At 65.8% G+C, this 41,567-nt stretch carries 31 protein-coding genes; 25 read left to right on the forward strand and 6 right to left on the reverse strand.

Annotated elements, in window-relative coordinates; all coding sequences use genetic code 11:
* Positions 1–37: 37 nt before the first annotated feature.
* A complete protein-coding gene (putA, locus tag PJE01S_RS21385) occupies positions 38–3,757 on the forward strand; it encodes a trifunctional transcriptional regulator/proline dehydrogenase/L-glutamate gamma-semialdehyde dehydrogenase (RefSeq protein WP_084389696.1) in 3,720 nt (1,239 codons plus the stop codon).
* A 249-nt stretch (positions 3,758–4,006) separates the two neighbouring features.
* Here putA and PJE01S_RS21390 read toward each other — a convergent pair whose 3' ends face one another.
* The 6 genes from PJE01S_RS21390 to PJE01S_RS21415 form a co-directional block, all read right to left on the reverse strand.
* Positions 4,007–5,305: a Glu/Leu/Phe/Val family dehydrogenase gene (locus tag PJE01S_RS21390; RefSeq protein WP_068835747.1), complete on the reverse strand. Its 1,299-nt coding sequence runs from the start codon at positions 5,303–5,305 to the stop codon at positions 4,007–4,009.
* Between the two features lie 86 nt (positions 5,306–5,391).
* Positions 5,392–6,699 (reverse strand): NAD(P)/FAD-dependent oxidoreductase, encoded by a 1,308-nt coding sequence (locus tag PJE01S_RS21395; protein WP_218017550.1) that lies wholly within the window; start codon positions 6,697–6,699, stop codon positions 5,392–5,394.
* Positions 6,700–6,893: 194 nt separating this feature from the next.
* Positions 6,894–8,081 carry a lactonase family protein gene (locus PJE01S_RS21400; RefSeq protein WP_068835750.1) on the reverse strand — a complete coding sequence of 396 codons (1,188 nt, stop codon included), beginning with the start codon at positions 8,079–8,081 and terminating at the stop codon, positions 6,894–6,896.
* 37 nt (positions 8,082–8,118) lie between these two features.
* Complete coding sequence (gene dld, locus PJE01S_RS21405) at positions 8,119–9,849, reverse strand: D-lactate dehydrogenase (RefSeq protein WP_068835751.1); 1,731 nt, start codon at positions 9,847–9,849, stop codon at positions 8,119–8,121.
* Between the two features lie 35 nt (positions 9,850–9,884).
* A complete protein-coding gene (locus PJE01S_RS21410; RefSeq protein WP_068835752.1) occupies positions 9,885–11,363 on the reverse strand; it encodes an NAD-dependent succinate-semialdehyde dehydrogenase in 1,479 nt (492 codons plus the stop codon).
* Positions 11,364–11,375: 12 nt separating this feature from the next.
* Positions 11,376–12,650: a 4-aminobutyrate--2-oxoglutarate transaminase gene (locus tag PJE01S_RS21415; protein WP_084389691.1), complete on the reverse strand. Its 1,275-nt coding sequence runs from the start codon at positions 12,648–12,650 to the stop codon at positions 11,376–11,378.
* Between the two features lie 419 nt (positions 12,651–13,069).
* Here PJE01S_RS21415 and PJE01S_RS21420 point away from each other — a divergent pair, with 419 nt between their 5' ends.
* The 24 genes from PJE01S_RS21420 (at position 13,070) to pdxR (ending at position 40,892) form a co-directional block, all read left to right on the forward strand.
* Positions 13,070–13,936, forward strand: coding sequence for a FadR/GntR family transcriptional regulator (locus tag PJE01S_RS21420; RefSeq protein ID WP_084389692.1), 867 nt, complete (start codon positions 13,070–13,072; stop codon positions 13,934–13,936).
* An 81-nt stretch (positions 13,937–14,017) separates the two neighbouring features.
* Positions 14,018–15,535, forward strand: coding sequence for an ABC transporter substrate-binding protein (locus tag PJE01S_RS21425; protein WP_245660913.1), 1,518 nt, complete (start codon positions 14,018–14,020; stop codon positions 15,533–15,535).
* An 86-nt stretch (positions 15,536–15,621) separates the two neighbouring features.
* The gene (locus PJE01S_RS21430) at positions 15,622–16,542 is read left to right on the forward strand and encodes an ABC transporter permease (RefSeq protein ID WP_068835770.1); all 921 of its coding nucleotides are present in this window, start codon (positions 15,622–15,624) and stop codon (positions 16,540–16,542) included.
* Entirely contained in the window at positions 16,539–17,447 is a 909-nt protein-coding gene (locus PJE01S_RS21435) for an ABC transporter permease (protein ID WP_169804415.1), read from the forward strand. The genes PJE01S_RS21430 and PJE01S_RS21435 overlap by 4 nt, the downstream gene beginning before the upstream one ends.
* A gap of 3 nt (positions 17,448–17,450) precedes the next feature.
* On the forward strand, positions 17,451–18,461 hold the full coding sequence (locus tag PJE01S_RS21440; RefSeq protein WP_068835753.1) for an ABC transporter ATP-binding protein: 1,011 nt from the start codon (positions 17,451–17,453) through the stop codon (positions 18,459–18,461).
* Positions 18,458–19,276 (forward strand): ATP-binding cassette domain-containing protein, encoded by an 819-nt coding sequence (locus tag PJE01S_RS21445; RefSeq protein WP_068835754.1) that lies wholly within the window; start codon positions 18,458–18,460, stop codon positions 19,274–19,276. Before PJE01S_RS21440 ends, PJE01S_RS21445 begins: the two co-directional genes overlap by 4 nt.
* Entirely contained in the window at positions 19,273–20,406 is a 1,134-nt protein-coding gene (locus PJE01S_RS21450) for a YncE family protein (protein ID WP_068835755.1), read from the forward strand. The genes PJE01S_RS21445 and PJE01S_RS21450 overlap by 4 nt, the downstream gene beginning before the upstream one ends.
* An 86-nt stretch (positions 20,407–20,492) precedes the next feature.
* Entirely contained in the window at positions 20,493–21,482 is a 990-nt protein-coding gene (locus PJE01S_RS21455; RefSeq protein ID WP_068835756.1) for a TRAP transporter substrate-binding protein, read from the forward strand.
* Positions 21,482–21,976: a TRAP transporter small permease gene (locus PJE01S_RS21460; RefSeq protein ID WP_068835757.1), complete on the forward strand. Its 495-nt coding sequence runs from the start codon at positions 21,482–21,484 to the stop codon at positions 21,974–21,976. The genes PJE01S_RS21455 and PJE01S_RS21460 overlap by 1 nt, the downstream gene beginning before the upstream one ends.
* Before the next feature lie 3 nt (positions 21,977–21,979).
* Positions 21,980–23,263 (forward strand): TRAP transporter large permease, encoded by a 1,284-nt coding sequence (locus tag PJE01S_RS21465; RefSeq protein WP_068835758.1) that lies wholly within the window; start codon positions 21,980–21,982, stop codon positions 23,261–23,263.
* Complete coding sequence (locus PJE01S_RS21470; protein ID WP_068835759.1) at positions 23,260–24,153, forward strand: HpcH/HpaI aldolase/citrate lyase family protein; 894 nt, start codon at positions 23,260–23,262, stop codon at positions 24,151–24,153. Before PJE01S_RS21465 ends, PJE01S_RS21470 begins: the two co-directional genes overlap by 4 nt.
* Positions 24,154–24,246: 93 nt before the next feature.
* The gene (locus PJE01S_RS21475) at positions 24,247–25,920 is read left to right on the forward strand and encodes a thiamine pyrophosphate-binding protein (RefSeq protein ID WP_068835772.1); all 1,674 of its coding nucleotides are present in this window, start codon (positions 24,247–24,249) and stop codon (positions 25,918–25,920) included.
* Between the two features lie 18 nt (positions 25,921–25,938).
* Complete coding sequence (locus PJE01S_RS21480) at positions 25,939–27,192, forward strand: Zn-dependent hydrolase (RefSeq protein ID WP_068835760.1); 1,254 nt, start codon at positions 25,939–25,941, stop codon at positions 27,190–27,192.
* Between the two features lie 25 nt (positions 27,193–27,217).
* Positions 27,218–28,717, forward strand: a complete 1,500-nt coding sequence (locus PJE01S_RS21485) for an aldehyde dehydrogenase (protein WP_068835761.1) — start codon at positions 27,218–27,220, stop codon at positions 28,715–28,717.
* Positions 28,718–28,744: 27 nt separating this feature from the next.
* Positions 28,745–30,094: an MFS transporter gene (locus PJE01S_RS21490; RefSeq protein ID WP_068835762.1), complete on the forward strand. Its 1,350-nt coding sequence runs from the start codon at positions 28,745–28,747 to the stop codon at positions 30,092–30,094.
* Positions 30,091–30,717 carry an RraA family protein gene (locus PJE01S_RS21495; protein WP_218017548.1) on the forward strand — a complete coding sequence of 209 codons (627 nt, stop codon included), beginning with the start codon at positions 30,091–30,093 and terminating at the stop codon, positions 30,715–30,717. The genes PJE01S_RS21490 and PJE01S_RS21495 overlap by 4 nt, the downstream gene beginning before the upstream one ends.
* A 36-nt stretch (positions 30,718–30,753) precedes the next feature.
* Entirely contained in the window at positions 30,754–32,352 is a 1,599-nt protein-coding gene (locus PJE01S_RS21500) for an ABC transporter substrate-binding protein (RefSeq protein WP_068835763.1), read from the forward strand.
* A 65-nt stretch (positions 32,353–32,417) separates the two neighbouring features.
* On the forward strand, positions 32,418–33,419 hold the full coding sequence (locus tag PJE01S_RS21505) for an ABC transporter permease (RefSeq protein ID WP_068835764.1): 1,002 nt from the start codon (positions 32,418–32,420) through the stop codon (positions 33,417–33,419).
* Positions 33,416–34,255, forward strand: a complete 840-nt coding sequence (locus PJE01S_RS21510) for an ABC transporter permease (protein ID WP_068835765.1) — start codon at positions 33,416–33,418, stop codon at positions 34,253–34,255. Before PJE01S_RS21505 ends, PJE01S_RS21510 begins: the two co-directional genes overlap by 4 nt.
* A 10-nt stretch (positions 34,256–34,265) precedes the next feature.
* Complete coding sequence (locus PJE01S_RS21515; protein WP_068835766.1) at positions 34,266–35,924, forward strand: ABC transporter ATP-binding protein; 1,659 nt, start codon at positions 34,266–34,268, stop codon at positions 35,922–35,924.
* Positions 35,925–35,972: 48 nt separating this feature from the next.
* Positions 35,973–36,836, forward strand: coding sequence for a carbon-nitrogen hydrolase family protein (locus PJE01S_RS21520; protein ID WP_218017549.1), 864 nt, complete (start codon positions 35,973–35,975; stop codon positions 36,834–36,836).
* Between the two features lie 41 nt (positions 36,837–36,877).
* On the forward strand, positions 36,878–38,329 hold the full coding sequence (locus PJE01S_RS21525) for a biotin carboxylase (RefSeq protein WP_174548572.1): 1,452 nt from the start codon (positions 36,878–36,880) through the stop codon (positions 38,327–38,329).
* 4 nt (positions 38,330–38,333) lie between these two features.
* On the forward strand, positions 38,334–39,362 hold the full coding sequence (locus PJE01S_RS21530) for a C45 family autoproteolytic acyltransferase/hydrolase (protein WP_068835767.1): 1,029 nt from the start codon (positions 38,334–38,336) through the stop codon (positions 39,360–39,362).
* Positions 39,363–39,374: 12 nt separating this feature from the next.
* Positions 39,375–40,892 carry a MocR-like pyridoxine biosynthesis transcription factor PdxR gene (gene pdxR, locus PJE01S_RS21535; protein WP_084389695.1) on the forward strand — a complete coding sequence of 506 codons (1,518 nt, stop codon included), beginning with the start codon at positions 39,375–39,377 and terminating at the stop codon, positions 40,890–40,892.
* Positions 40,893–41,567: the final 675 nt, after the last annotated feature.

Genomic DNA, 41,567 nt, shown 5'->3' on the forward strand with positions numbered 1-41,567 from the left:
AACGTCCTTCTCTGCGGCGGAAGGCGCTTTCACGCCGATGCTGACCGGCCGTAGCTCGCTGCGCGACGCCATCACGGCCGCGTACCGCCGTCCCGAACCCGAAGCCGTGGCCGACCTGCTGCGCCAGGCCGCCATGCCCGAGACCGAGAGCGCCCAGGTCCATGCGCTCGCGCGGCGCATCGCCCAGACCTTGCGCGAGCGCAAGGCCACCGGTGGACGCACGGGCCTCGTGCAGGGGCTGCTGCAGGAGTTTGCCCTGTCCTCGCAGGAAGGCGTGGCGTTGATGTGTCTGGCCGAGGCACTGCTGCGAATTCCGGATGCAGCCACGCGCGATGCACTGATCCGCGACAAGGTCAGCGCGGGCAACTGGCGCTCGCACCTGGGGCAAAGCCCCTCGCTTTTCGTCAATGCGGCGGCCTGGGGCCTGCTGCTGACCGGCAAGCTGGTTTCCACGCACAGCGAAGCGGGCCTGTCGTCGTCCCTCGGTCGGCTAATCGGCAAAGGGGGCGAGCCGCTGATCCGCAAGGGCGTGGACATGGCGATGCGCATGATGGGCGAGCAGTTCGTCACCGGCGAGACTATTGGCGAGGCGCTGGCCAATGCGCGCAAGCACGAAGCACAAGGCTTCCGCTACAGCTACGACATGCTCGGAGAGGCTGCCCTGACGGCCGAGGACGCCCGGCGCTACCTGGCTTCCTATGAACGGGCGATCCACGAAATCGGGAAGGCATCCAACGGACGCGGAATCTACGAGGGCCCAGGCATCTCCATCAAACTGTCGGCCTTGCATCCGCGCTATAGCCGCGCGCAGTACGCGCGCGTGATGGACGAGCTCTACCCCGTCGTGCTGCGCCTGACGGAGCTCGCCAAGCGCTATGACATTGGGCTGAATATCGATGCCGAGGAAGCGGATCGTCTAGAACTCTCGCTGGACCTGCTGGAGCGCCTGTGCCACGAGCCGTCCCTGGCAGGCTGGAACGGCATCGGCTTCGTGATCCAGGCCTACCAGAAGCGCTGCCCCTTCGTGATCGACCATGTCGTCGATCTGGCTCGCCGCAGCGGGCACCGCCTGATGATCCGCCTGGTCAAGGGAGCATATTGGGACAGCGAAATCAAGCGTGCCCAGCTCGACGGGCTGGACGACTACCCCGTCTACACCCGAAAGCCCCACACGGACCTCTCGTACATTGCCTGTGCGCGCAAGCTGCTGGCGGCGCCCGAGGCGGTCTTCCCGCAGTTCGCCACGCACAACGCCCACACGCTCGCGGCCATCTACCGGCTCGCCGGCCAGAACTACTACGCGGGCCAGTACGAGTTCCAGTGCCTGCACGGCATGGGCGAATCGCTCTATGAACAGGTCGTCGGGCCGCTGGCCGGGGGCAAGCTGGGCCGCCCCTGCCGCATTTACGCCCCGGTGGGCACGCACGAGACGCTGCTGGCCTATCTGGTGCGGCGCCTGCTGGAGAACGGTGCCAACACCTCGTTCGTGAACCGCATCGCCGACGGCAGCATCCCCATTGATGCGCTGGTGCAGGACCCTGCGGAGGCCATCGCCCAAGCCGCCGCGCGCGACGGCGTCGTGGGACTACCTCACCCGGCCATCCCATTGCCCAGCGCGCTCTATGGCGAGAAACGCGCCAACTCCCGCGGCCTGGACTTGGCCAACGAGGCCCAACTGGCCGCGCTGTCCCGCGTGCTCGGGGAAGGCGCACACGCCGTCTGGACGGCCGAGCCCCTACTCGCCGACGGTGTGGCGCCGCAGGGAGAGCCCTCCACCGCTCAGCCGGTGCGCAACCCCGCCAACCATGACGACACCGTGGGCCAGGTTCGCGAGGCTTCCGAGGCTGACGTATGCGCGGCCCTCGACACCGCCGTGGCGCAGGCTCCCGTCTGGGCTGAGCAGGAACCCGCCCAGCGCGCGGCAGCGCTGTTGCGCGCCGCCGACGGCCTGGAAGCCAGCATGCCCCGTCTCATGGGCCTGCTCATGCGCGAAGCCGGCAAGACCGCCGCCAATGCCATCTCCGAAGTGCGCGAGGCCGTGGACTTCCTGCGCTACTACGCGGTGCAGGTTAACAGCAGCTTTGATAACGCCACCCATCTGCCATTGGGCCCAGTGGTCTGCATAAGCCCCTGGAACTTCCCGCTGGCCATTTTTACCGGCCAGGTAGCGGCAGCACTGGCAGCCGGTAACACTGTGTTGGCCAAGCCGGCTGAGCAGACGCCGCTGGTTGCCGCTGAGGCCGTACGCGCACTGTGGGCGGCGGGCGTGCCGCGCGGCGCGCTGCAACTACTGCCGGGACGAGGTGAGACCGTCGGTGCGCAGCTCGTGGGCGACGAGCGCGTCAAGGGAGTGATGTTCACCGGCTCCACCGAGGTCGCGCGCCTCCTGCAGCGCGCGCTGGTCGGGCGCGTGGACGAGCATGGCGCCGCCATTCCACTGATCGCCGAGACGGGCGGGCAGAACGCGATGATCGTGGACTCGTCCGCGCTGGTGGAACAGGTCGTGGGCGACATCATTGCGTCGGCCTTCGACAGCGCCGGCCAGCGCTGCTCGGCACTGCGCGTGCTGTGCGTGCAGGAAGACGCGGCCGACCGCGTGATCGACATGCTGCGCGGTGCAATGAACGAATACCGGATTGGCGACCCCGGGCAGCTCGATGTGGACATCGGCCCGGTCATCGATGCTGAAGCTAAGGCCAACATCGAGAAGCACGTCGAGTTCATGCGCGCCAAGGGGCGGCGAGTGTACCGACCCGCCAGTGCGGCGCCGCCTCAGGGAACCTTCGTGCTCCCCACGCTCATCGAAGTCGACAGCATCGCCGACCTGCAGCGCGAGATCTTTGGCCCGGTGCTGCACGTCGTTCGTTACGAGCGCCCCGCGCTGCGCGAGGTGGTGGAGGCTATCAACGCCACCGGCTACGGCCTGACGCTGGGCGTGCACACGCGCATCGACGAAACCATCGCCCAGGTGGTCGACCAGGCACGGGTGGGCAACGTCTACGTGAACCGCAACATCGTCGGCGCGGTGGTGGGCGTTCAGCCCTTCGGCGGTGAAGGCCTGTCGGGCACCGGCCCCAAGGCCGGCGGTCCGCTGTATCTGCTGCGTCTGCTGGCGCGCAGCCCGGCCGGCGCCGCACGCGCAGCCATCTTGAGAGACGATGCGGTGGCGAGCGCCACCGCATCGTCCACGGAGTCAGCGGCGGAGCCGACGGGCCCGCTGGCCGCACTGCGAGACTGGGCTTCAGCCCATGGCCAGTCCCAGTTGGCCAATGCGTGCGCATCCATGCACCAGCACTCGCCAAGCGGGCTGACCCGCGTGCTACCAGGGCCCACTGGCGAGCGCAATGTCTACAGCACAGTGGCCCGTGATCGGGTGCTGTGCTTGGCCGCCGAACCGGACGACCTTCTTGCACAGTTGGCAGCCACCTGCGCGGTTGGCGCCATGGCCGTCTGGCCCGTCGAGGCCCATGACCTGCTGGGGCGCTTGCCGCCGGGGCTCCGGAGCCATGTAACCCTGGTGGAAGACTGGAAGTGTCCCAGCGTGCTGTACGACGTGGTACTTCACACCGGCGATGCGGCAGAGCTGCTCGACGTATCAGCCACGCTTGCGCGGCGCCCGGGGCCTATCGTGAGCGTGACGTCGATCAAGCCTGGCGCGTACGAGAGCGTGGCGCTGGAACGTTTGGTCATCGAGCGCTCGCTGAGCCTCAACACTGCGGCAGCCGGGGGGAACGCCAGCTTGATGACCATCGGTTGATAACTGGTCCGGAATTGGCGCTTATCGCGTCGACCGAACCGGCCATTCGCCAAGCCCGACGAGTGCGGCCAAACTGACGTCACCGCCTGCTGTGCTACCCGTCGAGGGAATTTCTCCTGGCAAAGGAGGCGCTCGGCGACGCCTTCCTTTGATGCGCAGGAGTTGAAACGATGGTGAACGTAAGACAATGCGATGCAAGTCCATATGTGGAGCCTTGCCAAAGCAGCGTCGGGGCACCATTGCCAAGCTTCATGGATACAGGCCGCGTTCCTCGCGCGCCATCAGGATACGTTCACAGGCAACCGCGTAAGTCGCCGTGCGCAGCGAGATTCTGTGCTGGTCGGCCTTTTCCCAGATGTGGTTCAAGGCGCCCACCATGATGCGATCCAGCCGCTGGTTGATCTCGTCTTCGGTCCAGAAGAAGCTGGAAAAGTCCTGCACCCATTCGAAGTAGGAGACCGTCACGCCGCCGGCGTTGCAGATCACATCCGGGACGACGAGCACCCCGCGTTCAGCCAGGATGTCGTCGGCCTGTGGCACGGTGGGACCGTTGGCGCCTTCGAGCACCAGCTTGGCGTTGACCCGGTTCGCGCGCGCGGCGGTCAGCTGCCCCTCGAGCGCTGCGGGAATCAGGATATCTGCCTTGACATTCCAGAACTCTTCGTTGTCGCAACGTTGCCCTTCCTTGAAGTTCGCAATGCCCCCCTCGCTCTTGGCAAAGGCAATGAGCCGTGGCATGTCAAAGCCCTGCTCGTTGATCAGCGTACCGGTGTGATCCTGTACGGCCACGACTCTTGCCCCCGCCTCCGCGAACAATTCGGCCGCGACCGATCCCACGTTGCCGAAGCCCTGCACGGCAACTCGCGCTGATTGAAGATCCAGTCCGATGCGCCGCGCGGCTTCCCGCCCAGTGACGAATACGCCTCTCCCCGTGGCCTTGACACGGCCCAGAGATCCGCCGAGGTGGATGGGTTTGCCCGTCACCACGCCGGTGGCGGTTGCCCCGCTGTTGATGGAATAGGTGTCCATCATCCAGGCCATGATTTCCGCGTTCGTGTTCACATCGGGCGCGGGAATGTCGCTGTGCGGGCCGATGATGATGCCGATCTCGCTCGTATATCGGCGTGTCAGGCGCTCCAACTCCTTCTTTGACAGCTGCTTGGGCTCGACGCGAACGCCGCCCTTGGCGCCGCCATAGGGCAGATTTACCGCCGCGCACTTGACGGTCATCCAGGCGGACAAGGCCATCACCTCTTCGAGGGTCACGTCGGGGTGGAACCGCACGCCGCCCTTGCCGGGCCCACGCGACAGGTTGTGCTGCACGCGATAGCCCTCGAAGTGGGCGATGCTGCCGTCGTCCAGCTCGATCGGCACGTCAACGACCAACGCGCGCTTGGGACGCTTGAGGGTCTCCCCCCAGCGGGCCAGGCTGCCCAGGTAGGGCATGACCCGATCCACTTGCGAGAGGTAGGTGTCCCATGGACTGCCCGGGACAGGGTTGACATAGGAAAGAGAGCTGACGCTGCCCGGTTTGATGTTTTCGCTCATAGAGTGCTTCCTTTAGGTTAGGTTGATTCCGAACCGCGTGCTGTGCCGCGGCAAATTGATTCGTGACATAGAGCGCGGGCGTGCAGTCAGTGCAACTTCACGCGCGGTCGGGTTCCTCGGGAGAGAAAGCGTGCCAACATATCGAGGGCCGCCTTGGGCAGGCCATGTAGCGCTCGCTGGTGCATCTGGTACAGAGACACGTACATCAACCAGGCGAAGTAACCCTCCAGCCACAGGTTGCGACCGACCAGCCCGCCCATGAGGTTGCCCACCGTGCTGTACCTTCCGAGCGAAATGAGCGAACCGAAATCTCGGTACCGCCACGGCTTCAGGGGCTTGCCGGCCAAACGCCTGACGAGACCGTCGGCCAGATGCGAGGCCTGTTGGTGCGCGGCCTGCGCGCGCGGCGGTACGCACAAGTTGTCTTCGCGCCCGAGCCAGGGACACGCTGCGCAGTCGCCGATGGCGAACACGTCATCATCAAGAGCGCTCTGCAGCGTGGGGCGTACCCGCAACTGATGGATGCCGTTGCTTTCCAGGCCATCGAGTCCACTCAGAAACTCCGGTGCCTTGACTCCCGCCGCCCAGACCACCAGTTCCGCAGGAATGCAGCGCCCGTCGGCCAGCTGGACGGAGCGCTCCAGCACCTCCGAAACGCGTGCCCCGGTATGGACCGTGACGTTCAGCGCTTGCAACTGCCTCGCGGCGCCCTCCGAAAGACGGTGTGGCACGGCCGGCAGGATGCGCGGGCCTGCCTCGATCAGATGAATGCCGAGCTGGGTATGGTCCAGACGCTCCAGGCCGTAGCTCAGCAGCTCTCGCGTGGTGTGCGTTAGTTCCGCAGCGAGCTCGACGCCCGTGGCGCCGGCGCCAATGATTGCCACCTGCAGTTGGTGCGGGCGCAGTGCCTCGCTTTGCGCGTGCGCGCGGATGCAGGCGTTGACGAGACGCCGATGGAACTGCTCCGCGTCGGCAGGCGTCTCCAGCGCGATCGCATGCTCACGCACTCCCGGCGTTCCGAAGTCGTTTGTCCGGCTTCCCACCGCCAGTACCAGGGTGTCGTAGGCGATGTCGCGCAGCGGCGTGACGACCTCGCCGAACTCGTCGACGTGCGGCGCGAGATGCACCACCCGCCGGTTTCGATCCAGCCCAGTCATTTCACCAATGCGGTCGGTGAAGCCATGCCAGTGGCCTTGCGCCATGTAGCTCAGCTCGTGCATGCCCAGGTTCATGCTGCCAGCGGCGATCTCGTGCAGGTGCGGCTTCCAGAAGTGGGTGGACTTCTTGTCGATGAGGGTGATGTGCGCGCGTCCACGTTTTCCGAGACGGTCGCCCAGCATGGTGGCCAGTTCCAGGCCGCCGGCACCGCCGCCGACGATCACGATGCGGTGCAGCGAATCCGCTCCAGTTGTCTGCTGTGTCGGGCTCATGAACTAGACCCTCGGATGCGTGCCCGGCAAGAGGACTCTCGCATCGACCTGGGCCATCTGCGTCTTGCGAGTACACGCAGGCCCTCGATGTTGGTGATGATGGTCATGCGCAAGTAACCTTCGGCAGTTTCTTTTGGAGGCGTCCGGGCATGACGTTGTCAGTAAGCCACCGCGCGCATGGCAGCCGGATGCCCTGGCAACTTGATGCGCTGACCGGTGTCCTTCAGGCGATCGCCATCGACGCGCAGGACCGAGATGTCGCCGTCCAAGAAGTTACCGACGTAGAGGTACTGCCCGTCCGGACTGAAGACCACGCCTTCGGGCAATGCGCCGACTTCGACTTCGGCCACCTTGCTGACCTTGCGCCCGTCGATCTTGAGCAGGGCCACGGAACCCTTCGGGTGGTAGAACCAACTCTTGCGGTCATTGTTGGAACCGCGGATCAGGGCAACCGCCGCATGCCTGCCGGTCGGGCTGACGGCCAGGCCTTCGGGACCGTCGTCCACCACGACCTTGTCGATGGTGCGCGGCGGGCTGGCCTCCAGGTCCACCACGCTGATCGTGTCGACATGACCGTCCGACGCATTCGGATTGCCCATGTCCAGCGAGAGCGCCAAGCGTCCGTCGGGAGTCACCGCGACGTTATAGGGCGTTACGCCGACGCCGATGTCGTTCTTCTTGTCGTAGCTCGCCTTGCCGTTGTCGAAGTGGATGACGCCCAGGGCGTTGGCGTTCATCTTGACCACGAAGGCGCGCTTGCCGTCGGCCGCGAAGCTCACGGCCACCACGTGTTCGCCGATCGCCACCGTGTCGCTGACGCTGACCCGGCCGCCTTCGATGTTGAGCACGGTCACCGAGTTGTCGGCGCGGTTGGCGACGAGGCCCATGCGCCCATCACGGCTGATGGCCATGCCGGACGGCTGACGGCCCACCGTGACGGTGTCGACCACTTTGGGCGGGTTGGCGCCAAGGTCGATGACGTTCAGTTTGTTGTCGGGCGCCGGCTTCCACGCTTCGCCATCCTTGTTCCAGGCCATTGGGTTCGTGATATAGGCGAACCGCTGGTCCGGCGCAACGGCCAGGTTGGTCGGTGGGCCGAAGATGGAGTTGTCGAGCTTGAGCGTCGCCACGAGTTGCGGCATGGCCGGATTACGCCCAATGTCGAAGATCTGCACGCTGTCCTGCCCGGGTGGCAGGAAGCGGATGCGACCGTTTTCGTCCCAGGTCACTTTTTCGTCATTGCCAACGATCATGTAGGCAGGATCGGCGGCGTGCGCCGCAGGGAGGGCACTCAGGCCCACCAGGGCCGCCGCGAACCACGCAATGGCGCGTGCTGGTTTCTTCATATGCTTTGTCTCCAGAAAGTGATGGCGTGGCGGTGCCCTACGCATAGAACTTGCGCTTGGACATCCGGCCCACACCGGGGTTGAAGGAATTCGTCGGATCGGTTTCTCGGTAGAAGGCGGCCAGCGCCGGCTTCGCGGTATAGAGGTGGCCCACGTTGTGTTCAGCGGGGTATTCGCCGCCCTTGGCCGCGATGAGTTCCAGGACCCGCTCCTTGAGGGCTTTCAAGTCGGCGCCCTTCTTCACGATGTAGTCGTGGTGAAAAACGTGACACAGGAAGTGCCCGTAGCAGTACCGCCCGGCCAGTTGGCGGGCGACATCGTCAGGCAGGTGTTCGACCCAGTCGCGCGTATTGCGCGGCAGCGCGAAGTCGAGCGAAAAGACGCCTTCGACCTCGTCACCGTGCACGGCCTTGAAGCGGATGGCCGCACCACCGGCGACGAAGCGGTGAAGAAAGGCCTTGTCACCTTCTTCCGGCGTACTGGCGAACCAGCCCCCGTCGTCGGGGTCGGCCAGCAGCCGCTCCAGCAACTGCTGGGTCTGCCCGATGCCCCGACCAGCCACCTTCAGGAGCAGCAGGTGTTCGTAGCGATCTCGCAAGGCCCGCAATCTCGGTGGCAAATGCTCCGGCAGCAGTTGTCCCAACACTTGCGAGATCCGGTCCGCGGGATGCTCAGGCAGGAACTTCAAGCGACCGCACAGGCGGTCCACGTGAGACTTCCACGCGAAAATGCGCGGCATCGCATCGGTACCGAAGCGCTCGATGACGGCGAACATGTCCTTCGCGTAGCGCGCGGACAAGTCGAAGATGTCGCGGTGCATGTATTCACAGGCCACGGGCAACTCCACGCCGGGCGCGAGCAGGCAGCGCCTCAACTCGGTCAACAGTGCGGGCTCGTGCACGCCGATGCAGAACACCTGCGATTGCGCATCGGCCTCGAAGGTATCCAGCCTCACCGCGAAGACGGCGAGCTTGCCCGCGCTGCCAGACGCCTCGTACAACCGCGCCGGATCGGCGTTGAAGCGCGCGGGCGTCGCGGCGTCAACGTCGCGCACCCGGACCTTGTAGTCCGTGCACGAGGCCTCCCGGTCCGCGGCGTTCTCGATATCGGCCTCGGTGTAGTCGCCCATGTCCAGGCGCATGAGGATGGCTTCGGGCGTATCGCCGAGCCGGACCCCGAGGTGATTCACCAGTTGCAGGGTGCCCGATGCATCGACACGAGCGAACAGCGCCACCTCGGTGTAGGCCGGCCCCCGCCGCACCAGCATGCCGCCGGAGTTGTTGCAGATGCCACCGATCACGGAGGCGCCGATGCACGAAGAACCAATTTCCGAATGCGGCTCCCGTCCATAGGGTTTGAGCAGACGCTCCAGGCGGTGCAAGGTCGCGCCGGGAAAACAAATGACCTGCCGGCCCTGGCCGATCACGCGGATGGTGTTCATCAGCAGCGTGCTGATGACGACGACGTCGCGCCCGCACTCGTCGGGTCGGCCATGGGGCGTGGACCCTTCCGTGAGACCGGTGTTGGCGGCCTGCATCACCACCGCCTTGCCAGCGGTGACGCAGGCCTGCAATACCTGCCATTGCTCCAGCAACCGTCGGGGAAACACCACCGCGAGGGCTTCGCCCTCACCGGAACGGAAGCCCCTGCGATAGCGCTGCGAGCGGCGACGATCGGTCAGCACGTTGCGCGGGCCGACGATCTCGCGCAAGCGATCGATGAACGCAACGTCTTCGGACGAACGGTCGGAGTGGCTGGGTATCTGCATCTGGACTTCTCGATCGAGCCGGTCCGGCCCGAAGGCTAGGCGGTGATGTCCCCCAGGCAGAGGTACTTGAGCTCGACGTACTCCTCAATGCCGTGCTCCGAGCCTTCGCGCCCCAGGCCCGATTGCTTGACGCCCCCGAAGGGCACGTGCTCCATCGAGATCAGTCCGGTGTTGACGCCCACCATGCCGTACTCCAGCGCTTCGCCCACGCGGAAGATGCGGCCGACGTCGCGACTGTAGAAATAGCTCGCGAGGCCGGACTCGGTGGCGTTGGCCGCAGTGATCGCTTCGCCTTCGGTCTTGAAGCGGAACACGGGCGCGAACGGCCCGAAGGTCTCCTCGCGGGCACACAGCATGTCGGACGTGGCGTCGGCCACCACCGTGGGTTCGAAGAACTGTCCCGCCAGCCGCCGGCCACCGGTCACGACCCGGCCGCCCTTGGACAAGGCATCCTGCACATGGCGTTCGACCTTCGCCACCGCCGCCTCCTCGATCAGCGGGCCCTGGTCGACGCCCGGCTCGAAGCCGTTGCCCACCTTGGCCTTGCGCACGCGGGCAGCGAACTTCTGCACGAACTCGTCGTAGACGCCGTCCTGCACATAGATGCGGTTGGTGCACACGCAGGTCTGGCCGGCATTGCGGTACTTGCTGGCGAAAGCGCCCTCCACAGCGCTGTCGATGTCGGCATCGTCGAAGACGATGAAGGGCGCGTTGCCGCCGAGCTCCAGCGAGAGCTTCTTGACCGTCGGCGCGCACTGGGCCATCAGGATGCGACCCACCTCGGTGGAGCCGGTGAAGGAGAGGTGGCGTACCACATCGCTGGCGCACAGCGCCTTGCCCACGGCAATGCTGTTGTCGCTGTCGGCGGTGACGACGTTGAGCACGCCGGCCGGGATACCGGCGCGAATGGCCAGTTCGGCCGCAGCCAGCGCGGTCAGCGGGGTCAGTTCGGCCGGCTTGATGACGACCGGGCAGCCCGCGGCGAGCGCCGGAGCCACCTTGCGCGTGATCATGGCCAGCGGGAAGTTCCATGGCGTGATGGCGGCGCACACGCCGATCGGCTGCTTGAGCACCAACTGGCGGCGGCTCTCGTCGAAGTGCGGCAGGGTCTCGCCGTTCACGCGCTTGGCCTGTTCGGCGAACCACTCGACGAAGCTCGCGCCATAGGCCACCTCGCCCTTGGCCTCGGCGAGGGGCTTGCCTTGCTCCGCGGTCATCAGGCGCGCCAGATCGTCCTGGTTCGCCATGAGCAGGTCGAACCACTTGCGCAGCAGCTGGCTGCGAGCCTTGGCGCCCAGGCGGCGCCAGCCGCTCCAGGCCGCATTCGCGGCGGCAATGGCGGCTTCGGCGTCCGTCGCGCCCAGGTTGGCGACGTCGGCCAGCTTCTGGCCGGTGGCGGGGTCGTGCACATCGAAGCGGTTCGCACCGGCCACCCATTGGCCGTTGATCAGCGCGTCGGTCTTGAGCAGGCTCGGGTCTGCGAGTCCGTCCAGGGGAGAGTTCATCTTGGTCATCTGGTGAGCCCCTTAGTCCTGCACGGCCCGCTCGATGATGTCCAGTGCCTTGGCGAACAGCGCATCGTCGATGGTCAGCGGGTAGAGGAAGCGGATCGCGTTGCCGTACATGCCGCAGCTCAGCAGCAGCAGGCCTTCTTCCAGGGCTTTGCGCTGGACCTGCTGCAGGCGCGCCGCATCGGGCTTGCCTGTTTTGGGATCGCGGAACTCGATGGCGATCATCGATCCCAGGCCGCGCACTTCGGCGATGACCGGGAAGCGTTCGCGCAGGGCTTCGAGGCGCTGGGTGAGCAGGGCGCCCAGGCGCTGGGATCGCTCGCACAGTTTTTCCTCGGCCAGTACGTCCAGCACCGCGTGCGCGGCCGCCACCGCCAGCGGATTCGCCGCATAGGTGCCGCCGAGGCCACCCGGCGCCGGGGCATCCATGACCTGGGAACGGCCACACACGCCCGACAGGGGCAGACCGCCAGCCAGGCTCTTGGCCATGGTGATCAGGTCGGGCTTGACGCCGAAGTGTTCCATGGCGAAGACCTTGCCGGTGCGCCCGAAGCCGGTCTGGATCTCGTCGGCGATGAGGAGCATGCCGTGCTGGTCGCATAGAGCGCGCAGACCGCGCATCAGCTCAGGGGGGGCGACGTTGAAGCCGCCTTCGCCCTGCACCGGCTCGAGGATGATCGCCGCGACGCGCTGCGGATCGACATCGGACTTGAACAGGGCTTCGATGGCGGCCAGCGCATCGTCCGTGCTCACGCCCTGCAGCGCCGAGGGGTAGGGCACATGGTAGACGTCGCTCGGGAAGGGGCCGAAGCCGAGCTTGTAGGGCGCGACTTTGCCGGTCAAGGCCATGCCCATCAGCGTTCGTCCGTGGAACGCGCCGCCGAAGGCGATCACGCCAGGACGCCCGGTGTGGGCGCGGGCGATCTTGATGGCGTTCTCGACGGCTTCGGCGCCCGTGGTGAAGAACGCGGTTTTGGCCGGTCCCTCGATCGGCGCGAGGGCGTTGATGCGCTCGGCCAGGACCACGGCGCTTTCGTAGGGAACGATCTGGTAGGCCGTGTGGGTAAAGCGCTGAAGCTGCTCTTCCACGGCCCGGACGATCCGGGGATGGCGGTGCCCGGTGTTGACTACGGCGATGCCGGCTGCGAAGTCAATGTACTCGCGGCCTTCGACGTCCCACAGCGAGGCGTTGTCGGCGCGGTCTGCGTAGAAGCCGCACATCACGCCCACGCCACGGGGCGTGGCGGCGAGGCGGCGTTGCTGCAATTCGGAATTTGATGGTTTGTTCACGGGGGGTGCTCCTGCAATGTCGGAAAGAACTGCATTACATCGGACGGTTGATTCCTTCTAAAGAGCCAATCCAAGGTTTCGGAAAGAGCCAATCGCCGACGGAGCAATCGAGGGCCGCACCAATCTGGGTCAAGGCGACCACGGGCCCCGCACCGCGTGCGTGCGCCAGTCCTATTACCGCGCACGGAATTCATGCATTGGACCTTGATGATTTCGTGATTTCTTTTAATTGGCCGGACCACTAGTCCAATATATTGGTGCTGGCACGCTTCTTGATAGGTGTTTTCTTTACCTATGTTGTTGTTTTAATTAAAGAATTATCAAGACTTTTTGTTGATAGGGAAAACCCCATGTCATGGTTTTGTCATGATGATTTATTCTTAAGTGGCCTGACCACTAATCCAATATGGAGTTGACGAATGTTCAATCTGGAAGCTGTTTCCGCCCAGCGCCTCTACCGCCTGATCGCCGAGCGCATCGCGGAGAAGATCCGCGCCGGTGAATTCGCCGTCGGTGCACGCCTGCCCGCCGAGCGGGATCTCGCGGAGGTCCTGCAGGTGAGCCGTTCGTCGGTGCGTGAGGCCTTGATTGCGCTCGAGCTGAGTGGCTACATCGAGGTGCGCGTCGGCAGCGGCGTGTACGTGACGGCGACGCGCGGCAATGACGCGACTCTGTCTGCAATGCCGAGCGTTGTGGGGGTAGGGCAGGACATCGCCAGGATCGCCGGCGACATTGGCCCTTTCGAGCTGCTGGAGGCCCGGCTTCTGATCGAGCCTGAATGCGCGGCTTACGCCGCTCAGAAGGGCACGGACGAACATCTGACGAAGATTCGCGAGGCTCAGGAAGCGCTCTCGGAAGCAGGCGCTCCGAGCCACTATGACCGGGCATTTCACGCCGCGATTGCGGCCGCATGCGGCAACTCAGCGCTGGAAGCCGTCGTGATGCACATCTGGGACCTCAGCGAAGCCAGCCCGGTGTACCAGCGTCTCGACAAGCACTTTGTCGACAGCAAGGTGTGGGACGTGGCCCTGCACGAGCACGACCGCATTTCAGACGCCATCCTGGATCGCGACCCGATCCGTGCACGCCACGCGATGTACGCCCACCTGCTGGCCATCATGGCCCGCCTGCGCGAAGACTTCGCGGACAGCTTGCCGGACGCCGACGCGTCGACCCAGCCAATTGCGGCCAGCCGGGTTCGGGCGTTTCGTCGAGTCAACGTCGCCAATTTCGCCTCAAGCCGATCCGGGCCAACCGCGGAGCGCGCGTCCCGGCGCAAGCTTTGACATCTACAGCCCCTTCCCGTCAATCCCCTCAATCCGCCCCGCAACCCTCTTGTGCCGTCAAAGGCACCCAAGGAACAAGCCATGATGAAACACACACACTGCTCCCGCTTGCTGATCACGCTGTCCGCCGCGCTCTTGCCCTTGGCTTGCAGCCCCGCCTGGGCGGGCAAAGCCGATGACACGCTCAACGTCGCCTTCGATGCGGCGCCGGCGACGCTGGATGCCTACAAGGAATCGGATCGGCCGGGCCTGGCCCTGGGCCGCATGCTCTACAGCGGCCTGATCCAGAAGAACCAGCAAACCGGCGAGTTCGGACCGGCCATCGCCTCGGCTTACAAGTTCACCGACGACAAGACGCTCGAGTTGACGATCCGCAAGGACGTGCGCTTCCACGACGGCAGCTTGCTGAAACTGGACGACGTGCTCTACACGCTCAACCTGGTCTCGAGCAAGGACTACAACGCGCGCTTCCAGAACACCGTGTCCTGGATCGCCGGCGTGGACAAGGTGTCCGACAACACCATCCGCATTCGCATGAAGGAGCCATTCCCGCTGGCCCTGGAAATGCTGTCGGAGAACCTGCCGATCTATCCGCGCAGCTACTACGAAAAGGCCCAGTCGGACATGGGGGTGAAGCCTATCGGAACCGGCCCCTACCGCCTCGCTGAAAGCCAGCCCGGAAGCCGTTACGTGTTCGAGCGTTTCGATGGCTATTTCGGCAGCAAGCCCGCAATTCAGCGCCTGGTGGTTCGCATCCTGCCGGATGCCAACACGCAATACGCCGAGCTGCTCGGCGGCGGACTCGACTGGATCTGGCGCCTGCCGCCCGACGCTGCCAAGCGCATGGCCAGCCAGCCCAACGTCGATGTCAAGAGCAGCAGCATCATGCGGATCAGCTACATCAACATCAATCCGGCGTTCCAGGAAGGCAAGTCTCCGCTGGCCAACGTCAAGGTTCGGCAGGCGATCAACATGGCGATCGACCGCGAGTCGATTCGCAAGGCGCTGGTTGGAGGCTCTTCGAAGCTGACCGACTCGGCCTGCAACCCCCTGCAGTTCGGCTGTACCACCGACGTGCGCACCTATTCCTACGATCCGCAGAAAGCCAAGGCCTTGCTGGCCGAGGCCGGCTACGCCAATGGTTTCACGATCGACATGGTGGTGGCCAATCCGCCGCGCTCCATCCTCGAAGCAGCGGCGGCCAACCTCGCCCAGGTCGGCATCAAGGTCAACCTGGTCGAGCAGCAGTTTGGGACGGCCGTGACCAACTGGCGCGACAACAAGGTGGCACTGATGGCGGCGAACTGGGGTTCCTACGGCATCGCCGATGTCGCGCTGTCGACCAGCAACTTCTTCAAGGGTGCCGGCGACGACCTGGTGAAGAACCCGGAGGTGGTCAAGCTGCTGACCGCCGGCGACACCTCGGTCAACCGTGATTTTCGTGCCACGCAATATGGCAAGGCCCTGAAGATCATCGCCGACCAGGCGTACTGGGTGCCGCTGTGGAACCACTCACTCAATGCGGCGCAGGCCAAGAACCTGAACTTCGCCGTGGACAGCGACGAATTCCCGCGCTTCTACAAGGCCAGCTGGAAATAAGCCATGAACCGGACCTTGCACCTCCCGCCTGAAGCTCTCGTCCCTCGCCGGGCGGAGGCCATGCGTCCTGAAATCCGGTGCCCATCATGATCCACTACCTTTTACGCCGGCTACTCGTTTCACTGCTGTTGATCGCCTTCGTCTCGCTCATCAGCTTCGCGCTGGTGTTCGCGTCCGGCAACCCTGCTGCCCGACTTGCCGGCGAGGCGGGCACGGCGGCGGATGCGGCCAACCTGATGACCCAGTACGGCTTTGACCAACCCATCGTGATGCAATACCTGAAATGGCTGGGCGGCGCATTCCGGGGGCACTTCGGCGACAGTCTGTATTTCCACCGTCCGGTGGGCGAATTGCTGGCGCAGCACTTCGCGCTGACGGCCCGGCTGGGTGCGATGGCGATGCTGTTGGCGCTGGCCGTGGCCATCCCCCTCGGCGTGGCGGCCGGTCGCTGGAAAGGGAGTTGGGTGGACAAGCTCGCGCTGACGCTGGCCTCCCTCGGCCAGGCCATGCCGCCGTTTTGCCTGGCCTTCCTGCTCATCATCGTCTTCAGCGTGCAGCGCACCTGGTTGCCGGCCTCCGGCTTCGACACCTGGCGGCACTACCTGATGCCGACCGCCACGCTGGCAGTGTTCGCCATGCCGGCGATCATCCGCCTGATGCGCTCGGAAATGGATACCGTGCTGCGTTCAGACTACATCCGCACCGCGCGTGCCATGGGCCTGGTGGAGCGCAAGGTGGTCCTCAAGTACGCCCTGCGCAACGCGCTGCGTCCCACGGTTTCTCTGGCAGCGGCGCAGATGGGCGCGCTGCTGGCGGGCTCGGTGGTGGTGGAGACGGTGTTCGCCATCAATGGCGCCGGCCAACTGGCCTGGATCTCCATCCTGCGTGGCGACTTCCCGACCATCCAGGCGCTGATCCTTGTGTTCTCGCTGTTTTACATCGTCCTGACCATGTGCGCGGATATCGCCAATGGCTGGCTGGACCCCCGCGTGCGCACGCAAGGATGAACGTCATGACCATCACCACCATGGCGCCCACTACGCCCACTACGCCCGCCACGCCGTCCACTCTTGCTCCCAGGCGGTTCACCGGCATCGCCGCGATGCTGCTTCGGCGCTCCTTTCTGGTACTGCTCGCCGGGGTCGTACTGGCCAGCCTGGTCGGACCCTGGCTGATCCATGCGGACCCGTATACCCAGAACCTGCTGCAGCGCATGCAGGAGCCGGTATGGTCCGCTGACGGAAGCTGGGTGCACGTCTTCGGCACCGATCACCTGGGCCGCGATGTGCTGGCCCGACTGCTTTACGGCGTCCGGGTATCCGCACTGATCGGCGTCAGCGTGGCCCTGATGGGCGGCGCCATCGGCACCACGCTCGGCGTGCTGGCCGGCTACTTCGGCGGCAACGTGGACCGCGCCATCTCCTTCCTGATCACGGCGCGCCTGTCGCTGCCCATCATTCTGGTGGCGCTGGCTGTGGTGTCGATGTTCGGCACCTCGCTTTTCATCGTGGTCATGGTGCTCGGCCTGCTGCTGTGGGAACGCTACGCGCTCGTGTCGCGCACCATGGCCGCCAGCCTGCGCAACGCCGAATTCGTGACGGCTTCGCGCATCCAGGGCTGTTCGCACTGGCAGATCATGTGGCACGACATCCTGCCCAACCTGTTCACCAACCTGCTGATTGTCGGAACCATCGACGCGGCGCTGGCGATCACGCTCGAAGCCTCACTGTCCTTCCTGGGCCTGGGCGTGCCACCACCCATGCCCTCTCTCGGCCTGATGATCGCCGAGGGCAAGGACAACATCCTATTTCAACCCTCGCTGGTGGTGATTCCCAGCGTCGTGCTCTTCCTGCTGGTGCTGTGCGTCAACCGCTGCGGCGAGTACCTGCGCGCACGCCAGGCCAAGGACTGACCCATGAAGAACGCCCTCTCTCCCCTGCTGCAAGTCGATGGCCTGTGCATCGACATCCACGCCGGCGGCCGGACCAAGCATGTGGTGCGTGACGTCGGCTTCTCGGTCGAGCGTGGCAAGACGCTGTGCATCGTCGGCGAGTCGGGATGCGGCAAGTCGCTGACAGCGCTGTCGGTACTTGACCTGCTGCCCGTTGCGGCAGAGCGGCGCGTGCGCCAGTTGCGCTTCGCCGGCGAGGACATGATAACGCTGAATGCCAGCGCGCTGTCGCGGCTGCGCGGCGCCCGCATCGCCATGATCTTTCAGGACCCGATGACCTCGCTGAACCCCGTGTTCACCGTGGGCACCCAGCTCACCGATGTGCTGCGTCAACATCGACCGGTTGGCCAGCGCGAGGCCTGGGAGCGGGCACTTTACCTGCTGCAGCGCGTGGGCATCACCAACGCCGAAGACCGGCTGCGGCAGTACCCGTTCGAGCTCTCGGGTGGTCTTCGCCAGCGCGTCATGATCGCCATGGCCTTGATGTGCGGGCCCGAGCTGCTCATCGCCGACGAGCCCACGACCGCGCTTGACGTGACGGTGCAGGCCGAACTCTTGGAGTTGCTGCAGGGCATCCAGCGTGAATTCGGTCTGGGCATGGTCTTCATCACCCACGACCTGGGCCTGGTCTCGAAGATTGCCGACGACCTGATCGTGATGTACGCCGGCGACATCGTCGAATCCGGCCCGGCGCAGGCCGTGCTGAACGCCCCCCGCCACCCCTACACCCAGATGCTGCTGCACTGCATTCCGCGGCCCGGCAGTACCCGCGCCAAGAGCTCGCTGCCCTCCATTGTCGGCACGGTGCCCTCGTTGGATGCGCCCATCCGGGGTTGCGCTTTCGCGAATCGCTGCCCGGTTGCCGAAGAGCGCTGCGGCGAACCACTTGCCGCCGTGATCGAGGGTGAACACCGCTGTCTGTGCATCAAGCCGGGCGCGCTCCGCACCAGCACGCCAATGCAGGAGGCCGCATGAACACCGCGACGCCAGCCAGCACCCTGGCACTGGAAAACGTGTCCTTCGCCTACGGACATGCCGGCCTGTTCCGGCGCACGCCACCGGGACGCGTGCTGCACGGTGTGGACATCCGCATCGCCTCCGGCGTCACCGTCGGCCTGGTGGGTGAATCGGGCAGCGGCAAGTCCACCATCGCCAAGCTGATGCTGGGCCTGGCCACGCCCCTCGAAGGCCGGGTGCTGCTCGACGGGCAGCCGCTGCAAGCCCTTTCACGGCTGGAGCGGGCGCGCACCGTGCAAATGGTGTTCCAGGACCCCTATTCCTCGCTCAACCCGCGTGCCACCATCGCCGAAATCCTCGCCGCGCCTCTGCGCGTGCACGGCATCGGCGACGCCGCCTCACGCGGCGCCGAAGTACGGCGGATGATGGACGCCGTGGGCCTGGTGTCGGCCTTCGCCCAGCGCTACCCGCGAGAGCTCTCTGGCGGGCAGCGCCAGCGTGTGGCCATTGCCCGCGCGCTGATGCTGCAGCCCCGGATCGTCGTTTGCGACGAACCCACCTCGGCACTGGACGTGTCGGTGCAGTCGCAGATCCTCAACCTGCTGCTCGAACTGCAGCGCGAGCGCGGCCTGGGTTACCTCTTCGTCAGTCACAACCTCGCGGTGGTACAGCACCTCGCCGACGAGATCGTCGTGCTGCAGGGCGGCCGCGTGGTGGAACGCGGCACCGCCAATGCCGTGTATTTCCGGCCCGGCCATGCCTACACGCGCCAGCTCATCGGCGCGACGCTGCTGCCGCCGGATAGCGCTTTCGCAGCAGGGGTGCCCGCATGAGCCGCACCTCGACATCGCCCCCCCAGGGAAGGCACTTCCTGCTGGTCGGCCTCGACGAGAAGGTGACCTGGGACAACGGCCGCATACGCTTCCTGCCGCCGGGTCACGACAGTCTATGCATCTTTGACGTGGGCAGCCCCCCCGACATGCCGGAACTGGTGGCCCGGCTGCCCCTGCCCAACTCGGTGTTCGGTCCTCCCACCAACCTGGCCGTGACGCCAGACCAGCGCTTGGGGCTGGTTGCCGACCCCATGGCTTGGACAGACCATGGCGGCAACTGGAAGCCCATGCCGGGTGATGGGGTCTACGTCATCGACCTGGCGGCCGAGCCACCTGCAGTGCGGGAGCGCATCCAGGTCGGACTGCAGCCCTCGGGATTGGCGATCAACCCACAGGGCACGCTGGCGCTGGTAGCCTGCCGGGCTGACCACACGCTGTCGGTGCTGTCGATTGAGCAGGGCCGCGTCCGGCTCGAAGGTCACGTGGACATGGGCGCCGAGGTCACCGCCGTGAGTTTTGCCGCCGACGGTCGCCGCGCTTTCGCCGTGAAAACCGAAGCCCACCGCCTGGGTGTGCTGCATATCGAAGGCCGCCAGGTGCGCCACGACCCGCGCGAAGACATCACCACCGGCCCGGTGCCCTACAACGTCGCGGCCTCACCCGACGGGCGCTTGGTGCTCACGGTAGACATGGGCAGCCCCACCGCTTCCGACGGGCACGCCGACAGCATCAGTGTCGTGGACGTGCAGACGGTGCCGCCCCGGGTCATCGACAGGATCATGGTCGAAGACGGGCCTGAGGGCATCGCCATCTCGCCCGATGGCCACTACGCCGCAGTGGCGATCGTGCAGGGCTCCAACATCCCTGTGGATGCCTGGTTCCACCACCCGGTCGGGCAGGTGCTTCTGCTGCGCATCGACGGCCCGCGCGTCCAGCGCGCAGGTGCTTTACCCGTCGGGGCATTGCCCGAAGGACTCGCCTTCAGCCCCGACAGCCGCTATCTCTATGTCGGCAACTTTCTCGACGCCGACCTCTGGGTACTCGAAATTCTTGACGGCGTGCTGACCGACACCGGCCGCCGCATCGCGCTGCCGGGACAACCCGCCTCGATGCGGACCCAGTCGCTCTGAAACACCGGCCACCTCACCCAAAAAACCTTTCCGTGACCCATTTTCCTACCCCCCGTCTCGTTTCACTTCCAACCAAGGACCATGCCATGTACTCAAGCTCACGCACGTTCACATCCCTCTTCGCCGCCATCGGCCTCTCGCTGACGGCGCTACCCGCTGCTCACGCTCTGGACATCAAGCTGGGCAACGTGCTCGCCGCCAGCCACAGCTGGAACAAGGCAGCCGAAGGCTTTGCTGCGGAAGTCAAGGACAAGACTGCGGGCCGCATCAATTTCATCCTGTTCCCCAGCGGCCAGCTCGGCAACGAGAAGACGATGGTGGAGGGCATGCAGATCGGCAGCCAGGGCGCAGCCATCATCGGCACCGGCTCGCTGCAGCCAGTGGACGCGCGTTTCGGCGTGGTCGAGCTGCCCTACACCTGGAACAGCGCAGCGCAGGCCTACAAGGCCTACGACGGCGAGCTGGGCGCGGCCCTCGAAAAGATCGCCGACAGCAAGAATCTGGTACTGCTGTCTTGGTGGGAGAACGGCTACCGCCACATCACCAACAACCGTGGTCCTATTAATACACTTGCCGACCTCAAGAGCCTGAAGACGCGCGTCACGCCCGACAAGATGCGGCTGGACGCCTTCACCTTGCTGGGCGCCCACCCCGCGCCGCTGGCATTCGGCGAGCTCTACTCGGCACTGCAGCAAAAGGTGTTCGACGCCCAGGAGAACCCGCTGTCGATCATCTACACCTCGTCCTTCTTCGAGGTACAGAAGTACCTCTCGCTGACCGGCCATGTGTGGAGCCCCGCGAGCCTGGTGCTCTCCAAGTCAACCTGGAACCGCATCTCGCCCGATGACCGCAAGGTGGTCAAGGCTGCGGCCGACCACTGGCGCAACGAGCAGCGCCGAATGATCACCGAGGGCGACAAGCAGTACCTGGCCCAGTTGAAGGACAAGGGCATGCAGATCAACGAAGTGGACAAAACGCCCTTCGCCGCCGCCGTGGCGCCCGTCTGGAAGTCCTACGAAGTGACCTTCGGCCCCGAACTGATGGGTCTGGTCAAGAAATACCAAGAGGCGAAGTGATGCTTTCACGCTTCTCGCATGCCCTTGCGACCTTGAGCCGGGCATTCGCCGCAGTGGCTTGCGCGCTGATCGCGGTGCTAATCACTATCGTGGTGTTCCAGCGCTTCGTCACCCATGCCACGCCACGCTGGGCCGAAGAGCTGCCCCGTTTGGTACTGGTCTGGGCTGCCTTTATCGGCGGCGTCGCCTGCAGCCGTGACCGGGGCCACCTGATGGCCGGACTCCTGCCATTCATGGTCCGCAACCAGCGCGTGCTGGCTGCGGTGGACCGCATCAACCACGCGCTCATTGTGGTCGGCCTGTCCGCCTTGGGATGGGCAGGCTGGCAGCTGGCACAGATCACCATGGACCAGATGCTGCCGGCTATCGACGTGTCAGCCGGGGTTGTGTACCTCGCTTTGCCTGTGGCCTGCGCACTCACGGCCGTGGTCCATCTGGCCCAGATTTTCGAACCCTGGTCCGCGGCGCACGCCGGTTCCTTTGCGCAGGAGTAAGGCATGTCAATCGGCGCTCTTTTCCTGATTGGCACCTTCGTTCTCACGATTTTGGTGGATCTGCCCATCGTCTACGGCATGGTGCTCTCCGGGCTCGCCTACCTGGCGATCTTTGATACGGCCCCGCTCACTGTCGCGGCGCAGCAGTATGTCGCCGGGATGGACAGCTTCACGCTGCTCGCCATTCCCCTGTTCATCCTCGCCGCGCAGTTGATGAATCGCGCAGGTCTGACGCAACGCATCGTGCGGCTGTGCGCCGCCATCGTGGGCGACATCAAGGGCGGGCTGGCGGTGGTCGCCGTCATGTCCTGCCTGCTGTTCGGCGCGCTGTCGGGCTCCGGTGTCGCCGACGTGGTGGCCATCGGCAGCCTGCTGTTGCCAGCCATGGCCCGCAACGGCTATGACAAGGGCTTCAGCTGCGCCCTGGTGGGCTGTGCGGGCACGACCGCGACCATCGTGCCGCCCAGCATCGTGCTCATCATCTACGGCACGACGACCAACACCTCGGTGGGCAAGCTGTTCATGGCCGGCATCGTGCCCGGCATCCTGTTGAGTCTGTCGCTGATCGGCGTGGCCATCTGGCAGTCGCGCAAGTACAACTGGGCAGGTGGGCGACCCTTTGAGTGGAGCGAGCTGCGCGCCGCAATGGTCGACGCACTGCCAGCGTTGATGGTGCCGGTGATGATCATCGGCGGCATCCGGCTGGGCATCTTCACCGCTTCCGAGGCCGCGTCGAGCGCCATCACCTATGCCCTGCTGATCGGCCTGTTCTGGTACCGCACGCTATCGCTGCGCTCCATCTGGCAAAGCCTCAAGGCGGCGGGCGAAGGCAGCGCCTCGATTCTGCTGATGATCGGCGCCTCGGGCTTCTTCGCCTGGATCCTGGTGGCCGAGCAGGTGCCGCAGGCGCTGGCGGCGCTACTAGCGAGCTGGACCGACAGTCGCACCGCCGTATTGCTTCTGCTGATCGTGGTGCTGCTGCTGCTGGGCATGTTCATGGAAGCGATCCCGATCATCATCATCGTCGCGCCCGTGGTGATGCCGGTGCTCGCCCACTACCAGATCGATCCGGTGCACTTCGGCATCCTGCTGACCATCAACCTGGCGATCGGCGCGGTCCATCCGCCGGTGGGCGTCGACCTGATGGCCGCCTGCAAGGTGGGCAACACGCCGGTGATGCAGACCATCCGCCCGCTGGGCTGGATGCTGCTCGCGATGCTGGGCGTGTTGCTGCTGGTCACCTTCGTGCCGGATCTGGTGCTCTTCCTGCCGAGGCACGTCCAATGATGCCCGCCGCCAATACATTGCGCCGCCCGGCCGTTCTGCGCCGCAGTTGGCTGTTCACCGCCGGACTGGACGCGCAGGCGCAGCAGGCCGCGCTGGACAGCGCGGCCGACGTGCTGGTCGCCGACCTGGAGGAGTTCACCGCGCCCGCCGACCGCCCGGCGGCGCGGCCGCGCGTGGCCGCGCTGATGGCGCGCTGCCGGGCCCAGGGAACGCTTGCGGCGGTGCGCATCAACCGCCTGGCCGGCGATGGCCTGGCCGACCTGCGGGGCGTCATGCCCGGCAGCCCGGACATCGTCTTTCTGCCCTACGTGGAGAGCGCCGACGAGATCGCCGCGCTGGCGCAGGCCATCACCGCCCTGGAGACGGAGCTGGGCCTGCCCGCCGGTGCGACCGAGATCGTGCCCACGATCGAATCGGCGCTCGGCGTGGTGCGCATCCAGAGCATCCTCGCGGCCAGCGAGCGCATCCGCGCCTGCCTGCTGGCAGCCGAAGACCTCACGGCCGACCTGGGCGCCGAGCGCGGCCCGGACAGCCTGGAGCTCAACCACCTGCGCAGCCGCTTCCACGTCGAATGCCGGGCCGCCGGCCGCGTGGCGATCGACTGCCCGTTCAACTACCGCGATCCGCAGGCCCAGGCCGCGGATCTCGTTTGGGCCCGGCGCATCGGCCTCAAGGCCAAGTGCGCGGTGTTTCCCGAACAGGTCGCGCCAATCCATGCGGCGCTGACGCCGTCCGCCGAGCAGGTGGAACGCGCGAAGGACCTGGTGGCGCGTTTCGAGGCGGCTCGCCGCGGTGAAGCCATCGCCGGCGCGACCGTCGAGAGCCCCGACTACCACACGGCACGGCGCCTGTTGGCCCGTGACACCGAATTCAAAACCTGGACCGCCTAGGCGCGGACCGATAGACCACGGAGAACTCCCTTGACTTCGACCACCCATTCCACTTCTGCCTCGCCCTCGCGCCGCAACGGCGGCCAGATCCTGATGCAACAGTTGCGCATCCACGGCGCCCGCCGCGTGTTCCTGGTGCCCGGCGAGAGCTACCTGCCCTGCATCGACGCGCTCAACGAGCACAAGGGGGCCATCGAGCCCATCGTCTGCCGCCAGGAAAGCGGCGCCGCCTACATGGCCGAGGCCATGGGCAAGCTCACCGGCGAGCCCGGCATCTGCTTCGTCACGCGCGGCCCGGGCGCCACCAACGCCAGCATCGGCGTGCACACCGCGTTCCAGGACTCGACGCCGATGATCCTGTTCATCGGCCAGGTGGGCAACGACTTCTACGAGCGCGAGGCCTTCCAGGAAATCGACTACCGCCGCATGTTCGGCCAGATGGCCAAGTGGGTGGCGCAGATCGACCGCACCGAGCGCATCCCCGAGTACATCGCCCGCGCCTTCTCGGTCGCCACCAGCGGCCGCCCTGGGCCGGTGGTGCTGGCGCTGCCCGAAGACACACTCTGGGGCACCGCCGAGGTCGCCGACCTGCCGCGCTATACCCGCACCTATAGCCACCCGGGCGCCGACGACATGCGGCGCATGGCGGCGCTGCTGGAGGCAGCCGAGCGTCCCTTTATGATCGTGGGCGGCACGGGCTGGACGCGCGAGGCGATGGGCCATGTCGAAGACTTCGCCGTGCGCTTCCAGGTGCCCGTGGGCACGGCCTGGCGGCGCCTCGAGTGCTTCGACCAGCGCAGTCCCAACGCGGCCGGCCACGTCGGCTGGGCGATGACGCCTGAGCTGCGTCAGCGCCTGCGCGATGCCGACGTGATCCTGGCCGTGGGTACCCGCCTGGGCGAGGCGACGACCGAGGGCTACACGGTCATTGAAAGCCCGATGCCGCGCCAGAAGCTGATCCACGTCTACCCGGACGCCAGTGAGCTTGGGCGTGTTTTCGCACCGACGCAGGCCATCGTCGCGGACGTCGCAAGCTTCGCGAGCGCCCTGGCTCCGTTGTCCCCCCGCGAGCCGCTGCAGCGCAAGGCCTGGGTTGAATCGGCGCGGGCCGAGTACCTGGCCAGCCTGGAGCCCCTTCCCTCCAAGGGCCCACTTTCACTCGACATGGCCGCTGCCATCGCAGCCAAGCAACTGCCACCGGATGCCTGCATCACCGTCGGCGCCGGCAACTACGCGCTCTACCCGCACCGCTACCGCCAGTACACCGGCCCTGGCACCAGCCTGGTGCCGACTGTGGGCTCCATGGGCTACGGGCTGCCCGCGGCGATCTCGGCCAAGCTCGAGGACCCGGACCGCACCGTGGTCTGCTACGCGGGCGACGGCTGCTTCCAGATGAACCTGCAGGAACTGGGCGTGGCGCTCCAGTACCGCGTGGGCGTGGTCGTGCTGGTCTTCAACAACGGCATTTGGGGAACGATCCGCTCGCACCAGGAACGTGAGTTTCCCGGTCGCAACATCGCGCTGTCCTTCACCAACCCCGACTTCACCGCCCTCGTGCGCAGCTACGGCGGCCACGGCGAGGTGGTCGAGCGCACCGAGGACTTCTCCGCGGCGCTGGCCCGCGCCTGCGCGTTCGCGGACCGCGAAAAGCTGCCCGCGCTGATCGAGCTGCGCTACGACGCCGATGGCATCGCCCCCGGCGAAACCCTCTCCGGCATCCGCGACGCCGCCTATGCCCGGCAGCAGGCCGCCACCCCTTCGAACTGACACGGGAGCACCCACACCATGAACATGCTTGACACGACTCACGGCATCGCCATCAATGGCCAGCGCCTCTGGCAGTCCCTGATGGACCTGGCCAAGATCGGCGCCACGCCCAAGGGCGGCAACGCCCGCCTGGCGCTGACCGCGCTGGATGGCCAAGGCCGCGACCTGGTGGTCGGCTGGATGAAGGACGCCGGCCTGGACATCCGCGTCGACCAGGTCGGCAACATCTTCGGCCGGCGCGCCGGCCGCAACAACGCCTTGCCGCCCGTCATGACCGGCAGCCACATCGACACCCAGCCCACCGGCGGCAAGTTCGACGGCTGCTACGGCGTGATGGCGGGGCTCGAGGTGATGCGCACGCTCAATGAGCGCGGCGTGCAGACCGAGGCGCCGCTGGAGTTGATCATCTGGACCAACGAGGAGGGCTCGCGCTTCCTGCCCGTGATGATGGGCTCCGGCGTCTTCACCGGACGCTTCACGCTGGACACCGCGCTCGACGCCCGCGACAGCGAAGGCAAGAGCGTGCGCGATGAACTGAAAGCCATCGGCTACGCGGGCACCGAGCCCGTGGGCGGTCCGGTCGGTGCCTACTTCGAGGCCCACATAGAACAGGGGCCGGTGCTCGAAGCCGAGCACAAGACCATCGGCGCCGTGACCGGCTCGCTCGGCGTGCGCTGGTACGACGTCACGGTCACCGGCATGGAAATGCACGCCGGTCCCACACCGATGTCCGTGCGCAAGGATGCCCTGGTGGCGGCCTGTGAACTGGTGCAGGTGGTGATCCGCATCGCCAACGACAACCTGCCGCACGGCCGCGGCACCGTGGGCGTGCTCAACGTGCATCCCTCGTCGCGCAACGTCGTCCCGGGACGCGTGGACTTCACCGTCGACCTGCGCCACATCGACGCCGAAACGCTGGACGCGATGGACCAGCGCCTGCGCGAGTCCTTCGCGGCGATCGCGCAACGCCACCGCGTGGGGCTGGACCTGCGCCTCGCCCAATACAACAAGCCCACGCCCTTCGCGCCGGAACTCGTGGACATGGTGCGCCAGAGCGCGGTGCGCCGCGGCCTGCCGGCGATGGACATCGTCACCGGCGCGGGCCACGACGCCGTGCACATGGCGATGGTCCATCCCACCGCCATGATCTTCGTGCCCTGCAAGGACGGCGTCAGCCACAACGAGATCGAGGATGCCCAGCCCGAGCACCTCGAAGCGGGCTGCAACGTGCTGCTCGACGCCATGTTGACGCGCGCCGGCACCGCGCGCTGATCCCTTTTCCCATCCAAGGATTCCCATGGAACTGCACAACCTCGCCTACTGGCGTGCCAAGGCCGAAACCCTGCGTTTCGACGGCCTGGCCTACATCGACGGGCGCTACACGCCTGCCGCGGACGGCGCCACCTTCCCCTGCATTAGCCCCATCGACGGCCGCAAGCTGGCCGACGTCGCCGCCTGCGGCGCAGCCGACATCAACCGCGCGGTGGCCGCGGCGCGGCGCGCCTTCGACAGTCGCGTCTGGTCCGGCCTGGCGCCACGCGAACGCAAGCTGCGCCTGCAGCGGCTGGCCGCGCTGATCGAGCAGCACGCCGAGGAACTGGCGCTGATCGAGGCGCTCGACATGGGCAAGCCGGTGCGCGACGCCTTGCTCTTCGACGTGCCCGAGACCGCGCGCTGCTACGCCTGGTATGGCGAAGCCGTCGACAAGCACTACGACGAAGTCGCTCCCATCGGCGACAGCGCGATCGCCACCATCACGCGCGAGCCCGTGGGCGTGGTGGCCGCCGTGGTGCCCTGGAACTTCCCGCTGATGATGTCCGCGTGGAAGGTCGCTCCGGCGCTCGCCGTGGGCAACAGCGTGGTCTTGAAGCCCGCCGAACAGTCCTCGCTCAGCGCCTTGCGCCTGGCCGCGCTCGCGGCCGAAGCGGGGATTCCGCCGGGGGTCTTCAACGTGGTGCCGGGACTTGGCGCCGCTGCCGGCCAGGCGCTGGGCCTGCACCCGGACGTGGACTGCCTGACCTTCACCGGCTCCACCGCCACCGGCAAGCGCTTCATGCGCTACTCGGCGGATTCCAACCTCAAGCGCGTTTGGCTGGAGTGCGGCGGCAAGTCCCCGCACATCGTGTTCGACGACTGCCCCGACCTCGACCGGGCGGCGCTCGTCGCGGCCCAGGCCATCTTCGTGAACCAGGGCGAGGTGTGCATCGCGGGCTCGCGCCTGTATGTGCAAGAAGGCATCTACGACGCCTTCATGGAGCGGCTCACGGTGCACGCCAAGGCCATGGCGCCCAGCGATCCGCTGGACCCCGACGCCCCCATGGGCGCCATCGTGGACGAACGCCAGATGCAAGGCGTGCTCGACCGCATCGAGGCCGGCGTCCGCGAGGGCGCCACGCTCCGCACGGGCGGCCAGCGCGTGCGCACCGAGACCGGCGGCTACTACATCGAGCCGACGATCTTCGACTGCGCGTCGCAGGATCTGTCGATCGTGCGCGAGGAAATCTTCGGACCGGTGCTGGCCGTGCAGCGCTTCGCCACGGAAGACGATGCCATCCGGCTGGCCAACGACTCGGTCTACGGGCTCGGCGCCGGCCTCTGGACCCGCAGCGTCGGCCGTGCCCACCGCCTGTCGCGCCGGCTGCGCGCCGGCCTGGTCTGGGTCAACTGCTACGCCGACGGCGACATCAGCGTGCCGTTCGGCGGCGTCAAGCAGTCGGGCTTCGGCCGTGACAAGTCGCTGCATGCACTCGACAAGTACTGCGACCTCAAGACCACCTGGATCGATTTGAGGGATTGAGTCCCGCCACACAAAAGAGGAACCACCATGAATCACACTCTCCCAGCTGCAGGCGCAGCGGAACGCAAACCCAGCATCAAGCGCATCGCCGTCGCCAGTGTCATCGGCACCACCGTCGAGTGGTACGACCTGTTCATCTTCGCGACGGCATCCGCGCTGGTCTTCAACAAGATTTTCTTCCCATCGTTCGATCCACTGGTCGGCACCCTGCTGGCCTTCGGCACCTTCGCCGCGGCCTACGTCGCTCGCATCGTGGGCGCGGCGCTCTTCGGGCATTTCGGCGACAAGGTCGGCCGCAAGTCGATGCTGCTGATCTCCCTCGTCATGATGGGCCTGGCGACCTTCGCGATCGGTCTGCTGCCGGACTACAAGGCGATCGGCGTGTGGGCCCCGATCCTGCTCCTGACGCTGCGCGTCATCCAGGGGCTGGCCCTGGGTGGCGAATGGGGCGGCGCCGTGCTGATGGCCGTCGAGCACGCGCCCGCCAATCGCCGGGGGCTGTACGGTTCCTGGGTACAGATCGGCGTCCCGCTCGGCACCCTGATCGCCAACCTCGTCTTCCTGATCAGCAACGCGCTGATGCCCACCGAGGACATGCTGTCCTGGGGCTGGCGCATTCCCTTCCTCGCCAGCATCGTGCTCGTGGGCGTGGGCATGTACATCCGGTTGAACATTTCCGAAACCCCGTCGTTCAGCAAGGTCAAGGCATCACACGAGCAGGTCAAGGTCCCGCTGTTCGAGGTGTTCCTGCGCAACTGGCGCCAGGTGCTGCTCGGGGGCGTGGCCACCATGTCCACCGGTACCTCGTACAACCTGCTGGTGGCCTTCGGGCTGACCTACGGCACGCAGACCCTGGGCCACACTCGCAACGAGATGCTCACGGTGGTGCTTCTCTCCTGCGCGCTGTGCGTTGCCTTGCTGCCGGCCTTCGGACGGCTCTCCGACACGTTCGGGCGCAAGCCGGTGATCCTCGCCGGCATCGCCGCCGAGGCCCTGCTGGCCTTCCCCCTGTTCTGGCTCATGGATACGGGTTCTTTCGGCGGCGCCTTGCTCGGCTATCTGCTGATGATGACCGCGTTCGCCGCCAACTACGGCCCGATCGCCACTTTCCTGGCCGAGCTGTTCGGCGCCAAGGTGCGCTACTCCGGCCTGTCCATTGCCTACATGCTGTCCGGCCTCCTGGGCAGCGCGGCCACCCCCATCATCACCACGGCGCTGCTGCAGGCCACGGGGCATGGATCGTCGATCGCGTGGTACATGATCGGCTCGGCCATCCTCTCCGCCATCTGCCTGTGGCTGCTCGCGGAAACGCTGGGTAGGGAGCGGGATGACATGAGCACCGCGCGGCCGGCCGTGGCGACCGGGAGTGCGTCGTGAGCCATCGAGGCATTGACCCGGACTTGCTCGCCCGCCTCCAGGCCGTGAGCTTCCCCACCTTGGGCCATCTTCTGGAAGACGGCTTCGCGGACGCGAGCATCCGCGCGCTCGTGCCCGGCGTGAAGGTCGTCGGCCAGGCCGTCACCTTGCAACTGGTCGACGCCGATGCGATCGCCGTCAATCAGGCGCTCGCCAGCCTTAGGCCGGGAGATGTGCTCGTGATCGACATGGGCGGCGACCATGCGCACGCCCCGGTCGGCGCGGTCACCGCCTGCGCCGCCGCCTGCGCCGGTGCCCTGGCCATCGTCGTCGATGGTGTCGTCACCGACATTCTGGAGCTGCGCGAGACAAAGCTTCCGGTCTTTGCTCGCGGCACCAGTCTGCTGACGACGAAGCTACTCGGCAGCGGGCACAGCCGGATCAACGTCCCCGTGCGCTGCGGCGGCGCTGTCGCGCGCCCGGGCGATCTGGTCCTGGCGGACGACAACGGCGTGCTGTTCGTCGACGCAGGTACCGCCGCCCGCGTGGTCGATGACGCGCTGACCTCCGACCGGGCCGAGCCAGGCACCCTGGCCAGGCTGCGCGCGGGCGAGTCCGTCGCTCGCGTGCTGCTCGGTACCTGACACCACTCTTTCCACCCACTTCTCAGGAGAATTCCCATGAACCCTTTGCCCCTCTCTTCCCTGCGCGCCGTGCCTGCACTGGCGCTGGCTGCGGCCTTGGTGTCGGCCGCGCTTGGCACCGTGGGCACCGCCTCGGCCCAGACGCGCGGCGGTACCTTGTCGGCCATCGTCCAGCCCGAGCCGCCGATACTGATCAGCGCCATGAACTCGCAGGCGCCGACGCAGTACGTGGCCGGCAAGATTTACCAGGGCCTGCTGACCTACGGCCCGGATCTCAAGCCCCGTCCCGAACTGGCCAAAAGCTGGACCATTTCGCCGGACGGCCTGACCTACACGTTCGAGCTGCAAAGCGGCGTGAAGTGGCACGACGGCAAGCCGTTCACCGCCGATGACGCGGCGTTCACCATCGGCATGCTGCTCCCCGAGGTGCACGTGCGCACGCGCGCGGTGCTCCTCAAGTATGTCGCCTCGGTCCGCGCAGTGAGCCCGAGCACGCTGGAAATCAAGCTGAAGAACCCGTTCCCGCCCTTCATCATGATGTTCGAGGTCGGCACCATGCCGATGATGCCCAAGCACCTCTACGAGGGCACGGACTATCGCAAGAACCCGGCCAACCAGACCCCGGTGGGCACCGGCCCCTTCATGTTCAAGGAATGGAAGAAGGGCGCCTACATCAAGCTGGTGCGCAACCCCGACTACTGGAAGAAGGGCCTGCCTTACCTCGACGAACTGGTCTTCAACGTGATCCCCGATTCGGCCTCGCGCGCCGTGGCCTTCGAGCGCGGCGACGTGCAGGTGCTGCGCGGCGGCGACGTGGACAACGTGGACGTCAAGCGGCTGCGCGCCATTCCTGGCGTGGACTACACGACCAAGGGCTGGGAGCTGTTCTCGCCCATGGCCTACCTCACCCTCAACCAGCGCAAGCCGCCGTTCGACAACGTCAAGGTGCGCCAGGCCGTGATGCACGCGCTCAACCGCAAGCTCATCGCCGACAACATCTTCTTCGGCCTGGGCAAGCCGGCGACGGGCCCCTTCACGTCCACGACGCTGTTCCATGAAAAGAACGTTCCGACGTTCGACTTCAACCTGAAGAAGGCGCGCGAGCTCGTCAAGGAATCGGGCGTGGACGTGGGCAAGTACCCGGTGAAGATCCTGTCCACCTCCTACGGCGCCAACTGGGACCGCCTCGACGAATACATCAAGCAGATGCTGGAGAGCATTGGCCTGAAGGTGAGCATCGAGTCGTCCGACGCGGGTAGCTGGTCCGGCCGCGTGAGCAACTGGGACTTCGACATGACCGTCACCTTCGCCTACCAGTACGGCGACCCGGCCCTGGGCGTGGAGCGCTTCTACCGCAGCAGCAACATCGTCAAGGGTTCGCCCTTCGCCAACGTGCAGGGCTACCAAAACGCCAAGGCGGATGTGTTCTGGCTGCGCGGCGGTTCCACGCTCGACCCGGCCGAGCGCCAGCGCGCCTACAGCGAGGTGCAGAAGCTGCTGACGGAGGAGGTGGCCAACGCCAACCTGCTGGAGATGGAGTTCCCCACGCTCTACCGCGCCAACGTGAAGAACCTGGTCACCACGGCCATCGGCCTGAACGAATCGTTCGACAAGGTCTACATCGACAAGAAGTGAGTTGAAACGCAGGCCGGTGCTTCGGCGCCGGCCCCCTGCCTTCGCCCTTGTGCACGGAGCCACCGATGAACTTTCTCTCTTTCTTTCTGTCTCGACTCGCGAAGGCCCTGGTGGTCGTGCTGGGTGTCGTCATCCTGAACTTCTTCCTGGTCCGCATGGCGCCCGGCGACCCGGCCACCGTGCTGGCCGGCGAGGCCGGGGCCGGTGACGAGGTCTTCGTCACCCAGCTGCGCGAGCAGTTCGGCCTCGACAAGCCTGTCGTCGTGCAGTTGGGCCGCTACCTGGCGGGCGTCGCCCAGCTCGACCTCGGCTATTCCTATCGCAACCGGCTGCCGGTGCTGGACCTCATCCTCGACCGGCTGCCCGCGACCTTCCTGCTCATGGGAGGCGCCTTCCTGTTCTCCATCGTGGTGGGCGTGGCGCTGGGTGTGTTGGCGGCCCGCACACGCTACGAGAACCGCCGACGCTGGCTTGACAGCACATTGATGTCCGGGGCGCTGCTGCTGTATGCCACGCCGCTGTTCTGGCTGTCGCTGATGGCCATCATTTTGTTCTCGGTGGTGCTCGGGTGGCTGCCAGCCTTCGGCATGGAGTCGATCGGCGCCAACCTGACCGGGCTGGATCGCGTGCTGGACATCGCCCGGCACCTGGTGCTGCCCACGCTGTCGCTCGGCTGCTTCTTCATGGCGGTGTACGTCCGGCTGACGCGCGCCTCGATGCTGGAGGTGATGGGCATGGACTTCGTCAAGACCGCCCGCGCCAAGGGCGTGCCAGCTCGCCGCGTGATTCGCGTGCACGTGCTGCGCAACGCCTTGCTGCCGGTCATCACCTTCGCCGGCATCCAGCTCGGCCAGATGGCGGGGGGCGCCGTGCTCACCGAAACCGTGTTCGCCTGGCCCGGCATCGGCCGCCTGATGTTCGATGCGCTGATGCAGCGCGACTACCAGTTGCTACTGGGCATCTTCTTCATGACGTCCGTCCTGGTCGTCGCCTTCAATCTGGTGACCGACATCGTCTATCGCCTCGTCGATCCACGCATCGCCGCCAGCCAAGGAGCCTCCACATGAAGTCCTTTCTTCGCCGTTTCGCGCGCAACTACGGCGCGCTGTTTGGTGTGCTGATCTTCCTCGTTGTCGTGTTCCTTGCCGCCACCGCGTCGGTGTTCTACGAGGAATCCCCGTGGAACATGGTCGCCGCGCCGCTCGTCGCGCCCTTCACCGATGCAGCGCTGCCCTTCGGCACCGACATGCTGGGGCGCGACCTCACGGCCGGCATGCTCTATGGCGCGCGCGTGTCGCTGCTGGTGGGCGTGGTGTCCACCGTGGTCGCCCTGGTGCTCGGCATCCTGGTCGGCGCCGTGGCGGGCTACAGCGGCGGCCGCATCGACGATGCGCTGATGCGCTTCACCGAGTTCTTCCAGACCATCCCGCAGTTGGCGATGGCGGTGGTGATCGTGGCCATCTTCAGCCCCTCGGTGGTGACCATCGTCGGCGCGATTGCCGTGGTGTCCTGGCCGCCGGTGGCGCGGCTCGTGCGCGCCGAGTTCATGAGCCTCAAGCAGCGGGAGTTCGTCCAGGCCGCCGTGGTGATCGGCCAGAAGCCGCTGCGCATCATCCTCACGCAGATACTGCCCAACGCACTCTCGCCCATCATCGTCACGGCCTCTTTCATGGTGGCCACGGCCATCCTGACCGAGTCTTCGCTGTCCTTCCTCGGGCTGGGCGACCGCAACATGATGAGTTGGGGTTTCATGATCGGCGCCTCGCGCACCATGCTGCGCGAGGCCTGGTGGATGAGTGTGTGGCCCGGCGTGGCGATTCTGCTGACCGTGCTCGCCATCAACCTGATCGGCGAGGGTCTCAATGACGCCCTCAATCCGCAACTGCGCAAGCGCGGCGAATAGGAGCCTCCCCATGCCAAACTTCCTTCCATCCCAAGCGTCGCTGCTGTCCATCCAGGAACTCAGCATTGCCCTGCCGCAGGGCGCGGACCGCCCGTATGCCGTGCAGGACATCTCATTCGACCTGCGGCGCGGAGAAATCCTCTGCATCGTCGGCGAATCAGGCTCGGGCAAGTCCATGAGCTCCAACGCCATCATGGGCCTGCTGCCACCCGGGCTCGTGCCGCAAACCGGCCGCATCCTGTTCCAGGGGCGCGACCTGCTGCTGCAGGACGAGACCACCCTGCTCGGCATGCGCGGCAAGGACATGGCCATGGTGTTCCAGGAGCCGCTGTCGGCGCTGAATCCCCTGATGACCGTGGGCGAGCAGATCGCCGAGGTCATGCGCGTGCACCGGAGCCATGATCCGCAGGCCTGCGAGCGCCGCGTGCTGGAGCTGCTGGAGTTCGTGGGCCTGCCCGACCCCGTGACACTGCGCCACAGCTACCCGTTCCGCCTGTCGGGCGGCCAGCGCCAGCGCGTCGTCATCGCGATGGCCCTGGCGCTGGAGCCCAGCCTGCTGATCGCCGATGAGCCCACGACGGCGCTGGACGTGACGACGCAGGCGCAGATCCTCGCACTGATCCGCCGCATCCAGCGGGAAAAAGGCATGGGCGTGATGTTCGTCACCCACGACTTTGGTGTGGTCGCGGAGATCGCCGACAGGGTGGCGGTCATGGAAAAGGGCCGCTTGGTGGAGATCGGCCCCGCCTACCAGGTGCTTAATCAGCCCCAGCACCCGTATACCCGACGTCTTATTGGCGCCGTCCCCCACGGACTCGCACGCAAGGCATCGTCCGCGCAGTCCGAGACCGTGCTGGAGGTTCGCAACCTGCGCAAGACGTATGCCACCGGCGGCGGCTGGTTCGCCCCCAAGCGCGTCGTCCATGCCGTGAATGACGTGAGCTTCAGCGTGCGGCGCGGCGAAACACTGGGGATCGTCGGCGAATCGGGTTCCGGCAAGTCCACCATCGGCAAGTGCCTGCTGCGTTTGACCGGAATCGACGGGGGGCAACTGCTGTTCGACGGCTGCGATCTGGCCACCCTCAGCGAGCGCCAGTTCCGCCCATTGCGCAAGGACGTGCAGATGATCTTCCAGGATCCCTTCGCGTCGCTGAATCCGCGGCACACCGTTGGCCGGATCATCTCCGATGGGCCTGTCGCCAACGGCGTGCCGACCGCCGAAGCGCACCGGCGAACCCGCGAACTGCTGGAACTGGTAGGGCTGGAAGCCTCGGCCTTCGACCGCTACCCCAACCAGTTTTCGGGCGGCCAGCGCCAGCGCATCGGCATCGCACGCGCCCTAGCGCTGCAGCCCAAGCTGATCGTCGCCGACGAGTCCGTCTCGGCGCTGGACGTTTCGGTGCAGGCCCAGGTGCTGGAATTGCTGGCCCGGCTGCAAAAGCAGCTGAATCTGGCGCTGGTGTTCATCACGCATGACCTGCGGGTGGCGGCCCAGATCTGCCACCACGTCATCGTGATGCACTGCGGCGGCGTGGTGGAGTCTGGCCCTCCGTCGCGGATCTTCGACGCGCCGGAGCACGACTACACCCGTCGCCTGATCGCCTCGATTCCCGGCAAGGCGTGGGAGCCGCCCGTCACTGCGCCCGCGGCTGCGGCCGCCCGTGCCTGACCCACCCTTGTCTTTGCCATCTGGCTCTATCTTCTTGGAGGACTGCGAGTGACTCTCTCGAACTTCGGCATTGCCGGCGTGCAGATGTACGTTTCGGCATCCCATGACAACGTCGAACGCATGGGCGGCTACATGCAGCACATCCGCAAGCGCTTCCCCTGGGTGCGCATGGTGCTGTTCCCCGAGTTGTGCCCGCTGGGCCCAGGCCGCGACAAGGCCGAGCCGCTGCCCGGGCCGACCGAGGACCGCCTGCGGGAGCTGGCGCGCGAAACCGGGCTGTGGCTGATCCCTGGGTCGATGTTCGAAGCGGTGGACACCCCCCAGGGCACCGTCGTGTACAACACCACTCCGGTGATCGATCCCCACGGGGACGTGGTGGCGCGCTGCCGCAAGCTGTTCCCGTTCCGCCCCTACGAGGAGGGCGTCGAGGGCGGCACTGAGTTCTGCGTGTTCGACGTGCCCGACGTGGGGCGCTTCGGCGTGTCCATCTGCTACGACATGTGGTTCCCCGAAACGACCCGATCCCTGGTGGCCTTGGGCGCGGAGGTGATCCTCCATCCCACCATGACCGACACCATCGACCGCGACGTCGAACTCGCCATCGCCCGCGCCTCGGCGGTGACCAACCAGGTCTATTTCTTTGACATCAACGGCGTCGGCGACGGCGGCGTTGGCCGTTCCATCGTCTGCGACCCCTCCGGCTACGTGCTGCACGAATCGCAGGCCGGCGACGAGATCGTCGCCATCGACGTGGATCTGCAACGCGTGCGCCGGGAGCGGGAGCGCGGCCTGCGCACCTTGGGGCAGCCTCTGAAGAGCTTCCGCGACCGCGCCTGCGATTTTCCCGTGTACGAGCGCCGCGCCACGGACGGCTACCTCCAATCCCTTGGCCCGCTGGTCAAGCCCACCTGAACATGCCTCGCCGTCATAAGAAAAACCATGGAGTACGCATCATGAGCCAGAAGATCAGGACCATCGCCGACATGCTGCTGATGTTCCATCGCAACGAGCGCCCGATTTACTTCATCAGCGCCACCAATTTCAACCTGCTCGGCATCGATCGGTGGGTCAACCGCTTCCGCTACATCAGCTACATCGACTGCTTCGACGGAAGACACCCCAACGTCTTCGTGCCCGGCGAAACGCCCCACGATGAGTTCGAGTCCATCGAGGACATCAACAACTATCTCCTGCAGCACAAGGAGGTGATCGACCTGATCGAGCGGCGAGGAGGCCGCCCCGTGGCCACTTTCCTGATGTTCGACGAGAAGACCGAGGCGTTGGCGAAGGAACTCGGCATGGACGTGTGGTTCCCGCCCGCCGCCCTGCGCCAGCGCTGCGACAACAAGATGGAGACCGTGCGGATCGGCAACAAGGCTGGCGTGCGCTCGGTGCCGAACACGCTGCAGAAGGTCACGAGCTACGCGGAACTCCTCCGGGTGGCCGAGGGTGCGGGACTGGGGACGGATCTCGTGGTGCAGTCCGCCTTCGGCGACTCCGGCCACACGACCTTCTTCATCGCGAGCGAAGCCGATTTTGAAAAACACAAGGAAGACATCGTCGGTGAGGCCGAGGTCAAGATCATGAAGCGCATCAATTGCCGGGGCGCCACATTGGAAGCGTGTGCCACGCAGTCCGGCACGCTGGTGGGCCCGCTGTTGACCGAGGTCGTGGGGGCGCAGGAACTGACGCCCTACAAAGGGGGCTGGTGCGGGAACGAAATCTTCCCTGGCGCCTTTTCCGAGCAGGTGCGGGCGAAGGCGCGCGCCATGGCCGAGCGCTTCGGCAACCAGTTACTCGAGGAGGGCTACCGCGGCTACTTCGATCTCGACTTCCTGGTGGATCAGGACACGGGCGACGTCTATCTAGGAGAGCTCAACCCCCGCATCTGCGGTGCCAGCCCGATGACCAACCACGCGGCCTTCGCCTACGCCGATGCGCCCTTGTTCCTGTTTCACCTGCTGGAGTTCTCGGGCGTGCCCTTCGACCTCAACGTCAAGGAGATCAACGACCGCTGGGCCCGGCCGGAGTTCATCGACTCGTGGTCGCAACTGATCATCAAATCCACCTCCAACCAGATCGACCAGGTGGTCAACGCGCCCCCCACCGGCATCTACCACATGGCCGGCGACGGCACCATCGGCTACCAACGCTTCGACTACGAGCGGCGTGCCATCGACTCGGAGCGCGAAGCCTTCTTCCTGCGTATCACGGGGCCGGGCGACTACCGCTACCAGGGCGCAGATCTCGGAATTCTCATCACGCGGGGCCGGGCGATGAACGACAACTTCCGTCTCAACGTGCGTTCCCGCGACTGGATCCGGGGCATTCAGCGGCTCTACGCTGGCAAGCCCATCGTGAAGCAGGAGCATGTCCCCACGCCAGGCACCTTCAAGATCCTCTAAGACCATGACCGTCCACGAAGTTCATTTTCCGGTGCGCTTTGAGGCTTCCGTCGAGGACCAGCCGGGGCCGCTGTGGAAGGCCCGGTTCGATCGGTACTGGCCCGCCTATCGCACCTGGTTTCTGCGCACGGCCACCGTGGGTCGCCCCACCTACCTGGACTGCCGCCGCGCCATGCGCCAGCACATGCCCGAACTCGTACCGGTGTGGGAATCGCTGGTGGATCTGGCTGGCGGGGGCGATGTCGAGGCGCGCTTTCTGTCCCTGTGGTGCCCGCCCCCGTACATCGGCGGATGCACCCAGGCGGTGTGGCTCGACCCCACGGGCCATGAGGAGCCCGCGCTGCTGCGCAACTACGACTATGCCCCGGCCCTGCTCGAAGGCAATTGGGTTGCCACACGCTGGCTCGGGCCGCGCGTGGTGGCGATGAGCGATTGCTTGTGGGGCGCGCTCGACGGCATCAATGAGGCAGGGCTGGCCTGCTCATTGTCATTCGGCGGCCGCGCGGTATCTGGCCAAGGCTTCGGAGTCCCGCTGGTATTGCGCTATGTGCTGGAAATGGCAACGACGACCCGCGAAGCTGTCCGCATGCTCGAGCGCCTGCCGGTGAGCACGACCTACAGCATCACGATGCTCGATCGCCAGGCCGACTGGGCGACCGTCTTCGTCGCACCCGACAGAAAGGCCGAGGTCGTCCGCCAGGCAGTCGTCACCAACCATCAACGGGACATCGAGTGGCCCGAGCATGCCAAGGCAACCCGGTCCGTGGAAAGGCAGAGCTGGCTCGCGGCCCGCGTCGCCCAGCCGGGAAGCGCCCAGGATATTGCGATGGCCCTGATGTCTCCGCCGATGGTTCAGGACGCTTATCAACGTGGCTACGGAACCCTCTACACCGCGTCCTACCGGCCCCGCAGCGGCGCCATCGGATTGCTCTGGCCGGGGAGCGAGCCCTGGATGCAATCGGTCGCCGATTTCAAGGAGGGCCAGCGCGACATCGTCTTCCCACCCCCCCCGGCTGCGGTGGGGAGCACTTGACACCGAATCCGCATGTCCGTCAAAGCGAGCCTGCTCTCTGAACTGCTGCTGCAAAAGCGCGCCTGGGTTCCCGGGGGGCGCAATGGCGAATGGATGCACCGAGAACTCTATGAACTGATCAAGGGCGAGATCCTCGAGGGTTCGTTGTCTGGCGGCAGTCGGCTACCGCCTTCGCGTGTGCTGGGGCAGGAGCTCGGGGTATCTCGCAACACGGTGCTCTACGCCTTCGACCAGTTGCTCGCCGAAGGCTACGTGACGGCCACCGTGGGACGCGGGACTTTCGTGGCCGACGTTCCTCTGCGGCCTGCGCGCCATCCCTCCCTCGACCCCGCCGCCCCGTTCGGCGAACTTCCCGCGTCCAGCTCTCCCACCCTCTCCGCGCGGGGTACCCAGCTTCTCGCCCGACGCGGTGCATCGGATCGCCAATGGGGCGCATTCGCGGCTGGCGTCCCTGACGTTTCACTCTTTCCCCGCAAAGTCTGGCTGCGCCTGCTGAACAGACATTGGCGCCGCCCCAGTTCCGAGACACTGAGCTACAGCACCGTAGGCGGGCACCCGGCGCTGAGGCGTGCTCTGGCGGAACACCTGCATCTCGCCCGTTCCGTGCGTTGCGAACCCGAGCAGATCGTCATTACCTCGGGGATCCACCAAGCGATCGACGTCGTGTCCCGCCTGCTGGGCGACCCGGGCGACCGCGCCTGGATGGAAGATCCCGGCTACTGGGGCACGCGCAGCGTGCTCGCGAGCAATGGTATCGAAGTCGTCCCGGTGCCTGTCGATTGCCATGGCATGGCGCCCAGTGAACAACAGTTCCATGGTCCTGCGCCACGCTTCATCTTCACCACCCCTTCCCACCAATACCCCCTGGGGATGTCCATGAGCGTGCCTAGGCGGCTCATGCTGATCGACTATGCCCAGCGGACAGGCTGTTGGATCGTCGAGGACGACTACGACAGCGAGTTTCGCTTCGAAGGCCGCCCGCTGGCATCGCTGCAAGGACTGGACAGCCATGAGCGCGTCATCTACATGGGCACCTTCTCCAAGACCTTGTTTCCGGGTCTGAGAACCGGCTACATGGTCCTGCCCAAGTCCATCGCCGTGTGTGCAACGCAGGCCCTGTCGGAGCTGTATCGCGAAGGGCAACTCGTCCAACAGGCGGCGTTGGCCGATTTCATGGCCGAAGGTCACTACGCTGCGCACATCCGCCGCGTTCGCCACCTGTACGCCAAACGCTACGCCCTTTTGCGCCAGGCGATCACTCGCCACTTGGGCCCGAACTGGCCCGTCGCTTCGCAGGATGCGGGACTGCATCTGGTGCTCCTGCTGCCCGACGAGTTGGACGATGTGCGCATCAGCAACGAAGTTCGAGCCCAGCAGATTCTCGCGCGGCCGCTGTCGCACTACTACCAAAGCCCAGAAAAGGCACGCAGGGGCCTGCTGCTGGGCTATGCATGTGTCCCCGAAGACCTTATCGATCAGGGAGTCCAGGTCATCGCACGAGCGATCGGCACCGCTCACTCGCCACGATAGCGATGATCGAACTGTGCCATCTCCTTGATTGATATATGACCCTCGTGCTTCCCTGGATGGGGGCGCACGCCACCGCCAACCCCATAGCGTTGACTTGTTGGACTTGGCGACTGCCGCCGTTGCCGATGTTGAATGCCAAGTCGCTGGGCTAGACTTCGTTCATGGCTAAACCATCGGCTACTAATTTATTTCGTAAATGGTCAATCTTGTGCGGCCTCTGTGTGGTTGCAACTGTCGCAGTTTTGTACGGGCGTCCCGTATATGACATAGCGCGTATGGAGTGGTGTTTTCACAAGGGCGGCGAGTGGGAGCACGAAGCTGGTTGCATTATTGAGCCTGCGCCTAGCAAACCTTAGGCTGCTTGGCAGATTCCCCTGCCGCAGAAAGTCGCACTGGCAGCATTCGTGCAGCCCAAACACAAACTGGCATGAAGCTTGGCGTTACTGGGCTGTTTTCCTACTTATCAAAACACCCATTTACCGTAAGTAGGCGAGGGCGGGACAGATCAATCCATCGTGATGCCAAGTTTGCGGATTAAGCAGCCTAGGCGAAGTGGACCGCTTTTTGCCCGAAGCCGACATTGCGCGGTTGCTTGGAACCCTATTTCGCTGTTGCCCATTCCACCGTTGCAGTTCGGCGCCCGTGCGTTGGCATCTGAATTCCCCAGGGGTAGGG

This window comes from Polaromonas jejuensis NBRC 106434 (assembly GCF_001598235.1).
In the GTDB taxonomy this organism is placed as follows: Bacteria; Pseudomonadota; Gammaproteobacteria; order Burkholderiales; family Burkholderiaceae_C; genus Polaromonas; species Polaromonas jejuensis.

Bases quoted from the DNA above. Each gene is read 5' to 3' on its own strand.
- PJE01S_RS21445 (WP_068835754.1), top strand. From the start codon at position 18,458: ATGAACACCGCGACGCCAGCCAGCACCCTGGCACTGGAAAACGTGTCC.
- PJE01S_RS21515 (WP_068835766.1), top strand. From the start codon at position 34,266: ATGCCAAACTTCCTTCCATCCCAAGCGTCGCTGCTGTCCATCCAGGAA.
- PJE01S_RS21435 (WP_169804415.1), top strand. From the start codon at position 16,539: ATGAACGTCATGACCATCACCACCATGGCGCCCACTACGCCCACTACG.
- PJE01S_RS21530 (WP_068835767.1), top strand. From the start codon at position 38,334: ATGACCGTCCACGAAGTTCATTTTCCGGTGCGCTTTGAGGCTTCCGTC.
- PJE01S_RS21410 (WP_068835752.1), bottom strand. From the start codon at position 11,363: ATGACCAAGATGAACTCTCCCCTGGACGGACTCGCAGACCCGAGCCTG.
- PJE01S_RS21430 (WP_068835770.1), top strand. From the start codon at position 15,622: ATGATCCACTACCTTTTACGCCGGCTACTCGTTTCACTGCTGTTGATC.
- PJE01S_RS21475 (WP_068835772.1), top strand. From the start codon at position 24,247: ATGCAACAGTTGCGCATCCACGGCGCCCGCCGCGTGTTCCTGGTGCCC.
- dld (WP_068835751.1), bottom strand. From the start codon at position 9,849: ATGCAGATACCCAGCCACTCCGACCGTTCGTCCGAAGACGTTGCGTTC.
- PJE01S_RS21480 (WP_068835760.1), top strand. From the start codon at position 25,939: ATGAACATGCTTGACACGACTCACGGCATCGCCATCAATGGCCAGCGC.
- PJE01S_RS21420 (WP_084389692.1), top strand. From the start codon at position 13,070: ATGTTCAATCTGGAAGCTGTTTCCGCCCAGCGCCTCTACCGCCTGATC.
- PJE01S_RS21500 (WP_068835763.1), top strand. From the start codon at position 30,754: ATGAACCCTTTGCCCCTCTCTTCCCTGCGCGCCGTGCCTGCACTGGCG.
- PJE01S_RS21400 (WP_068835750.1), bottom strand. From the start codon at position 8,081: ATGAAGAAACCAGCACGCGCCATTGCGTGGTTCGCGGCGGCCCTGGTG.
- pdxR (WP_084389695.1), top strand. From the start codon at position 39,375: ATGTCCGTCAAAGCGAGCCTGCTCTCTGAACTGCTGCTGCAAAAGCGC.
- PJE01S_RS21470 (WP_068835759.1), top strand. From the start codon at position 23,260: ATGATGCCCGCCGCCAATACATTGCGCCGCCCGGCCGTTCTGCGCCGC.
- PJE01S_RS21425 (WP_245660913.1), top strand. From the start codon at position 14,018: ATGATGAAACACACACACTGCTCCCGCTTGCTGATCACGCTGTCCGCC.
- PJE01S_RS21510 (WP_068835765.1), top strand. From the start codon at position 33,416: ATGAAGTCCTTTCTTCGCCGTTTCGCGCGCAACTACGGCGCGCTGTTT.
- PJE01S_RS21455 (WP_068835756.1), top strand. From the start codon at position 20,493: ATGTACTCAAGCTCACGCACGTTCACATCCCTCTTCGCCGCCATCGGC.
- PJE01S_RS21440 (WP_068835753.1), top strand. From the start codon at position 17,451: ATGAAGAACGCCCTCTCTCCCCTGCTGCAAGTCGATGGCCTGTGCATC.
- PJE01S_RS21505 (WP_068835764.1), top strand. From the start codon at position 32,418: ATGAACTTTCTCTCTTTCTTTCTGTCTCGACTCGCGAAGGCCCTGGTG.
- PJE01S_RS21390 (WP_068835747.1), bottom strand. From the start codon at position 5,305: ATGAGCGAAAACATCAAACCGGGCAGCGTCAGCTCTCTTTCCTATGTC.
- PJE01S_RS21525 (WP_174548572.1), top strand. From the start codon at position 36,878: ATGAGCCAGAAGATCAGGACCATCGCCGACATGCTGCTGATGTTCCAT.
- PJE01S_RS21450 (WP_068835755.1), top strand. From the start codon at position 19,273: ATGAGCCGCACCTCGACATCGCCCCCCCAGGGAAGGCACTTCCTGCTG.
- PJE01S_RS21465 (WP_068835758.1), top strand. From the start codon at position 21,980: ATGTCAATCGGCGCTCTTTTCCTGATTGGCACCTTCGTTCTCACGATT.
- putA (WP_084389696.1), top strand. From the start codon at position 38: ATGCTGACCGGCCGTAGCTCGCTGCGCGACGCCATCACGGCCGCGTAC.
- PJE01S_RS21485 (WP_068835761.1), top strand. From the start codon at position 27,218: ATGGAACTGCACAACCTCGCCTACTGGCGTGCCAAGGCCGAAACCCTG.
- PJE01S_RS21460 (WP_068835757.1), top strand. From the start codon at position 21,482: ATGCTTTCACGCTTCTCGCATGCCCTTGCGACCTTGAGCCGGGCATTC.
- PJE01S_RS21490 (WP_068835762.1), top strand. From the start codon at position 28,745: ATGAATCACACTCTCCCAGCTGCAGGCGCAGCGGAACGCAAACCCAGC.